A 57,671-nucleotide genomic window follows, 5' to 3' on the forward strand; every position below is an offset into this window, starting at 1 on the left:
GGCTTCTCCCTGCACCAGCCCATAGAGATTGGCGGCACCCGGCTTGGCCGTGAAATCGTCCATCTCATTATTAAGCAAGATACCTGTTCCGGGAGCCACGACACCCGCGCCGAAGGAGCCATTGAGCGTATACGTGACAGCCACTGCGTTTCCCTCGTCGTCGACAATGGAATAATGTGTCGTCTCTTTACTTTCGCCAAAGCCCTTTGGCATCAGTTCCTGCGATACCCCGGCCTTGAACGGATTGATCTTCTCGCGAATTTCCTTGGCGTATTGCTTGTCGAGCAATTTCTTCACCGGATTATCGACAAAATCCGGATCACCAAGCGATGTGTTGCGATCGACATAGGCATGGCGCATGGCCTCTATCATTGCGTGAACAGTCTCGGCAGAACCGTATCCAAGATAGCCGAGCGGATAACCTTCGAGAACATTCAGGATCTCGCAGATGATGACACCGCCGGAACTCGGCGGAGGTGAGGAAACGATATCATAACCGCGGTAGTTGCATTTGACAGGCTCAAGTTCGCGCACGGAGTACTGCTCGAAATCGGCCTTTGCCAGAATGCCGCCGGTTGCCGCGCTGGCTTTCACGATGGCATCTGCAGTTGCGCCTTTGTAGAAAGCATCGGGGCCTTTCTCCGAGATGCTGGATAAAGTCGCGGCCAAATCGGGCTGGACCAGAGTCTCTCCGATCGCGTAGGTTTTGCCGTCCGGCTTCAAGAAGATGTCAGCGGATGCTTTATCCTTGGCAAGTTTCTTGGCGCCGCCCTGGAGCGAGGTGATGTCGCCCTGATCAAGTACAAAGCCGTCTCGTGCGAAGCGGATCGCGGGCCCCATAAGTTCTTCCCGCGACTTGCTGCCATATTTGGCTCGGGCAGTTTCAAAACCGAGGACGGAGCCGGGCACTCCGACGGCGAGATAACCATTTGTGCTCAAACCCTTGACCATATTGCCCTTGTCATCAAGGTACATTGTCTTCGTCGAGGCCATCGGCGCGCGTTCGCGGAAATCAAGGAAAGTGGTCTTGCCATCTTTGAGACGGATGGTCATGAAACCGCCGCCGCCAATATTGCCCGCCGTGGGATAAACGACAGCCAGCGCATAGCCGACAGCAACAGCAGCATCCACCGCGTTGCCACCGGATTTCAGTACATCCACGCCGACCTGCGATGCGAGATGCTGCGCAGTGACCACCATGCCGTGCTCGGCCTTCACCGGTTCTGGCGATGCAGCAAATCCTGTCGTCGCGGACAGCAGGCTGATGCTGAATGTTGAAGCAAACACAGCGGTTCTCATAGATACACACTCCATGATTCTCTCTCCCAGTGGAATAACAGGACCCACAGTGGAACTCTTCCTGTACGCATGTCCAGCGAAACGAAGCGGAACGGATGGCTCAAGCGTCTTGATCAAGCTCAGGATAGTGACGGAAAATTCCGGACTCATTGAAATCGAGGCGGCGATCCGAAGCAAGATACTTTTGGATGTTCGGTCGCTTTTCAACGGCATCGTGTACGGCAATAATTTTCGGATACCGCTCACCGAAATTTTTGGTGCCTCTCGGGAAGGCATAGCGCAACCCTTCGATGACCTGAAACAAGGAAAGTTCGACATAGCTGAGTTTCGCACCGACTGCGAATTTATTGCCTTCAGGATTTTGTTCGAGAACGCGCTCGAAATAGGACATGAATTTTGGGATGCGATTTTCAATGAAGTCGGCCGAGCGTTGTTTCGCGGCCTCTTTTTGATCTTCGTAGTATTTGGTTGTGGCGATCGGGTGGTGCGTATCGTGCACCTCGGCCACAAAGTCGGTGATCGTCAACTGCAAGCCATTGGCGGTATAGCGCAATGCTTCGTCTTTCGGCGCCAGGCCCAGCTTCGGTCCGAGGTAAAACAGTATATTGGCGACATGCGATACGATCAAATCACCGTCTTTGATAAACGGCGGCGCAAAGGGAATGTAGGGCGCGGACTTGCTCTTAAGCAGCTTCATCATTGCTGCAGTGCCATCCGATTGGCGCGCAACGTCTATATATTCAGCCCCAGCCTCTTCGAGGGCCAATCGCACGAATTCGCCGCGCCCCTGCAATCCGTCCCAGTAATAGAGTTCGTAGGGCATAGAGATCCTCCTTCAGCCATGTCTGGGGTTATCGAAACATGGGAATGTGGCGGAGACCAGCGCTAAAGCACGCAGATTTTTGATGAGTGTTAGGCAGCTGTGCATTGTCACAATAGTTTCGCATCAAATCGATCAAACTTTCACATTGTGATCCTAGACATATTCCCGGTCGCGACAGCTTTGCATTGTTCAATTTGCTGTCTGAACACTCATTTTCAATTTCGGAACGGGGACTTCAGATGAAACATCTTGGTGTCAAATTCGCCGCAATGGCCTTGGCGTTGGGCCTTGGCGCCACGCCGGCGCTAGCGGAAAAAGTCAAATTCGAGTTCTGGCATGGACTGAGCGGCGACCTTGGCGAGCGGGTCAAGGAAACCTGCGACAAGTTCAATGCTTCGCAGTCAGATTATGAGATCGTCTGCACCAGCCAGAATGGCTATCCAGAGACCATCCAGAACGCTATCGCCGCCTATCGTGCCAAGAAAAACCCGGCCATCGTGCAGGTCTTCGACGTTGGTACGCTCGATCTGATGCTGTCCGGCGCTTATATTCCGGCGAAGAAGCTGATGGAAGACAACAGCTACAAGATCGATTGGGACAACTACTTCGGCGGTATCGCGCGTTATTATGCCGACTCCAAGGGAGTGCTGAATTCGTTCCCGTTCAATTCCTCGACGGCAATGTTCTACTACAACATCGACGCCTTTACCAAGGCTGGCATCGATGGTGCACCGCAGACCTGGGAAGACGTAGAAGCCGATGCGCGCAAGCTGAAGTCGGCAGGCTTTGATTGCCCCTTCGGCTTCAGTTTCGACAGCTGGGCGACGGTGGAGCAGTTTTCGGCAATCCACAACCAGCCGATCGCTACCAAGAACAATGGCTATGACGGTCTCGACACCGAGCTTGTCTTCAATAAGACCAAAGTTGTGGACCAGCTGACATTCTTCAAGAAAATGACGGATGAAGGCCTGTTTCAGGTCAAGACTGCCCAGCTCGGCATGGATGTCGTACCGGCCTTCGCATCGCAGACCTGCCAGATGATTCAGTCGTCGGTCGCCGATCACGGAACGATTGGCAAGACGATCAAGCCGGGCACCAAGTGGGCCGTGACCATGCTTCCGGTCTGGAAAGGTACCGAGCGCAAGAACTCTCTCGTCGGCGGCGCGTCTCTCTGGGTTCTGAAGAACCGTCCTGAAGCCGAATATAAAGGCGCAGCAGCTTTCCTCAACTTCATCGCCCAGCCGGATATGGTTGAATGGTGGTCGACAGTCACAGGTTACATCCCCGTCACCAAGACCGGTTTCGACGCGATGAAAGCCAATGGCTTTTATGAGAAGCCGCAGTTTGCAGGCCGTGAGAAAGCTATTGAGAGCCTGACCTATACGCCGGCCGGCGATCTTACCCGTGGCATCCGCGTCGGTGGCTTCCCGCAGATCCGCAAGGAAATCTCCAATGCGATGGAAGGTATCTTCTTCGGCAAGATGACGGTTCAGGCCGGTCTCGACCAGGCAGTCGAGCGTGGTAACGCCATTATCCGCCGCTTCGAAAAGACCTATGCCGGTCAGACACTGAATTAGTCAACTTCTCTCATGGCCCGGAGCGTTCCGCGTCCGGGCCATTTGGTTTGCCAACTGACAAGATACGGGACCGGTCGAATCCATGAACAAGCGTGCTGTTTTCAAAAGCCGGTGGTTGCCCATCTTGTTCGCATTGCCGCAGCTACTATTGATCTTCTTTTTCTTCTATTGGCCGGCAACGTCGGTTCTCACCTGGGCGTTTTCGCTGGAGCCGGCGTTCGGCGGGGCAGGCGATCGCCTCTTTGTCGGGTGGGACAATTTCCGTGACGTTTTTGCGGACCGCGAATATTGGCAATCCGTTGCGCTCAGTCTTGTCTTTGCCTTTACCGCAACCGCGCTTTCGATGTTCATTGCTTTCGTGCTTGCGATCTGTGTGGATCGCCAGCTGAAAGGCTCGGGCATATTCAGGTTTTTCTACATCTGGCCCTATGCCATTGCGGCTCCCGCCGTCGGACTCGCATTTCGTTTCATCTTCGCTCCCGAAAGCGGCTTGATCGCCGTCGTCAACACGTGGTCGCCGGACTTGTGGAACCCGGCCAAGTTTGGCAGCCATGCAATGATCCTGGTGATCATCTGTTTTGCGTGGAAATGGATCGGCTATAATTTCATCTTCATGACCGCGGGTCTTCAATCAATCCCGCGCAGTCTGATTGAAGCATCGTCGATGGATGGCTCCGGTCCGGTGCGCAGAGCCATCGATCTGCAGATCCCGTTGCTTGCGCCGACACTTTTTTTCTTGCTGGTGCTCAATCTTACCGAAAGCTTCGTCGGTCCTGACACCTATGGTATTGTCGATCTGACGACTGAAGGTGGCCCGAACGGGGCGACAAACGTCATGGTGTATCGCATCGTCAGCGAGGCATTCCAAGGCCTCAACTATTCTGGCGCCGCCTCTCAAAGCCTGATCCTCATAGGCCTGATCATGGTCTTCACCTTCATTCAGTTCCGCTTCGTTGAGCGGCGCGTACACTACAAATAGGTCCGGCCATGATTGAACGCACTCCTATCCTCAACATGGTGACCTATTTCATCATGATCTTTGGATTGCTCCTGATTCTTGGGCCGTTCTGGATGATTTTTACGGCATCGACCCAATCGTTGGCGCAGGTCAACGCGGTTCCATTCAACCTTCTGCCTGGCACTGATTTCGTGCACAATCTTCAGGCGGCATGGCATCGGGCCAACCTTGGTCCAGCGATGCTCAACAGCTTGATCATGGCGCTGTTGGTCATGGTGGGCAAAATCGTCCTTGCCTCGATCAGCGCCTTCGCCATCGTATATTTCAGAAGTCCGCTGCGCCATGTATTCTTCTGGCTGGTGTTTATGACCTTGATGCTTCCGCTCGAGGTTCGCGTCGTTCCGACATACAATATCGCCGCCGACGTTTTTGAGCCTGTACGCTGGCTGATCCAGACGCTTACTGGCATCGAGCTCTCGCTGCAATGGAACTTGCTCAACTCCTATTCGGGACTGGTCCTGCCGGTGATTGCAACGGCCACGGGTACGTTCCTCTACAGGCAGTTTTATATGACGCTCCCGGACGAGCTCACTGAAGCCGCCAAAATGGATGGCGCCCGGCCGCTTCGCTTCTTCATCGATATCCTGCTGCCATTATCACGTACCAATATGCTGGCGCTGGCGACGATTATGTTCGTCTATGCCTGGAATCAGTATTTGTGGCCGAAGCTGATGACAACTGAGGCCGATTACCAGACCGCGATGGTAGCGATGACCACGCTTGTTCCCAATATCAACAGCCTGCCGGAGTGGAATGTTTCCATGGCCGGTGCACTCATCATCATGCTGCCGCCTCTGATCATTGTCGCTGCTTTGCAGCGCTGGTTCGTTCGTGGTCTGGTCTCGACAGAGAAATAAAAGGAAAGCTCATGGCCGAAATCAATATCCGGAACGTCCGCAAATCCTATGGCCGCACACAAATCCTGCATGGGGTCGATCTTGACTTCAAGTCTGGCGAATTCGTGGTGATCCTTGGCCCGTCAGGTTGTGGCAAGTCCACGCTGCTGCGCATGATTGCCGGGCTCGAGGAGATTTCCGCAGGCGAGATTTCGATCGACGGCACAGTCGTCAACAATCTTGAGCCGCGCGATCGTGGCTGTTCGATGGTATTTCAGAACTACGCGCTTTATCCGCATATGAACGTGGCCGCCAATATAGGCTATGCGCTAAAGGTTGCAGGTGTTCCGCGTGCCGAGCGAGATCGGCGTATCAGTGAGACTGCGCGCGTTGTCGGGCTAGAGGAAATGCTGGATCGTAAGCCGGCGCAGCTTTCCGGGGGGCAGCGGCAGCGTGTGGCCATGGGGAGAGCGATCATCCGCGAACCGAAGGTATTTCTGTTCGATGAGCCCCTTTCCAATCTCGATGCCAAGCTGCGGGTGCAGATGCGTGTAGAAATCCGCCGCCTGCACAAGCGGCTTTCAGCAACATCGGTATTTGTGACACACGATCAGGTCGAAGCGATGACACTTGCCGACAAGCTGATCGTTATGAACAAGGGCCATGTCGAGCAGGTCGGCACGCCGCTGGAGATTTACCACCGGCCGCGAACGCGCTTTGTCGGTACATTCATCGGTTCGCCAGCCATGAACTTCTTTGACAGCACCATCGCGCCAAGTGGCAAATTTGTGTTGCTCGACGGTATCCAAATCGCGATCGACCCGGTACTTGGCCGCGACAATGCAGATAACGCCGTATCTGCCGGGATCCGTCCGGAGCACTGCCGTCTGGTAAAAGCAGGAACGGCAAACAGCGTGCCTGCGACCGTCGATTTTGTCGAAGAGCTCGGCTCCGGACGCAATGTGCACGTTGACATTGATGGAACGATCTTTGCCGTCAGTGGCGATGAAAGTCAGTTATTCGAGACGGGTGCGACGGTCGGCCTGCAATTGCCCTCCGAACACATTCATTTGTTCTCCAGGGACACCGGATTGCGTCTCGACGACGCGCCTGCGTTGAAACACAATACCAATCAATCGACCGTGGCAGCGTAGCTGTCCTGAAAGGAATAACAATGAATACGGAGTCCATCATTTCGGCCGTCGGCTTCTGCACTTATACCGGCGGCGGCAATTTCAGCGTGCTTGAAGACTCTTTGCGGACGATCAGTGACCTTGGCGCGAGCGCTGCTGAGTTGTCGCTTTATGGCGAAGAGCTCATTTCCGGTGGCCGCATCATTCCAAGCCGGTTGGAACGCCTGCTGGAAATTACCCGCCAATTTGACCTGCGCTATAGCGTACATGGCCAGATCATTTCCAATTTCATGGACAAGGAACATCTGGCGCTGCAGAAGGCCGTTGTGCGCGCCATGCTTGAACTGTGTAATCGTGTGGAGGCCGGCATTCTCGTCCACCATTGCGGACAGGCCAAGATGCCGGCACTGACGCGTATTGGCGATCTCGACCAGATGGAGCGCGATGCATTGGCAGAACTAGCCGAAGTCGCGAAGGGCTATGGCGTGCGGATTGCATTGGAAAATATTTTCGCACTCAACGACGCGGAATATCGCCAGATGCCGGCAAAGGTCGGTGAAACCGTCAGTGCTGTCAACAGTCCGAATGTCTGTGGGTTGATCGACTTCAGTCATGCCTATATCGAATGCACACGGCTTGGCCTCGATTGGCGCGAGCAGATCAAGGCAATGGCTCCCGTCACCGGGCACCTGCATGTTCATGACAGCTTTGGCCGCCCATACAGCATGACGAAGTTCTACCATCCGGCGGAAGCAACTGCACTCGGCATCGGCGACCTGCATTTGCCAATCGGCTGGGGCGACATTCCATGGGAAGAGATTTTCTCAGAAATCACATTCCTGCCGGATACGACGCTGATCATGGAAATCACGGAAAACCGTTTCGCCACCGAGCAGGCGGACAGTCTGGCGCGCGCTCTAAAGCTTATGGATCTGGTCAATAGCCGCCGAATAGCAGCGTAAATTCGTCAGTTGTGGCGGTTGCACCGCCACAACTGACCCTCATGGAATTGTAAACGGTTCGACTGCGGCATAGACCGCGTCCGGCACATCTACCTTCAGCAATTCCATGTTGCGGGTCAGGCTCGAGGCCTTGGCTGTGCCGATCAGAACGTTGGCGACGACCGGCTCCCGCAACGGGAAATGCATTGCCGCAGCGGAGAGTGGGATCGAGTTGGCTTCTGCAATTTTCTGCATGGCACGAACGCGGCCGAGAATATCGTCTGAGGCAGGACCATAGTCAAAATTTGCGCCCGCAACCGGCCCCGTTGCGAGAATGCCGGAATTGAAGACACCACCGATCACCAGAGAAATCTGTTGTTTACGGCAGACTTCGAGCAAACCGCGCTCTGCGGAGCGATCCAGCAGTGAATAACGGCCAGCCAGTAAAATACAGTCTATCGGGTGCCTGGCAATCACGTCGAGACAGACTTCCACCTCGTTGACACCGAGACCATAAGCCGAGATCGCTCCCGATGATTTCAGTTCGTCCAGAGCGCGCATGCCGCTGTCCAGCAACTGACGTTGATAAATAGCATTTTTCTCCACGCCGTGCGTATAGACGCCAATATCGTGAACGTAGAGTATGTCGATCTTGTTCAGGCCAAGCCGGGCATAACTGAACTCGAACGAAAGCATGATCCCGTCGTAGCTGTAGTCGTAGTCAACCGTGAAAGGCAGGGGATTGACGTAAGAGTAGTCCGGCACCTGATCTTCCGGAACGGGGCGCAGCAGACGGCCGACCTTCGTAGAAAGCACATATGTCTCCCGCGGCTTGCTGCGCAGAAAATCGCCGGTCCGCCGTTCGGATAGACCGAAGCCGTAAAAGGGCGCGGTGTCGAAATAATGCATTCCCGCATCCCATGCCGCCTGCAACGTCTCCATCGCTGCTTCCTGCGTACATTCCCGGTAGAGCCCGCCGATCGCCGCGCCACCAAATCCGAATTGCGTTACTGCGAGCGGCGTCTTGCCTATTGTGCGGATATCCACGGTTGTTCTCCTAGAATTTTTTCCGGCTATTTCTTGCGCAACGCATCTGCCAGAGCTGCGCCGAAAGCGCCTTGTGGCGAAGGTTGCGGCTTCTGGCCGCCTGACGCAGGAGCCGCCGTGCGCGATGGCTTGTCAACGGGACGGGGACCGCGTGACGACTCGCTTCCCCCGCCATCCTTGCGCATTGTCAGGCTGATGCGATTGCGTTTGGGATCGACATCGACAACGCGTACTTTGACGACATCCCCAGCCTTGACGACTTCGTGTGCGTCTTTGACAAAGCGATCCGCCAATTGCGACAGGTGAACAAGGCCGTCCTGGTGCACGCCGATATCGACAAACGCACCGAAGGCGGCAACATTGGTAACCGTTCCCTCCAAGAGCATTCCGGGCTTCAGATCCTTTATGTTGTCGATGCCGTCGGCAAACGACGCCGTTTTGAATTCCGGCCGGGGATCTCGGCCAGGCTTTTCCAGTTCAGCAATGATATCCCGCACTGTCGGCAGGCCAAAGCGTTCATCGACGAAGACGCGGGGGTCAAGCGCCTTCAATGCGCTGCTGTCACTCATCAGTGACCTGACATCGCGACCGCAAGCGCTGACGATCTTCTTGGCAACACCATAGGCTTCCGGATGCACCGCGGACGCATCCAGCGGTTCGGTGCCGCCGGGAATGCGCAGGAAGCCGGCGCATTGTTCAAAGGCGCGCGGCCCGAGGCGTGCGACTTTCAGGAGGTCGCGACGGGTTTTGAATGGGCCAACCTCGTCGCGATGGGCGATAATCGCTTCAGCAAGTGAAGCACCGAGGCCGGAAATGCGTGCAAGCAAAGAAGCCGAAGCGGTGTTGAGATCAACGCCGACGGCGTTGACCGCATCTTCGACCACGCCTTCGAGCGAACGTGCAAGACGGTACTGGTCGACATCGTGCTGGTACTGGCCGACGCCGATGGATTTTGGCTCAATCTTGACGAGTTCCGCCAGCGGATCCTGCAAGCGACGGGCAATGGAGACGGCGCCGCGAAGCGACACGTCAAGCCCCGGGAATTCGGCAGCCGCAGTGGCCGATGCGGAATAGACCGAAGCTCCGGCTTCACTGACGATCACTTTCAGCGGTTTGGGCGGCGGCATGTCTGCCAACATATCGGCGACGAGACGTTCGGTCTCGCGACTCCCGGTGCCGTTGCCAATCGCGATAAGTTCGATCTTGTGCCTGACAACGAGCTTTGCCAGCTCGGCCTGTGTTCCGCGCACATCATTACGCGGCGGGAAGGGGTACACGGTCGTGGTGTCGAGAAGCTTGCCTGTGCCGTCGATGACAGCAACCTTCACGCCTGTACGAATGCCTGGATCGAGACCCATCGTTGCGCGCGAGCCTGCTGGCGCGGCCAACAGCAAATCTTTCAGATTGCGGGCGAAGACGTGGATTGCTTCTTCCTCGGCGCGTTCACGCAACGCGGTCATAAGATCGACGGAGAGATTGAGCGAGAGGCGAATACGCCATGTCCAGCGTACCACCTCCATCAACCAGTTGTCGGCTGCAGCACCATTGGCGTGGACTGAATAGGCATCGGCGATCATTCGCTCGACTGGTTTAGTCGCGGCGTTGTCTTCAGCATCGACTTCAAGGTCGAGCGACAGCACCTCTTCGTTGCGGCCCCGGAGCATAGCCAGAGCCCGGTGGCTCGGCACAATTGCCCAGCGCTCAAAATGATTGAAGTAGTCTGAAAACTTCGCTCCGACGTCCTGCTTGCCGTCTATTACCTTGGCACGGAGAACCGCGCGATCTTGCATGTACTTGCGCAGACGACCGACGAGTTCGGCGTTCTCCGAAAAGGTCTCGACAAGAATATCCCGGGCACCTTCGAGCGCAGCCTTCACATCGGGAACGTCGTCGTTCAGGAAACGCTTGGCCAGCTCGGAAGGAATGGTGCGCCGGTCTGACAAGATTGTTTCCGCCAGTGGGCCAAGCCCGCGTTCGCGGGCAATCTCGGCCTTGGTCCGTCGCTTGGGTTTGTATGGAAGGTAGATGTCTTCCAGCTCCGCCTTGGTGACTGCGCCGGCAATCTTGCCTTCAAGATCGTCGGTCAGCTTGCCCTGGCTGCGGATGGACTCGATGATCGTGTCACGGCGCGCATCGAGTTCGCGCAGATAGATGAGGCGTTCGTCGAGCGTGCGCAGCTGCGTATCGTCGAGCCCGCCCGTGACTTCCTTGCGATAGCGGGCAATGAAAGGGACGGTTGCTCCGCCATCGAGAAGTTCTATCGCCGCATTGGCCTGTTCGGGCCGTGCGTTGATCTCGGCGGCGATGAGACGAGCGATACGGGCGGTGTTGGCAGCACTGGCAGTCACGAGGCATTCCCATAAAACATGATCGGGCGGCCAACATAGTGGCGCCCGACCATGACCGCAATCGCCGGGGAGAAATCCCTCAGGTCTTTTTCAGCAGCGATTTGGCTTCCTTGATGCCAAGAGCCTCGGGCCGTGAGCAACTTGTCTTGATGTCGATGAACTTCTTTTCCTCGCCGGAGCGGAGAATGGAGACCATCACATCGACACCGTGCAAGGCGCGCTCCAGCGAACAGCGTATGTCACGCCCCTGCAGGATTGCGACGGCCATGTCGGCAAGTCCGGCTGTGCGGTAGTTGGCCATCATGCCGGCGGGATGCTTCTGGTTGGGTGTACCGAAAGGATGCGTCCAGGGCTTGACTGGTTTTGCCTTCTTTCCTGGTTTTGCCAACTTGACTTCACCGCCAAAGAAGTTCGGATCGGGCAGGAAGATCGAGCCGTCAGTGCCGTAAAGCTCCATATTCGGATGATGGTGAGCCCAGACATCCCAACTGGCTGACAAGGTCACCGAAGCGCCGCTTTCGAAGTCAAGCAGAGCTTGGATTGTCGTTGGCGTCGTCACCTTTATTGTCTCGCCCCTGCGTGGTTCGCTGGAGATTGTGCGGGTCGGCGTGGCCATCGATGTCAGCGCCGCGACACGCCTTATTGGGCCAATGAGGTTGATCAGATTGGCAATGTAGTAAGGGCCAAGATCGAGGATCGGCCCACCACCCGGACGGAAGAAGAAATCAGGATTGGGATGCCAGTGCTCCATGCCGTGGCTCAACACATGCGCTGTGCCTGAGGTTATGGTGCCGACCTGCCCGTCATCGACCAGTTTGCGTGCCAATTGGTGCGCACCGCCGAGATAAGTGTCGGGCGCGCATCCGGCTTTCAGGTTTTTCTTTGCGGCGAGCTTTTGCAATTCCAGCCCGTCCTTCAGCGATAGCGATAACGGCTTTTCTGAATAGAGATGTTTGCCGGCGGAGAGGATTTGCTTTGAGACGTCAAAGTGCGCGTCCGGGACCGTCAGGTTGACCACGAGATCGATGTCGTCGCTTGTCAGCAGTGCATCGATGCTACGGGCTTCGATGCCGTATTCTGAGGCACGTCCTGTCGCCGCCGTCTTGTTGATGTCGGCAATGCCACGGACTTCAATACCTTTGAAGAGCGGCGCAAGCCTCAGATAGGTCGTGGATATATTGCCGGCGCCGATGATGCCGATGCCTAATGTCTTGGCCATGTCGTTTGCTTTCTTCAGAACGCTTTCAGGGTACCGATGGAGCGGCGGGCGAATCGCTCATCGTCCGATGGATTGTCATGTTCCATGATGAAGTACTGCGCCGGCGTATCTCTGAGTGTTGATGTCAGCGCCTTCCAGTCGACAGTTCCATACCCGACGTCAGCCCAACCATCCTCGTTGGTATTCTGGCCCGGAGCAGCGATATCCTTGACATGCACCGCACTGATGCGTGAGCCATAGCTCTCGACCCACTGGAACGGATCGCCGCCGCCGCGGATGATCCAGGCTATGTCGGCTTCCCAGGAGATGCTTGGCGCTGCATCGAAGATCAGCTTTTGCGGAATAGAGCCATCAGGCAGCGCCTTGAACTCGAAGTCGTGATTGTGCCAGCCGAAGATATATCCGGCTTTGCTGTAGGTGGCATATGCCGCTTCCAGCCGCTCGCCGAAGGCTGACCAGCCCGCCGCATCGGTAGGGCGAAGGTCCACAGCAAGATGTGGACAATAGATTGCCTTCATGCCGAGCGTTCCGGCGATGTCGAGAACCTTCTGCGGTTCCTGTTCAAGGAGATCGATGCTGAAATGGCCCGATGGCATGGTCAGTCCATTGGCATCAAGTGCGGCCCTCGTTGCCTTGGCGTCGGCATAAACGCCGCCATAGCCTTCGACCTGCGCATAACCATTGCGCTTCAACATTTCGAGCGTCTTGTCGACTGGCGGAAAATTGCGGGAGCTGTAGAGCTGATAGGAAAAGTCGGTCACTTCATTTCTCCATGATGATGCTTGGGAATTTTCAAAGACGATTTTCTGTTACGGCGTCGAAGAGCGAGGCCATGGCGGGATTGAATATCAGGAATACCTTTTCGCCGGGCTGGTAGCGCCTGCCGGAATCGACGCGGACCGAGATGGCTTTTCCTGCGACCTTCAACCAGACGAGGCTGTCGGCGCCCATGGGCTCGTCGAGATCGACGACTGCCTCGCAGGAGCGGCCCGCGGAACCGGGCTGGTCACTGATAGCGATGTGTTCCGGCCGGAAGCCGAAGATGACTGTATGGCCGGGCGCCAAAGGTTGTTGCGCTTCATATCCTGCAAGCGAAATATCAAGATCGGCGACCCGGAAGACACGTGAGCCATTCGTCCCTGCGATCTCTCCTTTGAGGAAGTTCATGGCGGGTGAGCCGATGAAGCTTGCGACAAAGAGGTTGCGCGGTTTGTTATAGATCGTCAGCGGATCATCAAGCTGCTGGATCAGGCCGCCCTTCATGACCGCAATGCGATCCGCCAAGGTCAAGGCCTCGATCTGATCATGGGTGACGTAGATCATGGTATTGGCGAGTTTGTGGTGCAGCCGCTTGATCTCGACGCGCAGTTCCGAGCGCAGCTTGGCATCGAGATTGGAAAGAGGCTCGTCGAAAAGGAACACGTCAACATCGCGCACTAACGCCCGGCCGATGGCCACGCGCTGGCGCTGACCGCCGGACAATTCGGCAGGTTTACGTTGCAGCAGGGGACCTATTTGCAAGATTTCCGCCGCATGCGCGATGCGATTCTGGATTTCCGCAGCGGGCAGTCCAGCCACGCGCAACCCGAATGAAAGGTTCTTCTCTACAGTCATTTGGGGGTAGAGCGCATAGGACTGGAAGACCATGCCGATGCCGCGATCCTTGGGCTCCTCCCAAGTCACATTCTTGCCCTTGATGAAAATTTGTCCGTCGGAGATATCGAGCAGGCCGGCGATGCAATTCAGCAAAGTGGATTTTCCGCAACCGGACGGCCCGAGAAGGACGAGAAACTCGCCGTCCGCGACCTCGATATTGAGGTTTTTCAAAACGCTGATCGAGCCGAAATTGAGCGAGAGATCCTTGATTGAAACGCTATGCAATTTGGTCACCCTTTAACGGCGCCAGCGGCGATGCCTCTGACGAAATACTTGCCTGAAAAGAAATAAACGAGGAGCGGCACTGCACCGGTGAGAATGGTCGCAGCCATGTTGACGTTGTATTCCTTCACCCCTTGTGTCGAGTTGACGATGTTGTTGAGTTGCACGGTCATCGGGAAATTCTTGGTGCCGGCGAAGATCACGCCGAACAGGAAGTCGTTCCAGATGCCGGTCACCTGGAGGATCACAGCGACGACGAAAATCGGTAGGGACATCGGCAGCATGATTTGCAGGAAGATGCGCCAGAATCCGGCTCCGTCCACGCGTGCCGCCTTGAACAGCTCCGGGGGCAGGGAAACGAAGTAATTGCGGAAGAGGAGGGTAAGGATCGGCATGCCGAAGATGGTGTGGATGACGACGACACCCGTCAGAGTTCCGAAGATGCCGAGTTGTCGCGTGATGATGACGAGGGGATAGAGCATCACCTGATAAGGGATGAAGGCGCCGAAAATCAGCGCCGTGAAGAACAGCTCCGAGCCTTTGAAGCGCCAGTTGGAGAGGGCGTAGCCATTCACCGAAGCGATGATGATCGAGAGGATCACACTTGGGACCAGAATCTTCATCGAGTTGAAGAAGCCGACCTTGATACCTTCGCAGTAAAGGCCCGTGCATGCACTGTTCCAGGCCGTCGCCCAAGGTTGGAAGGTGACCTCGACCGGCGGGGAGAAAATGTTGCCCAGTCGAATCTCGGGCATACCCTTCAGTGAAGTCATAATCATCACATAGAGGGGAATGAGGTAGTAAATAGCTGCCACAAGGAGCGCTGAATAAATCATAATCGATGCGGGTGACAGGAAGCGCTTGGGTCGACTTCCTCGCGGCTCGGCGCTGGAGAGGGATGAGCTCATTTCGAGACTTCTCCTTTGCGATACCGGGGCCGGAATTCCAGCAGCGCCCAAGGTACGAGAATAATGAGCACTGTCGTGAGCATGATCGTCGAGGCGGCGAGGCCCTGACCCAGATTGCCACGCGAGAACATCAGATCGTAGACGTATTTCGCGGGGACCTCCGAGGATATGCCTGGCCCGCCATTTGTCAGGGCGACGACGAGATCATAGACCTTGACGATAGTCGCCGAAATGATGACGAGCGTGGTGATGAAGACCGGTCGCATCATCGGAATGATGATGAAAAGATAGGTTTTCCACGCCGGGATCCCGTCAACGCGCGCTGCCTTCCAGATTTCATCGTCAATGTTGCGCAAACCCGCGAGCATCAGTGCCATGACAAGGCCCGTGCCTTGCCACAGACCCGCGATCACAATGGCATAGATGGTAAAACGGCCATCGGTCAGGATAGGGAAAGTGAAGGTTTCAAAACCGAGGTCGCGAACGACCTTCTGCACGCCATAGGCCGGGGTGAGTATCCATTGCCAGACAAGGCCGGTAACGATGAACGATAGAGCATGCGGGTAGAGGAATATGGTGCGGAAGGTATTTTCGAAGCGGATTTTCTGATCCATCAATGCAGCGAGAATAAATCCGAGTACCAGCGAAAAGCTCAAAGACAAAACACCGAAGATAGCGAGGTTCTTAAGGGAAACGGTCCAGCGCGACGTCCGGAAAAGCCGCACATACTGATCCATCCCGACGAAATCGAGCGTTGGCAGAGAGCGCGAGGATGTAAACGAATAGACAACCGTCCATAATGTGCAGCCGACGAAGACAACAAGCACTGTGACGATCATCGGCACCGCCGCGATTTTGGCGTTCAGATTGCGTAGGGGGGCAAACGGGCGCCGGCTCCCAGCCATCGAAGTCTCCATTCCTGACACTGGATGCCGGACTCGAGAGGCCGGCATCGCTGCTACGGTGGTCGCTCGAGTTATTTGGCTTCGCCGATGATCTCGACATAGCGCGCCTGTGCATCCTCGACCGTCATGCTCTTGTCGGCGAAGAACTCCGTCGTCAGATCTTCGATCTGACCCTGCGTATCGGAGGAGAAAGCCTGTTCGTATGAAGGCAGCACATTGTTGCTGTCCGCCAATATCTTGATGCCCTTTTGCATGCATGCATTGGCAGTCTGCATGTCGACGTCGCCGCGTATTGGCAGCGAGCCCTTGGCGAGATTAAATGCAACCTGCGTCTCCTTGGAGACAAGCATGCTGGCAAGCTTCAGTTGGGCTTTTGTGATCTCGGGGTTCGCGTTTTTCGGAAAATAGAAGGCGTCGCCTCCTGTATCGAGGACGGGATGAACCCCGAGGCCCGGAAGGCAGTCATAATCTGTGCCCGCGACCTTTCCGGCCACGCCGAATTCGCCCTGTGCCCAATCGCCCATGATTTGCCCTGCGGCTTTTCCCGTTAGAACGAGAGACGTCGCTTCGTTCCACTGCCGTCCGACGTAGCCGGGGTCAGCAAGGTCTCGCGCATCGGCAAAAGCTTGCCAAACGGCCTTCATTTCGGGACTGCCAGCGGCTTCGGTACTCTTTTCATCCATGATCTTGAGATAGAGGTCCTTGCCGCCAAGGTTGGCCAGCATCACGCGGAACACGCCGTCGATCTGCCACGCATCACCGGTCGCAAGCGGGATGATGCCTTTTTCCTTTAGCTTGGGTGCTGCAGCGACGAATTCGTTCCAGTTTGTGGGGACCGCTGCGCCGGCTTCTTTGAAGGCGTTGGGATTGATCCACATCCATTGCCAGGAATGGATGTTGACCGGAACGCAATAAATCTTGCCCTCATACTTGCAGGCATCGAGCAGCTTGGCGGGGCGAATAAAATCGGCCCAGCCTTCTTTGGTAGCAAGCTCGGTCAGGTCTGTCATCAACCCGGCCTTGACGAGATCTTCGGCATCGCGGCCAGTATTCAACTGGGTGGCACCCATTGGATTTCCGCCAAGAATGCGGCTGACGATGATCGGGCGGGCTGTACTGCCGCTGCCGGCGATCGCGCCGTCCACCCATTTGTCGCCGCCCAATTTGTCGTAGGATTCGGCGAGAACCTTGGCAGCTGCCGCCTCACCGCCAGAAGTCCACCAGTGAGTGACTTCCAGGTCAGCAGCACCAGCCTGGCTGGCTGTGAAAAGAAATGTCGACGTGGCAAGAGCGGTCAAGACAGAACGGTAACGCATCGTATCCTCCCAAATCTGAAACGTTACAGGTAGGCTAGTGTAAAGCGCCATCAAGTGCAATCGCTGAAAGTCAATTTTTTCGAGATTGACGTTGCGGATTTGTTGATTTGCCAAATAATGCTGTAAATTCAGGGTAATAAACAATTGTGACTATGCTGTGCGATTGCCAAGTGGCGTCAATATCGTCTAGGATCACGTTGTGCCACCAGCCAAAAAATTCGGATTGCAGTATTTTTGTAAAACGATACAGATACTATCAAAGGAAGGCTTGAACAGCCGATTGAATATGAAGACGACAGAAGGCGATCAGAAACCTGTAATCGGTACTGCCGAACCTGTTGAGGGCGAGAGGCCGACGTTGAAGACGATTGCCTTCATGGCCGGCCTTGGTGTCACCACTGTTTCGCGCGCGCTCAAGGATGCGCCGGAAATTGGCCAGGCGACCAAGAATCGGGTTCAGCTGATCGCCAAGCAGATTGGATACCGGCCCAACCGTGCCGGTGTGCGTCTTCGCACCGGCAAGACCAATGTCATCAGCCTCGTGCTCAATGCCCAGTCGGAGATCATGGGACTTACCTCAAACATGGTCTATGGAATTTCCGAAGTGCTGTCGGAGACGCCCTACCATCTGACCGTGACGCCTTATTCGGTGAAAAATGACCCGATGCAGCCAATACGCTACATCGTCGAAACGGGCTCGGCGGACGGGATCATCATGTCGCGTACGGAGCCGAATGACCCGCGCGTCCGCTACCTTACAGAACATGGCATTCCGTTCGCTACGCATGGCCGGACAGAGATGGGGATCGAGCATCCGTTCCATGATTTCGACAACGAGGCCTTCGCCTATCTCTCGGTGAAGAGCTTGTTGGCGAGGGGACGTCGCAGGATCGCCATGCTTGCGGGCCCGTCGCCTTCGGTCACTTATTACCGGCATCTCCATCGGGGTTTCTCGCGTGCGGTGGAGGAGGGAGGCGCGAGTACGGTTGCTGTGTCCGATATTGATGTCGATACCTCGCTGGGCCGTATCAGGAACCGGATGGAGGAGATCATGTCAGCCTCAAACCGCCCCGACGGCATTGTCTGCTGTAGTGGCAGCGCGGCCATTGCTCTGGTTGCAGGTATTGAAGCCGCCGGACTGAAGATTGGCGGGGATGTCGACCTTGTCTCAAAGCAGTCGACCGATGTGCTGCAATGGTTCCGCCCGCAAATCATCGTGTTCAATGAGGATGTTCGCCATGCCGGACGTGAACTGGCGCGAGCAGTATTGCGAAGGATAGCCGGGGTCGATGCTCGGGAACTACAGAGTCTCAGTTACCCTGATGAACACGATCTGCGCTCGTGAAGTGTCACGGATCGTTCAGAGTTCCTCCAAGCATAGCTCGAATGTGATGCAGACGGGGTTTTCACCACGAAGCAGCTCCCCGCGTGTGACATTGCCCTGGGTGTCGACCATGACGATTTCGACACGTGTTCCGGTTGACTGGCACGTGACGAAGCCTCGGGTAACGAAGACTTCGGTTGCGATATCGTCTACTTTGGAACCATCCCCATAGCGTGCGCCGATCAGGCTGCCTATGCCGCCGCGCAATTTTGCTGCGGCGAAGTCATGTTTCCGGCAGATCGCCTCCAGTGCAAGGATGATGTCCTCATTTGGGCAAACACGTGCGATCACCGTGCGCGGACCATTGTTGGCGGCAATCGTCGTTTTTAAAGGTACCGGATGAAAGAGTGTGAAGGCGGTCTCTTCATCGGGCTCCGATACCATTCGCACGTCCTCGACACCCCAGGCAATTGCATGAATGGGCCGGCTGATGATCGTTTCATGCGGTAGGATATGTCCAGCACCGCGCTTGCCGTCTTGTTCGGTCCAGATGGCATGGCAATGGATAAAAGAGGCGCCGTCACGCTCGCCGAAGGTAACATTACCGTTCTCAAGCCGCGTTTCGCCAGCTGGCGAGAATAGGTCGCTGTACCAGGCAGCGTGATGCCCGTCCGTCGCAAGCGCCGGCATAATATAGTGGAATGGATTGAAAGCCCCGCCGGTAAGAACAAGTGAAGCCGCTGTAACGCCGGCCGCCCGAAGCGGCCGGGCAATGGCGTCATTCATGCTTTGGCCAGGCTCAAGCGTGAATTCCAGCCGTCGGCCGACGCCCTCAAAACTCTCGAAGCGTTTTAAGCGTGGAGGCCCAGGTTGTCGCAGAAACCGCTCAGACACCGGTCACCGCCGCAAGCCGTCGCAGGATGAGTAGCATATTATAAATTCCAAATTCCGTTCACAGGCCGCCAAGTTGTGGCATAGTTCCACAAACGAATAAAATGATCCACAATATGGATCAATACGAGGAATTGGGATGGAGCAAGAGGTCAGACCGGTAGCAGGTCTCAACGGTTCGCAAAGCGTCGATAGGGCGCTTGGCCTCTTGAGCCTTGTCAGCTATTCCGGCGATGACGGCAGCACCTTGACTGATATCGTGGAACAAAGCGGCCTCAACAAACCCACTGCGCGTCGGTTACTTCTGGCGCTCATACGCTCTGGCCTGCTGGAACAGGACACTTTGACCCGACGATACTATCTCGGTCAGGAAGCTTACGTACTTGGCACCCTTGCGACACGGCGCTATGGCCTTCTACAAATCTCCCGCGACAGCCTTGGTTTTCTGTCGGCGAAAACACAGGACACCAGCTTCCTTTCAATCCAGCGCGATAGCTACGCCGTTTGTCTGCATCGCGAGGAAGGCACTTATCCGATTCGCACCCATGCATTGCAGGCTGGCTATCGCCATCCCTTGGGCGTGGGCGCCGGGTCACTGGCGATCCTGGCTGCGATGCAGGATGACGAGGTTGAAGTCATTTTAGCCGTGAATGAAGCCGCCCTCCTGACCGAGTATCCAAATCTTTATCCCGACCGCATTCGCGCTGACGTTGCCGCGGCGCGTGAAAACGGCTTTGCCCTCAACCCCGGGCTTATCCTTACCAATTCCTGGGGCATCGGTCTCGCCATTCGCTATCCGGATGGTCGGCCAGCCGGCGCCCTTAGTATTGCAGCCATCGACAGTCGCATGCAGCCCGCACGTCAAGCAGAACTCGCTGCTTTGATGCAAGGTGAGACGAGAAAAATCGAAGCGCGGCTCGCCCATCTTCAACCTCCCAATGATCGGCCAAAACGACCGTATGTTTCGAAGGTGGCGCCATGACTGCGAAACATGGATTGGTTGTCGAACCCATGTCAAAACGTGTGATGAATCTTTACGGGTTTCTCGCCCAATCAGCACGGCGCTTTCCGAAGGAGATTGCACTTGTCTGGGGCGAAAAAACATGGACATGGGCGCAACTGCAGCGCCGTGTCAACGCCATGGCCGCGGCGTTGCAAAAGGAATACGGCGTAGTCAAGGGGGACCGGGTTCTCGTTCAATCGCAGAATTGCAACCAGATGTTCGAATCCATGTTCGCCTGTTTCCAACTTGGAGCGGTGTGGGTTCCGACTAACTTCAGGCAGACATCCGACGAAGTGGCCTTTTTGGCGGCAGCAAGCGGCGCGAAGGGCATGATCTGCGGTTATTCATTTCCAGAACATGTCGAAGCCTGCCGGCAAACCTGCGTAGAGATGAAATTTGTCATTGCGATCGGAAAAGCTGATTTTGCTGATGATTACGATGATATTGTGGATCGTTTCGATAATGAAACGGTGACGACTGCCCCTGTGGATCATGATGATCCGTGCTGGTTCTTTTTCACCTCTGGCACGACTGGGCGGCCAAAGGCTGCTGTATTGACCCACGGTCAGATGGGATTCGTAGTGACCAATCACCTGTGCGACTTGATGCCGGGCACGACGCACGACGATGCCTCGCTCGTAGTCGCACCCTTATCGCACGGCGCCGGGATTCATCAGCTGACGCAGGTCGCTAGAGGTGCAAAAACCATTCTGCTGCCAACAGAGAAGCTTGATGTTGCCGAAGCCTGGCGGCTTGTCGAAAAATGGCGCGTGAGCAACATGTTTACCGTGCCGACGATCCTTAAAATGCTGACCGAACATCCCGCCGTACAGGAGCGGGATCATTCGTCATTGCGCTATGTAATCTATGCGGGCGCACCCATGTACCGGACGGATCAGATCAATGCCCTAAAGACGCTGGGGCGGGTGATCGTGCAGTATTTTGGACTGGGAGAGGTGACCGGCAATATTACTGTGTTACCGGCCACCGAGCATCATCTGGAACACAGCGAAGATGCGCGCCCGGGCACCTGCGGTTATGCACGCACCGCAATGCAAATATCGATCCAGGATGATAACGGAAATGAAGTTTCGCCCGGCGTAACCGGCGAGATTTGCGTGATCGGTCCAGCCGTTTTCGCTGGTTATTACAATAATCCGGAGGCCAATGCGAAAGCCTTTCGCAATGGCTGGTTCCGCACCGGCGATCTCGGACACATGGATGAAACGGGATTTCTCTTCATCACAGGACGAGCCTCAGACATGTATATTTCTGGCGGCTCCAACATTTATCCGCGCGAGATCGAGGAGAAGTTATTGACGCATCCGGACATCAGCGAAGTGGCGGTACTGGGTATTCCGGATCCGGTATGGGGCGAGGTCGGCCTTGCGGTCTGTGTTGCTCGCCCCGGCACTGCGCCGGAAGTGGAGGAGATCATTACCTGGCTCGGCGACACGATAGCTCGCTACAAAATACCGAAGCGGCTTGTGTTCTGGCCGGAGATGCCGAAATCCGCCTATGGCAAAGTCGCCAAGAAGCTGATCCGCGAACAGCTCATCAAGCGCCGCGAACTCGATGAACCGGCGGAACAGTAATCAACAGAGCGCATTCTTCCTTTACCATCGGTTTTGTTGCATTGCAGCAAATTGGTTGCATTGCAGCAAAAATTCCGTACTCTTGCAAGAATCGGGAGGAGCCACTGTTTGCAAAGGATGCCAGCATGCTCCAGGTTGTAATTCTCATTTGCTCAACAAGTCTGTCGCCGATGGATTGCCAATCGAACACGGCGCTGGATGTGATTTACGGGCCACAGACCAGCAACGCCATGATGTGCGGGATGCAGGGACAGGCTTTCGTAGCACGCACAGCCATTGTCGGACGTTCGCCCAACGAGTTCATCAAAATCAGATGCTCACCGTTGAAGCCCATCAAGGCGGCTCTGCGACAATAGCATTCGACGCGCGTGCCTCAGGCGGTGTCCCTGTTGACGTTGAGGATTTCGCGCTTGCCGACATGATTGGCAGGGCCAACCAGCCCTTCCTTTTCCATCCGCTCCACCAAAGAAGCGGCGCGGTTGTAGCCGATCTGCAGCCGTCGCTGGATGTACGAGGTCGAACATTTTTTGTCACGCAGCATGACTTTGACTGCCTGATCGTAGAGCTCGTTCCCATCTTCCGCGGCCATGGCGCCCTTGTCGAAGACCGCACTATCGTCAGTGTCCGCGTCTTCTTCATCGCTTTCATCGGCCGTCACGGTGTCGAGATAGTCGGGCTGCCCTTGAGTCTTCAGATGCGCAACGACCTTTTCGACTTCTTCATCTGAAACGAAAGGACCGTGGACGCGCGCGATACGGCCGCCGCCGACCATATGCAGCATGTCGCCCTGGCCTAGCAACTGCTCAGCACCCTGCTCGCCGAGAATGGTGCGGCTGTCTATTTTGGATGTGACCTGAAACGAGATGCGGGTCGGGAAATTAGCCTTGATGGTTCCGGTGATCACATCGACCGAAGGGCGTTGAGTCGCCATGATCAGATGGATGCCGGCGGCACGTGCCATCTGGGCGAGGCGCTGGATCGCTCCTTCGATATCCTTGCCTGCCACCATCATCAGGTCGGCCATTTCATCGACAATGATGACGATATATGGCATCGGCGTGAGGTCCATTGCCTCCTGCTGATATTGCGCTTCGCCGGTTCCCTTGTCGAAGCCGGTTTGCACGGTGCACATCACCGTCTCGCCCTTTTCCTGCGCGCTGGTAACGCGGGCGTTGAAACCATCGATATTACGCACGCCGAGCTTCGACATTTTTCTGTAGCGGTCTTCCATCTCGCGCACAGCCCATTTTAGAGCCATGACTGCCTTCTTTGGATCGGTGACGACAGGGGTAAGAAGATGCGGGATGCCGTCATAGATGGACAGTTCAAGCATTTTTGGGTCGACCATGATCAGACGGCACTCGTCCGGTGTCAGCCGGTAGAGCAGCGATAGAATCATCGTATTGATGGCGACCGATTTTCCGGAACCGGTCGTACCGGCTACGAGCAGGTGCGGCATCTTGGCGAGTTCGGCGATCACAGGCTCACCACCAATGGTCTTGCCAAGGCAAAGTGCGAGTTTGAATCTGGTCTTGTCGAAATTATCGGATGCGACCATCTCGCGAAGATAGACGGTCTCTCGCGTCGTATTGGGCAATTCAATACCGATGACGTTACGTCCGGGAACAACAGCGACACGAGCAGACAGCGCCGACATGGAACGGGCGATGTCGTCGGCAAGACCGATGACACGCGAGGATTTCACGCCCGGCGCTGGTTCGAATTCATAGAGTGTGACGACCGGGCCGGGCCGCACATGGATGATCTCGCCGCGAATGCCGAAATCTTCCAGCACGCTTTCGAGAAGCCCGGCGTTCTGTTCGAGCGTTTCCTGCGAAATGGTGACGGCATCATGTGTGATCGCCTCTTGCAACAGGGTTACCGGCGGCTTTTCGTAAGTGCCGCGCGGGGCCGGAAAAATGCGTGGTTTAACGGGATCCGCTACCGCAATCTGCCGTGGTGGGAGCGGGGCTTGGACAGGTGCAATCTCTCGGCGCCGGCTGATGCTGCGCTGGGAAGTGACCGCGGGAACGGGTTCGGGAATTGCGTTCAAACCCGCATCAACGTTATCGCTCTCCCCCAGTTGCTGTTCAGGCGTCGGCGCGGCATGGTGGTTCACCTCCACGCGCATTGCGTCGAGTGGTGGCGACATGAGTGGCGGTTTTAGTGTCGCAAAGGGCTCAACCACGCGGAAGCGAGCGGTGATTTCGTCGGGGCTGAATCTCGGCATTGGTTTGACAGGGGAAGGAGCTGCAACTAATGCAATCCCTCCTATAAAGTCAGCGGATTCGAAGAATGCGTAGTCCGATACATAAGCCAATGGCGAGCGTTCGGGCGCCGGAGTTTTGATTTTCGTGTGGGCCTCGGCAACTGCGGGACCTTGCGGCACGACAACCGCGAGAGGTTGAGCTGGTATTGGCGTCTGGCCGAAGAGGAGGGACCCTCCGGACTCAGGATCGCGAACGCGAGGGGGTACGACGATTGCTTCCACGTTCCTTGCCGGTTTTGCAGAAGCCGGACGTTTCGCATCCGCCTTCGGTGCCATAGTAACTTCTGTCGGTGCCGGGTCCTTGTTTTTCAAGAGTTCGCTGTCGGGTGTCCGGGTGAAACGGACATTCTCGGATAGTGAAAACATACGCTTCGAAATCGGCGCAAACGATGCGCCTGCATCAAATCCGCCTGCCGGAACTGGTACCGGCGCTGCCGCCGACGCTGACCCGGATGTCGCGGGAGCGATCGGCCGTTTGACCGTAACGCTCTCATAGAGGGTGCCTGAATTTGCGTTGGTAAGGTCTACCGGAGGTGACGGTGGAAGCGGCACGTGGACCAACCCTTCACCGCCGCTGTTTTCAAACTCATATTCATCTGCTTTTACTGGAAAATTTGTTCTGGGGATACGCATGATGCCTGCAGCGGAACGATGTGAGATTACCGAAGGGGTGCTCATCTGAATAGAAAACCAAGGTTAACAACTTGCTACTTTTGGCGAGAGCGTCTCGATTTCATGCGCAAATTGTCTGCCATTCATGCTAGGAACTTACATTCTGTAGTTCACGCAAATTTCACATCAGAAAGCAGTTTGTAATGGCGATCAAATTCGCATTGAAAGATACCACTTCGAAGTCCCCGACCGAGACAAAATCCATCGCATCAAAATCAACAGAAATGCAGGCATCGGATACCAAGGATGCACCCGATAGCGATCTGTTCGAGCCCAAGCCGGCCGACCAAAAACGCAAAAAGAAGAAGTGGTAAAATAGTGTAGTTGCCCCAATAAATTGGTTAAATTGCGTTAACTATAAAGTTCTTGACGCGACTCGGTCCTTCCCTCAATTTGGTTACGGTTTTTGAGGGTAACAGGCCAAATAGGCGTTACACAGATTTTGCGGTGTTAGTATCGAGCTGCAGCGTTAAATTGTTGTCCAGCGTTACCCTTTTGGTATTTCTGTCGAATCGGCGCATCATTCCAGAGCGCGGTCAGGCAGTCTATTAACAGGCGCACAGGATCAACACGTGACTTTATTGAATACAGCGCAGACAAACCGGACTGTTGATGCCCAGTTACAAGGCGTTTCATCCCTGCCTGTCGCCTTGCCGGCTGACCGCGCGATCGCGGCGGATGCCGAGATGCTCTCAGCGCAGTTACAGGCGATGCGCAATCGGTTGTTTCCGCCGACTGCCCAGAAGACTTTGCGTAAGTTCACCAGTGGCGAGGCTGCGAAGCTGATTGGTGTATCCGACGGTTATCTGCGGCAGCTCTCGATTGCGGGCGAGGGGCCGCAGCCGGAAACTGGAAGCGGCGGTCGCCGGCTTTATACGCTTGCCGAGATCAATGCGCTGCGCCGGCATCTTGCCGAGGCTGGCGGTGCCAAGGCGAAAACGTATCTTCCGCATCGCGACCCCAGCGCCAACGAGCATATGCAGGTTATCGCGGTCACCAATTTTAAAGGCGGCTCCGGCAAGACAACGACGAGTGCACATCTTGCGCAACATCTCGCCATGGCCGGGTTTCGGGTGCTGGCTGTTGATCTTGATCCACAGGCATCGATGTCGGCGCTTTTCGGTTACCAGCCGGAACTCGACCTCACCGGAAATGATACGCTCTATGGCGCAATTCGTTATGATGGCGAACGCAGGCTGCTGCGCGATATCATCTGCAAGACCTATTTCGATGGTCTCGATCTTATCCCTGGTAATCTCGAACTACAGGAATTCGAACACACGACACCGCAAATGCTGGCGGATCGGCAGCATGGCACGCAGAGTGTCGAGCAGCAATTGTTCTTCGCGCGTGTTCAGGCCGCGCTGGATACGGTGGCGGATGATTATGATGTCGTCGTCATCGACTGTCCTCCGCAGCTAGGGTTCCTGACGCTTTCGGCGCTTTGTGCGGCTACATCGGTGCTGGTGACGGTTCATCCGCAGATGCTTGATGTTGCCTCTATGAGCCAGTTCCTGTTCATGACAGCAGATCTTCTCGCCGTCGTGCGCGAAGCGGGCGGCGAACTTAACTTCGATTTCATGCGCTATCTCATTACGCGCTTCGAGCCCAATGATGCACCTCAGCAACAAATCGCAGGTTTCCTGCGCTCCTTGTTCGGCGAGCGCGTGCTGACGAACTCGGTTGTCAAATCGACGGCTTTCTCGGATGCGGGCCTGACCAAGCAGACGCTTTATGAGGTTTCTCGCGACAGCTTCACTCGCGCTACCTATGACCGCGCGTTTGAATCGCTGACTTCCGTCAACTCTGAAATCCAGGGCCTGATCTTCAAGGCCTGGAACCGGCCGGGGTGAGGGCGCGATGATGGCCGACAAAAACCGTAGGGATCAGCTCAAGGCGCTGTTTGAGACAGTAGAGACTAATTCGGCGCCCGAGCAGCAGCCAGCCGAGCTCGCCCCAACGCGGCAGAGCGCTTCGGTAGAGCCGTTGAAGCCGCGTGCCGCTTCTGGTGCGATCAAGGCGATGGGCCTGTCGCTGGGCGGAATATCGAAGGAGATCGAGGATGCACGACGACTGAAGGAGAGCTTCGAGGGTAGCGAGCGGGTCGTCGAGCTCGATCCGGCGCTTGTCGAGAGCTCATTTATCGAAGATCGGCTCAGCCACGATTCCGGATCGGATGACAGTTTCGAGGAGCTGGTCGAAAGTATCCGGCAGAATGGACAGCAGGTTCCTATCCTTGTTCGCCCGCATCCGGAAAAGCAGGGCCATTACCAGACAGCTTATGGCCATCGCCGCCTGCGCGCTGCTCGACGTGTCGGAAAGCCCGTGCAGGCTATCGTCCGCAATCTCACCGATGTGCAGCTTGTCCTGGCGCAGGGCAAGGAAAACACCGAGCGGCGCGATCTATCCTTCATCGAACGTGCTTTCTTTGCCCGCAATCTTGTCGAGCGGGGCTTCGAGCGCGGTCTTGTGCAGGATGCACTATCCCTGGATAAGGCAGAGATGACGCGGTTTCTTCAGGTCGCGGCAGCTGTACCAGCACTGGTGGTTCGCGCTATCGGACCCGCGCCAAAGATCGGCCGGCCACGGTGGGTCCGGTTTGCTGAGTTGCTCAAATCCGGTGACGCGCAGGCTGCTGCGCTGAATGAAATCGCGCTGGAGCCGTTCAGTGTCGCTGACAGCAACGCACGCTTCAACCGCGTCTTCGAGCGGCTCCTGAAAAACGTCGAGCCTGTCGCACCGGCGCCGCGCAATACGCCGTCGGTCGTTGGCACTAAATCCTCAAGCCCCAGCGCAATCGCGCAGTTGAATTCAGACAGGGGAAGACAAGTTCTGACCTTTGCCGATCATATTCCGCAAGATTTTGCGGTATTCGTAACGGGAGAGCTCGAGACTTTGCTTGCCCGCTACAATAGCCGGTCACGTGACAAATAGCGCTGCGACTTCAGTCGCTACAAGGCCGGTTGGTTGAGTAAGCACTAAGCCCAAAACCGGATTGCGGTTCTGGACAGTTTAAAAGGACGAGAGAAGGAAAACAACGGCAAGAAAAAAGGCCCCCAGAACGTTACCGTCCCGGAAGCCCTCTTCAATGTAGCAATTTTAGAGAATCACTTCCACCCAGACTTGTCAAGAGTCGGACGCGTTTCGGCATGCCTTTTCATTGCCTCAACTTGAGGTAAAGGACCATGACTGATCGTTTTGCAACGACGCCATTTGGCGGTCGTTCGTTGTCGCACGCCATGTTTGCTGTGCAAGAAAAGACAGCACGGGCTCGCGAAAAACTGGCGGGTACGGACAGAAACCACCCGGAGAAGTGGGCGCTGTTGCGGTCATTGACCGAGGCTCGTACAGCGTTTTTCCTTTCGGACCGCACAATTGCCGTTCTGGAAGCATTGCTGAGCTTCTATCCCGAGACACTGCTGGACGGCAGTGCACCACTGATTGTCTTTCCGTCCAATGCAGAGCTTTCCATGCGTACCCGCGGCATGTCCTCCGCGACAATTCGCAGGCACCTTTCAGCACTCGTCGAGACCGGCCTGATCATTCGTCGTGACAGTCCCAATGGCAAACGCTATGCGCGGCGCGGCGAAACCGGCGAGATCGAACATGCTTTTGGCTTTGACCTCTCACCATTGGCGCTACGAGCGGGCGAAATCGAGGCCCATGCGGCTCAGGCAAGGGATCTGGCGCGAGCCGTTCATCGTGTACGCAGCGAAATCACCATCCATCTTCGAGATGTATCCAAGACCATCGATGCCGGGCTCAGCGAGGAACGTGCGGGTGACTGGGAAACATACGCTGATGAGCTGGCAGCGCTTTCGGGACGAGTAAGCAGGCATCTGCCACTGGAGACGCTTCGGGTGCGATGCGATGCCCTTGCAAGCTTGAGAGAGAGAGTTGAGAAGACTTACCTGGCATCGCTTTCAGACAAAGAAATGAGCGCCAGTGACTCTTCTTTTGAGCACCATATTCAGAATTCAAATATAGACCACCAATTTGAAAGGGCCCACGAAACAGGCCAGAAGCAATCCGACGAGCTACAATCCCAAAACAACGCGCCCGGGCGGATAGTTGCGCTGAGCAAAATGAGAAATCGCTTGGAAGCGGCACGGCGAAATAGAAACCGTGGTGACGGCGGTTTGACCGATGACAGGCCGAACCTTGAAACGAGATCGGTGCCAATGTCACTGGAGGCGGTGTTGAGTGCTTGCCCGCAGATCATCGATTATTCCCGTGACGGCATCGAGGACTGGCGCGAGCTTGTGAATACGGCGGGACTGGTTCGCTCGATGCTCGGTGTATCACCCGATGCCTGGCAAAGGGCGCGCGATACCATGGGTGATATCAACGCGTCGATCACGATTGCTGCCATTCTTGAACGTATCGGTGATATCCGTTCACCCGGAGGCTATCTCAGGGCACTGACCGATCGCGCCGAAATCGGCCAGTATTCAGTGCTTCCGGTGATCAAGGCGTTAGATGGAGAAAAGCGGGCGTGAGTGGCTTCTCTACCTTGCCAGTCGCACCGTTGGCAAAGACGTTGCAATTCAGCCTTGCAAAAGGGGTAGTTGTCGAGAATGGGAATGGCGGTTTTGCCGCTTCGGATGGCTCTATTGTGAGGTCAATGTGCTGGCCGGAATATTAGCCTCACCATCTCAAGTCGCATCCATTTTTGAACATTGCGACTGTGATGATGGATATGGTCAACTGAGGCTCTGGCTGCCTCGCGTTGCCTTCATTTTTTGTACTTGTAATTACTACCGGTTGCCCGCTCTTTCGTTGATTTCGACGTCGATACTTTATGAATTTTTAGGAAGCGTTCCATGGATGTTATGGGCCCGAAAATATCTGAGAAGCTTGGCCGGATGAAGACAAACCTGGCATTCCCGTTATTGCCATCATCGGTATCCCGCTTCTAGCTCTACTGATTGTGCTGTTGTTATGACTTGGCTTTGCTTTGCAGCGTCAGCAGGCCGACTTGACCAAGACGTATTCCGAACGCACAGCCGAGTTTCTCGCCCGGGACCTGGCCGATCAATTGGGACAATTGCTAGCTGCGGCTATACTTATGGGATGGGACCATGGTTCAGGAATGCGGCTTCAGAGCAAGAGTTTCTGGATGCTTATGCGGAAGACGCTGCGCTGCCTGCCGTGCCCGGCAATGGGTTGACGGCCTGAAGAAACCCGTCCTTGCGGCCCGCGCCCTTAATCGACGCGGCCCCGTGCGGCGACAGGCTCAATCTCAACCACTTCGTTGCCTGAAATCAGGATGACCTGATCGAACAGGTTCGAGACGACACAGGCGTGATTGGGAATGATACGAAGCCGATCTCCGATCCGGGGCTTCTCCTCACAGGCTGAAAAATCGATCGCGCCATGTTCCTCGCTGAGCGAGGTAATCACTGCATCCGGATAGCCAACAATATACCCGAACCCATCCATTCCAAACGTATCGCTGGTAAGGGCTTTAGAACCGGCATCGACAATTACACGATTCTCCGTTGGGCGGCTGACCACCGTCGTGAGTACTGTAAGCGCGCAATCATCCCATGTGCCGACCCCTTTCGCGACCTGAAAGCGGTCCATGTAGATATACGTGCCAGGCCGATGTTCCGTTGCGCTCGTGACTTCGTGTGCCCGCCACATATCCGGAGAACCGCCATTGGAAATGATGCGCGGGTCAAGTCCGGCGGCGATGGCCTTTTGTTTGGCGGCAGACAGAAAAGCTTCATTTTCGGCAATCGCACCGGTCTTCGGATAAGTCATGAAGCCTGCGAAACGAAGGCCCCTGGCCGCATCGATCAGTTTTGCCAGCGCAACAGCTTCGTCGGCCGATTGTACGCCGCAACGTCCCATGCCGGTGTCGCATTCTACCAGTACGGTGAGCGGCCTTGCCGCATCGTTGAACGTTTCGGAAAGACCGCGGACGGTAACTTCACTGTCGGCGGTGACAGCCAGCGTGACGCGTTTATTCAGCGCCATCAGCCTGCCGAGTTTCGCTTCGCCGATAATGTTATAGGGCAGAAAGATATCCGTCAGTCCTGCATCGGCCATGACTTCTGCCTCACCAAGTTTCTGGCAGGTTATCCCGACTGCGCCCAACTCAACCTGGCGCTTGGCAAAACGCGGCAATTTATGCGTCTTGATGTGCGGACGCACCGCCAGTCCGTGTTTGTCGGCATAGGCTTGGAAGCGCTGCATGTTGGTCTCGGCGCGATCGATATCAATGAGGACGGCCGGTGTGTCGATTTCGGACAGTTTCATTTCAATCTCCAAGCACATCGTTGATGAAAGGCAGATTTCCGGCCGTCAGCCCGGCATCGACGTTAAGCGTAGCACCCGTGATACCCGATGCAGCACTCGAGCTGAGGAATACTGCTGCTTGCGCCACTTCATCAGGGGTCACCATGCGCCCAAGCGGGTAGTGCGGCAGGACTTTTGCCAGAAGCTCGGGCTCCCTTTGCAGCCGGTGATCCCACGCTGGTGTTCGTACGGAACCTGGACAGACTGCATTGGCTCGTATGCCAAATCGCCCACGCTCCACAGCGAGCGCTTTCATATAGGAGATCAATCCCGCCTTGGCCGCCGAATAGGCCGGATTACCGTAGTGGCCGAGCGCGTTGACCGAGGAGATAAACACGATATTGCCGCTGCCGCGTTTGCTCATGTTAGCGACGATGGGGGCCGTGACGTGGAATACGCCGTTCAGATTGGTGGCGATTTCCTGTTCCCATACATCGCCATCGACTTGATCGAGCGTTTCGCCGCGCGTGAAACCGGCATTGTTGATCAGTACATCCGGAACGCCACGGTCCGCGATGAAATCACCGATCGCCTTGGATGCAGCCGCTTTGTCATTGAGATCGAAAACCAGACGGTTTGAGAGAGGAAGGCTTTCAATCAGACGTCGTTGCTGATCGGCGCCGGACACAATAGCGCCCAAGCCATTGTAAGCTTCGATAAGTGCTTGGCCGATACCCCCACCGGCGCCGGTGATGAGCACGTGTTTGCCTTTGAGGCCAGGTTCACCGTGCGATGTTGGAGAAGTCATGCGCGCATCCAGTTGATTTTTTGCTCATTAATGACTGCAGATGGAAAAAAGCAATATCGAGTTTCGCCATTGTAACCAAGACAACTACCCGCGTCCTTTCGTTTGCGGCCGGGTGCTGTACCGTGGATTGGCACTATGGTATGGCCGAGCCTTCGCCGTATTTCGGGTCTGGCTACCATGAGCAGTCTGGACACAGGATAGGATCACGATCATGACCAAACAACATTTCGGCCATGCACATGTGCCGTTGTCGCCCGCGGTGCGCGCTGGGGATTTCATCTATATTTCAGGGCAGGTTCCGGTGGGCGCTGACGGCACGGTCATCGTCGGCGGTATCGAAGCCCAGACGCGACAGGTGATGGAGAACGTCAAATCCGCTTTGGCACTAGCGGGCGCAGACCTTTCCGATGTGATCAAGACCTTCGTCATTCTTGAAGACGCCCGCGAATTCGGGGCATTCAACAAGACCTACGCCACATACTTTCCCGCGAATCCGCCTGCTCGCACCACCATCGAATCCCGGCTGATGATCGATATCAAGATTGAAATAGAAGCCATCGCCTATAAGCCTCTCTGAGATCACATTCATGCGCATTTTTACCGCGTCGCTCGCGACGGAAACCAACACTTTTTCCCCTGTGCCAACAGACCGTGCCTGCTTTGAAATGGCGTTCTATGCGGGTCCGGGTGAACATCCGGAGACGCCCACCTTGTGCTCGGCGCCAATGGTGGTTTTACGGCGCAAGGCGCGCAAGGAAGGGTTCACCCTGATCGAAGGAACCGCGACCTGGGCCGAGCCCGGAGGATTGTTGCAGCGGCAAGCCTATGAGGGTCTGCGTGATGAAATCCTTGACCAGCTCAAGGCTGCACTGCCCGTCGATGGGGTCATCCTTGGCTTGCATGGTGCCATGGTTGCGCAGGGCTATGATGACTGCGAGGGCGATCTTCTCGAGCAAATTCGCAATCTCGTCGGGCCGGATGTGCTTATCGCATCTGAACTCGATCCGCACAGCCACCTCACGAAGAGGCGCGTCGCCAATGCAAATATACTTGCTGCCTTCCTCGAGTTTCCGCACACGGACTTCTACGAACGCGGCGAGCATGTAGTCGACCTTGCCCTGCGCGCGCTGCGCGGCGAGATCAAGCCGGTCATTTCTACCTTCGATTGCCGTATGATCGGCGTTTATCCGACCAGCCGCGAGCCGATGCGTTCTTATGTCGATCGTCTGAAGGCCCTGCAGGGCCGCGATGGCATCCTGTCTGTCTCGCTCATTCATGGCTTCATGGCTGGAGATGTCCCCGAGCTCGGCACTCAGCTTATGGTTATCACCGATAATGAGCCGGCAAAGGGTGCGGCGCTCGCGAAGAAATTGGGTATGGAGCTGTTCGCGATGCGTGGAACGACGGCAATGCCCATGTTCGACACGGAAGCCGGCCTGAACAAGGCCGTTGCGCTCGTTGCGCAGAAGCCGGATAAGCCGGTCGTCGTTGCAGACGTCTGGGATAATCCAGGGGGCGGGGTTGCCGGAGATGGCACACTGGTCCTGCGAAGGATCATCGAACGCGGTATTGGCAACGTCGCCGTGGCGACGATCTGGGATCCGATCGCAGTGACCTTCTGTCTGGCAGCAGGCGAGGGAGCGCACATCCAGTTGCGCTTTGGCGGCAAGGCCGGGCCGGATGGCGGAGCTCCAATCGATGCGCGTGTCGAAGTGCTCAGGGCCGTGCACGAAGGCTGGCAGAGTTTCGGCAAGAGCCGGGTTACGCTTGGACCCGCAGCGGTCATTCGCCTCGAGGGCACGGATATCGAGATCATCCTCAACACCAACCGGACGCAAACCTTCGAGCCGGACATTTTCTCCAATCTCGGTATCGACCCCGGGTCGAAGGACATTCTGCTCGTCAAGTCGACGAATCATTTTCACGCGGGTTTCGAGCCTGTGGCTGCGGAAATTATTTATATCGATGCGGGCGCGCCCTATCCCTCCAATCCCAGAAAGACCGACTATCGCAAACTTTCTCGTGAAATCTGGCCTCGGGTGGAGATGCCGTTCTGAATTGTCAAAGAACCGGGTGTGGATTTCCCTTGCCACGCCCGCTTTCGCGTCTGGCCACTGCTTGCATGCTGGGAAGACGGGCGGTCGTCGAAGCGCGTCTTTGTAGAATAAAATGCGATCCGAAGACCGCCCGTCCGGCGTCTTTTGATCCCGTCCGTTCCGCTTGGGAGGCCTTGACGTTGGGTGAATTGCTTCGCCCGCTGCCGAAAGCCCCTTTCGAAGTGCTCGTCCAGCACACGCCAGTCGTAGTACCGGCAGGGGAACCCCTTGGACAGAACTTCCCCGGACAGCGGGTCCGTTACCCGCCATCGGAGGCGCCGATCCTCTCCCCACTTCGAACGGCTCCGGAAGCAGTTCCCCGTGGAGAGGACGGGGAGAAGAATAACCGAGGTTTGGAGGTGTTGGATAAGTTTGTGGGATTTTGTTTGGAGTGGTCTTTCGGAAGCCGTCGCCAGGTAGTTCGCCAGCCAGTGCAACGCCGCTTTTCCATACTGGTAGAGTCAGCTTGCATTTACTAGACGACTGGTCTATTATTTACAGCATGAGTAAAACCGACACACGAGCAGTTTTGATCGACGAGGGCATAAAGGCGCTTCTTTCCCACGGCTATGAAGGGGCGGGGATCGGCCCGATCCTCAAATCGGCGGGCGTGCCGAAGGGTTCGTTCTATCACTTCTTCACAAGCAAGGAAGAGTTCGCTTCTGCGGTACTCGCCTCCTATTGTAACAACAACCAGAAGGTGCGGACACAGCTTCTGCTGGAAGACAAGACGAGATCGCCGCTGCGGCGTCTGCGCGACTATTTCGAATATTATGAAAAAGAATACGGGTCGGGCGATCCAACCTGTGGTTGCCTTTTGGGCAATCTATCCCAATCCATTGCGGCACATAGCGAAGTGCTCCAGCGTGAGTTACATCGCTCGTTCACCGCTTGGCAGGGTGATTTCAGGGCCGTACTGCGCGAAGCGCGTGATGCCGGGGAATTGCCGGAATATCTTGATCCGGATGAAACCGCTGCCTTTTTGATCGACGCCTATGAGGGCGCGCTGGTCAGGATGAAGGCAGAGGGAAGCATCAAGCCCCTTCAACGGTTCAGGGCCATGACACTTGATGTCCTGCTTACACAGAAAGCATAGGAGCCAATATTATGACATATTCAGAGACGACTGGTCTACTAGAAATCCGTCGCCATCGTCAGGGCCGGAGCTTTTCTGCCAGGGACGTTGGCACGCCACCCGATCTTCTAGAGCGTCTGTTGGGCCTCATTGGCAAGGTCTTTGCTTCTGGCCTACACGCCGAACCGACGGGTGACCCGCTGACAAAGCTGAGTGATCGCCTGCTTCAGGATATCGGGCTGACACGAGCCGAGGCAATTGAACTTGATAAGAGGCGGCATACGTGAAATCCGTGCCGCCGGCGCCGTAGGTATTCGACAAGGTGACGTCTGTGCCGAATGGCGTGAGACCATTTTCGCAGCGGTGAAGATCCAGGCAATGCGAGGAAGAAATTGCCAGACGGATCTCCAGGTCCTGCAATCAGAATGATTTTGGAAAGACTCCTGGGAGCATTTGACTCCTCCTTCCATTCATGCTGAATTGGCACAATGGTCCAACCAATTCAGGTGATGCTTCGTTGATCAGTCCGATCCTTTCCCCGGTTCATACCGCATCCCGCGATGACGCGGTGTTGCATGCGCTGGTGGATTTCGTGACGGGAGAGGCCTTGAAGCCGGGAGACCGCTTACCGACCGAGCGTTTGCTTGCAGAACACCTGAGAGTCAGCCGTACAACCGTGCGTGAGGCGCTGACCCGCTGGCAGGAACTCGGCCTTGTCGAGAGGCGCCAGGGCAGTGGCACCTATCTGAAGGCTGCCGTTACGCGCAATATGCTGCATATGCCGCTGACGCTGCCCTCCGGCAATGATTTCAACAGTCTGATGCACACACTGGAAATTCGCCGCGGTCTCGAGGCGGAAGCCGCCGTTCTCTGTGCGGAGCGCGCTACCGATGCCGATATTGCCCTGATCGAGCAGAAGCTGATCATCATGGAAGAGGCGTTCCACGTACGCCACGGCATGTCTGCCGATGAAGACTGGGACTTTCATCTTGCTGTGTTCCGCACCTCGGGCAATCCGCTGTTCGAACAGATCATTGCAGCAATGTACGAGATGTTCCACCGGTTCTGGGAGCATCCGCTGGGGGTGCGGGATTTTGGCCACGCCAGCTTTCCCTACCATCGGACCCTTTTCAATGCGATCGCCGCACGCGACCCGATTGCCGCACGCGGCGAGGCATTGAAGCTGATTGCCACCGTCGAGGATGACCTCAAGCGCGGGGCGGCAAACCTGAAAAAGCAGAACAAGAAGAGCCAAGCATGAGCGACAACCCGTATTTTCACGACCAGGACATGATGGCGCAAGCTGCAACACTGCTTGCGCATGACGAGCCTTTCCCAGGCGGTTCCGTCGTTCCTCCGATCTATCAGACGTCGCTTTTCACCTTCGACAATTATGCGGCGATGGCCGATGCATTCGCGGGACGCAAGCGCCAGCCGATGTATTCACGCGGCGATAATCCGACGGTCATGGAGTTCGAGGCCAAGATTGCTGCACTTGAAGGGGCGGAAGCCGCTCGTGCCTTTTCGAGCGGCATGGGTGCGATCAGTGCCATGGTGCTGGCCTTTGTCGGCGCGGGCGATCGTATCGTTGCGGTGCGCAATTGCTATGGCGATGCTTACCGTTTGTTCGAACGGCTTCTGCCGCATCTTGGCATCAAAGTGGATTACGTGGACGGCTCCGATCCTGATGCAGTGGCTGCCGCCTTGCCGGGGGCAAAGCTGCTCTATCTCGAAAGCCCGAGTTCGATGATGTTCGAGCTGCAGGACATCGCGCACTATGCGAAGCTTGCCAAGCAGCACGGCATTGTAACCACGATTGACAATTCCTGGGCGACGCCGCTGTTCCAGCAGCCGATTGCCCACGGCATCGATCTGGTCATGCATTCTGCTTCGAAATATCTCGGTGGGCACAGTGACACTGTTGCCGGTGTCGTCGCCGGATCGCGCGAAATGATCGAGCGGATCAATGGCCGCACCTATTCTTATCTCGGCGCCAAGCTATCGCCATTTGAGGCATGGCTGCTGCTGCGCGGTCTGCGCACGCTGACCCTCCGGCTGCCGCATCATATGAAAAGCGGACTGACCATCGCCGAACGCCTCAAGGCGCATGGCGATGTCGAGCGCGTGATGCATCCGGTCTATTCCAATCATCCGGGTAAAGTGACGCTTAGCGGCTATTCGGGCTTGTTTTCCTTCGAAGTTACGGAGGACGTCGACGTACCGACCTTTGTCGATGCGCTGAAGCTGTTCCGCATCGGCGTCAGCTGGGGCGGTCACGAAAGTCTCGTTGTTCCGGCGCTTGCTTCCTTGCAGCAGACGCCGGATGCAAATTCGATCGGGCGCTTCGGTGTCAGCCCCCGGACGATCCGCCTTCACGTGGGACTCGAAAGTGTAGAGGAGCTTTGGGCGGACCTCGTGAACGCACTGACAAAAGCCAAACGCTGAACTTAAAAATGGGAGCTTTATAATGCAAAAACGAATGGGAACATTTCTGGCGGGCATCGCAGCCCTGTCGATGACCGTTTCGGCGGCTTTCGCCGATACGACGATCAAGATGGTGGAGGTGATTACCAGCCCGCCGCGCACGGAACTGCTCAAGAAGCAGATCGCCAGCTTCGAACAGGCCAATCCCGGTACCAAGGTCGAGCTTGTCTCGTTACCGTGGGGGCAGGCTTTCGAAAAATTCCTGACCATGGTTCAGGCAGGCGACACGCCAGACATCGTCGAGATGCCGGAGCGCTGGATGGGTCTTTATGCAACCAATGGTCAGCTCGAGGATCTCGGGCCCTATATGGCCAAATGGAAGGACGCCGGAACACTCGGCGATCGCGCCAAGCAGTTCGGCTCGGTGGTCGACAACAAGCAATACATGATCCCTTATGGCTACTATATCCGGGCCATGTTCTGGAACAAGAAGCTGTTCGCCGAAGCCGGTCTGAAAGAAGCGCCGAAGACGCTCGACGAATTCATGGAAGCCAACAAGAAGATCTCGGCGATCCAGGGCAAGTATGGCTATTGCCTGCGCGGCGGTCCCGGCGGTTTCAATGGCGTGCAGATGTTCATGAACATCGCCAATGGCAAGGGTGGATACTTCAATGCGGATGGCACAGCGACTTTGAACGAGCCAGGCGCTGTCAAGGGCCTCGAGATGCTGGCTGACATCTACAAGAACGGTTATGCGCCGAAGGATAGCGTCAGCTGGGGTTTCAACGAGGTCGTGACCGGTTTCTATTCCGGGACCTGCGCCATGCTCGATCAGGATCCGGACGCGCTGATCGGTATTGCCGAGAAGATGAAAGCGGAAGACTTTGGCGTTGCGCCGCTGCCGACCGGACCGAACGGCAAGTCCTATCCGACGCTCGGCTATGCCGGCTGGGCGATGTTTGCCAATTCGAAGGTCAAGGACGAAGCCTTTAAGTTGATGGGCACATTGTTGTCACCGGAAGACAATCTCGAATTCGCCAAGAATGTCGGTGTTATCCCTATCCACAATGGCGCCGACAAGGATCCATATTTTGGCGCTGACAGCTTCAAGGGCTGGTTTGAGGAAATGAATGACCCGAAGACATTCGAGTTCGTCACGCCTCCGACATATCTCGAGAACCTCGGCAATTTCTACGACTCCGTTTCAGTCAAGAATTTCCAGGAAGTGCTGCTCGACCAGAAAACGCCGAAGGCCGTCGCTGACGAGTGGGCTGCATTCCTCACCGAACAGCAGCAGGCCTGGATGGCCAAGAACAAGAAATAACAAGCAATGAAAAGATGCTCCGGTGCCTATGTGCCGGAGCATGTTCTTTTTGCGCATGACCCGTTATTTGCCGGGCGAGCGTAAGAGGAGCCGACTAATGAGGGGCCGATCAACATGGTGATGCAATCGACGACGGCAGGCCTGCCGCACAATAGGGAAAGGGCCGGCAAGCGTGGCTTTGCCAGCGCGTTCGAACCATGGCTTTATTTGAGCCCTGCCATGGTTTTGCTCATGCTGGTGCTGGTGGTGCCGCTGGTCTTCGGCATCAGCTATTCCTTCCGCAAATTCTCGGCGTTCAAATCCGAATATGTCGGACTCGCGCAATATCAGGCCTTGCTGCACGATCCCAATCTCGGGCAGGCGCTGATGAATACCCTGTGGTGGACAGTCGCCAGCCTGTTTTTTCAATTCTTTCTTGGCCTCGGACTTGCTCTGCTGCTCGACAGGGATTTCGCAGGCAAGAAAATCGTGCAGGCAATCGTCTTTCTGCCTTGGGCCGTGCCGTCCTTTCTTTCGGGGCTGACATGGGCATGGCTGTTCAACCCGATTGTCGGACCTTTGCCGCACTGGCTCTATGCGCTTGGTATCCAGTCCGCTCCAACCAACATTCTCTCCAATCCCGCCACCGCGATGTGGGGGCCGATCATCGCCAATGTCTGGTTTGGCGTGCCTTTCTTTGCGATCACGCTGCTGGCGGCACTGAAATCCATCCCGGGAGAACTTCATGAGGCAGCGGCGATCGACGGCGCCAATCCATGGCAACGCTTCACCAAGGTGACACTGCCATTCCTTGCGCCGACTATCGCGATCACCGTGATGCTTCGGACGATATGGATCGCGACCTTCGCCGATCTGATCTACGTGATGACCGAGGGCGGTCCCGCCGGCGCGACCAACACAGTCGCCACCTATATCTATGTCAGCGCCTTCAAGACGCTGGACAAGGGCTATGCCTCCGCCGTTGCGGTGCTGTTGCTGGCGCTTCTCATATTATACGCCATCGTTTTGATCCGTATCCGCAAGTCACTTGTGAGGGCGTCATGATCGCAGGACGCTCACGCAACGCCCGTATTCTCGGTGGCATCGGTCTCTACACCGCAGTTGGTGCCTACGTCATTTTCGCACTGTTTCCACTGTTCTGGACGCTGAAGATTTCGGTGACGCCGCAGTCATTGCTCTATTCGGAGGGCATAACCTTGTGGCCTTCCATCTCGACATGGGAGAACTACAAGACCGTGTTGCGCGCCACGGATTTCCCGCGTTATTTCATGAACAGCGTGATTGTTTCGGTGATTACGGCAGTCCTTGTCACAATCGTCGCTTCGGCCGCTGGCTATGCCATGTCCCGGTTTTCCTTCCGGGGCAAAACCACTGTCGCGGTAACGCTGCTTCTGACCCAGACCTTTCCATTGGTCATGGTGATTCCGCCGATCTATCGCATCATGGGTCAGCTGGGGCTTACCAATAGCCTGACGGGCCTCATCATCATCTACATCGCTTTCAACATCGCCTTTGCGACCTTCCTGATGCAGTCATTCTTCGACGGCATTCCAAAGGATCTGGAAGAGGCAGCGATGATCGATGGTTGCAGCCGTTCACAGGCGCTGCGCAAGGTCATCATCCCGCTGACATTGCCGGGCATGGGTGCGACGCTCGGCTTCGTCTTCACTGCCGCGTGGAGCGAACTGCTTTTCGCGTTGATGCTTATCAGCAGCGACAGCCAGAAAACCTTCGCCGTTGGGCTTTTGACCTTCATCGGCAAATTTGCGGTCGACTGGGGTCAGATGATGGCAGCTTCGGTGCTCGCACTCATCCCCGCATGCCTGTTCTTCGCCTTCCTGCAACGATATCTCGTCACCGGTCTGACCGCTGGCGCAGTCAAGGGATAACAATCGATGGCTTCCGTCACAATCTCCAATGTCCAGAAAAACTATGGCGCCATGAATGTGCTGTCGGCAGTGGATCTCTCAATCGCCGACGGCGAGTTCGTCGTTCTCGTCGGACCCTCTGGCTGTGGCAAGTCCACACTTTTGCGGATGATCGCCGGGCTTGAGGAAATTTCGGCTGGGGAGATCAAAATTGGCGAGCGTGTCGTCAATGACGTAGCGCCAAAGGATCGTGATATCGCCATGGTGTTCCAGTCCTATGCGCTTTACCCGCATATGGATGTGGCGTCGAACATGGGCTTCAGCCTGCTGCTGCGCAAGACGGCAAAGGAACTGGTCATGAGCCGCGTCGGCAGTGCAGCCAAACGTCTGGGACTTGACGTATTGTTGCAGCGCCTTCCGCGTCAGCTTTCCGGCGGCCAGCGCCAGCGCGTTGCCATGGGCCGTGCCATCGTGCGCGATCCGAAGGTCTTCCTGTTCGACGAGCCCTTGTCAAACCTCGATGCCAAGCTCCGTGTCCATATGCGGACAGAAATCAAGGCTTTGCATCAGCAACTGAAGACCACATCGGTCTACGTCACGCACGATCAGGTGGAGGCCATGACGATGGCCGATCGCATCGTCGTCATGCATGACGGTGTCATCCAGCAGGTTGGAACGCCACTCGAACTCTATGATCATCCGGCTAACCTGTTCGTGGCAGGGTTCATCGGTTCGCCGGGTATGAATTTTCTTCCTGCTGTTGTCGGCCGCGAGGGAAAGAAGGTTGCTGCAGAACTCACCGACGGCCAGATGATCGCGTTGCGTCCTGAACTCAAGGTGGAGGATGGCGACCGGGTGACCGTTGGCATACGCCCGGAAAATATCGAGGTCGGCGGCGAGGGGCTGAAGGCAAAGATCGAGGTGATAGAGCCACTCGGTCTCTCGACGCAGTTTTATACCAAACTCGCCGACCAGCAGGTCTGCATCTTCGCCATGGGCCGCACGGATCGTGGCCCTGGGGACGCGATTGGGCTTGGTATCAAGGCGGCAGATGTGCATCTCTTCCATGGCGTGACCGGCTTGCGGATCGCATAGACGAATCCGGATAAGTATTCGTAACCGCAGGCGGAATAAAATTCCTACATTCAGCCGAAATCTGGTATTAATTTTGCCGGTCTGCTCCTGGCGGCGGCGTCGAATGCCTATACAGCGCCACGGCAAAGTGACACTTTCCGGTCACGCCCAAAGCAAATTACAAACGGATGGAAACACAATGAACTGGTTGAAATCACTCCTCGTCGTCAGTGCCCTTGCAATCGTGCCTGCCCAGGCACAAGCCGCGTCCAATCTTGAGCAGATCAAGGCGGCAGGCGTTCTCAAGATCGGCACGGAAGGCACCTACGCACCGTTCACCTATCACGATGCCTCGGGCAAGCTCGTCGGTTTCGATGTGGAGATCGGTGAGGCGATTGCCAAAAATCTCGGCGTCAAGCCCGAGTTCCTCGAAGGCAAATGGGATGGCCTGATCGCCGGTCTCGACGCCAACCGCTATGACACGGTCATCAATCAGGTTGGCATCACCGAGGCGCGCAAGGCAAAGTATGATTTCTCCGAGCCTTACATTGCTTCAAAGGCAGTTTTGATCGTCAAGAGCGACAACGAGGAGATCAAGGGCTTTGCTGATCTAAAGGGCAAGAAGTCTGCGCAATCGCTCTCCAGCAATTTCGGCAAGATCGCCCAGGAAGCCGGTGCAGAGCTGGTTGGAACAGACGGTTTCGACCAGTCGATCCAGCTTGTCCTCAATGGCCGTGCCGACTCGACGATCAACGACAGTCTGTCTTTCCTTGACTTCAAGAAGCATAAGCCTGACGCCAATGTGAAGATTGCGGCGCAGCAGGAGAATGCCGATTTCTCCGGCATCATCATCCGCAAGGGTGAACCGGATCTGCTCGCCGCCATCAACAAGGCACTCGAGACGATCAAGGCGGACGGTACGTATCAAAAGATCGCCGACAAGTATTTCGGACAGGACGTTTCGAAGTAACAACCGTTTACGATCGGGATTATTTACGCTCTAAGAGGGCAGGGGGTTCGCTCCCTGCCTTTATTGTTGGGGAGAACGATTTTGACACATTGGTTGTCATTGATGCTCGAATCGCTTCCGTCGCTATTGTGGGCGGGTTTGATTTTCACGATTCCGCTGACGCTGTTGTCATTCGCGCTTGGACTTACCGTCGGTCTTATAGCTGCGCTTGTTCGGCTATTCGCACCAACTCCGTTTGCGGCGGTCGTCAAGTTCTATGTCTGGATCATTCGCGGTACGCCGCTGCTGGTCCAACTTTTCCTGATATTCTATGGCCTGCCGAGCGTTGGTATCGTGCTTGATGCGTTCACAGCCGCGCTCATCGGTTTCACCCTGAATATCGGCGCCTATACGTCGGAAATCTTGCGCGCGGTTATATCTTCGGTTCCAAAGGGCCAGTGGGAGGCCGCTTACTCGATCGGCATGAACTGGCGCCAGGCAATGCAGCGGACTATTTTGCCACAGGCGGCCAGAGTGGCTGTTCCACCGCTATCGAACACCTTTATTTCTCTTGTCAAAGACACTTCACTTGCGGCGGCCATCACTGTGCCGGAGTTGTTCCAGGCGGCTCAACGCATTGTTGCTACGACATATGAACCGCTCATTCTCTACGTGGAGGCGGCACTGATTTATCTCGCCTTGAGTTCGGTCCTGTCGTCGCTGCAAGCGCGGCTTGAAACCCGCCTCAATCGCTACGGCGGCTTCCTGGAGGCAGGATCATGATGGTCGACCTCAAGAATATCGAGAAACGCTTTGGCGACCACATGGTACTCAAAAACGTTTCCCTCAGCGTGGCCGAAGGCTCGGTCATGGCTCTCGTCGGTCCTTCCGGCGGTGGCAAAAGTACACTTCTGCGTTGCATAAACCTTCTGGAAATTCCAACATCGGGTTCAGTAGAAGTTGCCGGTGACCGGTTGGACTTTCAGCCGGGTGTGCGGATGGGCACGAAGCAGATCCAGCTGGTTCGCCGTCATACCGGCATGGTGTTTCAGAACTTCCAACTGTTTCCGCATCGTACGGTTATCGAGAACGTTACGGAGGGGCTGACCACAGTCCTCAAATGGCCAAGGGAGCGGGCGAGGGAACGGGCAATAACATTGCTTGAGAAGGTTGGGCTTGCGCATAAGGCAGAGGTCTGGCCATCGACGCTCTCCGGCGGACAGCAGCAGCGTGTGGCAATCGCCCGGGCGTTGGCCCCATCACCCAAAGTTCTTCTATGCGATGAACCGACGTCAGCGCTTGATCCCGAACTCTCCGGGGAGGTGGTCGATGTGCTCGCGCAATTGGCGCGGGAAGGTACGACAATGGTCATGGCGACGCACGATCTTCGACTGGCCTCGAGGATTGCCAATGAGGTGATCGTGCTGGATGGGGGAGTGGTCGTTGAAACGGGTTCCTCACGGGATATCTTCACCAACCCGAAACGGGAGCGCACCAAGCGCTTCATCGCTACCCTGACACACGAAGGCCATACGCATGGTGAGGGCATTTGACGGTGCATATGCTCTAGCGTGCTTCAATACCTCGTTGGTCAACCTTCGCGGAACGCGCGCTTTGCCTGATCTATCATTGGCTTGATGAAATAGGACGCGACGCTCCTGTCGCCAGACTCGATAAATGTTTCAACGGGCATCCCCGGTACAAGTTTGATTGCGCCAAGTCGTCCGACCTCGGCGGGAGTGATGGCCACGCGCACGGTGTAATGGCTGAGGCCAGTGCGGGTGTCCGTTGTCACATCTGCGGAAATTTGTTGCACGGTGCCATTGACTTCCGGAGTGGTGCGTTGGCTGAAGGCGGTAAAACGCAATCCAGCCGGTTGCCCGACAAAAAGTTGATCCACATCTTGCGGCTGCACCTTCGCTTCGACGACCAGCAAATCAGCATCGGGCACAATCAACATCAGCTGTTCACCCGCGGGGACCACGCCGCCGACAGTGTGGACGGAGAGTTCGTGCACGGTGCCGGTTTGCGGCGCCCTTATGTCGATGCGTTTGAGCTGATCTTGGGCAGCAATACTGCGCTCGACATATTCTCCGCTCTTCGCATCGATGTCGCGCATGTCTTGCGCGGATCAGGTCGAAACATCCTTGAAAGGCGTAAAGGACGGCAATAATAACCGTGAGGCCTACTACAACCTACAGTAGAACAGCACTCGTCATTAAAGTTATCAGAACCTTAGTCTACAGGGAGTGTCTACATTATTGCACGCGAAATGACACGCGGCTCATCATTCCCGGACAAAGATGACGGCATTCTCATCGGAATACGCACGTCGCCAGCCGGTTAATTCGTTGAAGAAAGGGATGCGGCTGTCGCCAGTTGCTAGCAAAGCCCAGCCGATAGCATAGGTTTTCATCTGTTCTTCCAAAATCGGTTTTCCACTACTGTTGCCCGCCAACATAGTTTTCTTCATGAAGCCATTCAGAAAGAGCTGATCGGTTCGGCCATCGATGAATGTCTTGATTCCATGGAAAATCAGCGTGCCGCCAAAATTGTAGGAATTGAAGACGTTCCCGGAGAGATTGTGCTGCTGGGCAAACGCGAGCGCACCTTTTGCCGATGTCTTTGGGCTTGGTTCGACCCCTGAAACCGAGGAGAATATTGCAGCCGTAGACACGATCAATATGCCGATCGTTGCTGAAATCGAGTGAAAATGGCTGGCAAGAAATTGCTCCAGGCGGTCGAGACGCCCCTTGGCCCATTTGTGGGCCGAGACCCAAGAGAATTGTTCACCGATTTCTGCCGCGAGAACGAGCGGTACCAGCAGAACAAAAAGATAGGCAAAGCGCTGATGCGTGAGGAGGAGATGCAGATTGAAGAGGAGAAACAGTGCCTTGGGCCATCCGATTTGCACTCGTGAGACGAGCAGCCCGAGAAGAGCTACCAGGAGGAACGCCTCCATAAGGTAAGAATCCGAGGCGTTGAAGGGCTGCCATTCGTCGATATAGGCTACCGCCTCGTTGCCGTAGGCAACTGAAAAGGTCGCGAGGATGGCCTTGATACCGTAAGGGTTGAGCAAGGTCACGACGGGGCAAAGCATCCCAAAGGCCACCCATCTGCCGAGGAGACCCGGCTTCGTCAGGCGAGTCCGCGCCAGAAAATCCAGGCCCGCGAATGCCGCGATAATGAATCCGAATGTGAATGTCGCGTGGAGATTCGCCCAAAGGCATATGAGCGGCAGCAACCACAATGGTGGTGCTTGCTCCCTGCGCGAAGCCCGGAAAAGCTCCGCAGTCCAGATGATGATGATGGGAAGTGTGAAGACGAGCGGACGTGCTGTCAGGATCGGATTGATTAGGAGCGAGAGGAGGAATGTCAGGCCGAACGCTACCGTCGGTTTAAAGGAGGCGCTGAGATACCATGCAAGGAGGAAAACTGTTAACGTGATCATGGCGAGGGTCAATAATGTGACCCCGTTCCAGCCATTCAGAGAATAGGCGAGTGCAAACAGTATCTGCCCAAGCCATTCCTTTGCTATCCAGGGACTGCCGGCAAAGGTATAGGAATACGTGTCGACCGTGGGAAACGTGCCGCTTGACAGCATGTCCAAACCGACCCGCACGTGCCACCAATTATCAGGATCCTGCAAAAGCCCGCCAGCGGCGTAAATCAGCGTTGCCGCTTTGAAAATTGCGACAACCAAACAGAAGAGCAGCCTGACGCGCTGGTCGTCTGCGATCGAGGAACCCGAAACGGTTGGCGCTCGCGTGTAGGTATCTTCAACCATTCTATCGGGGCTCACTTCTTCCGTTGATTGCATGCCGATTGTTAATCGAATTTGGTGTGTTTTCTGCAAACACGAAATAGACCGATCCCAGATAGAAAAGGATTGTATAGGCACCAATGCCCAGCAGATGAATCATCGGGCCGATCAGTCCGGTTGAACGCGCCGCGAGAACAATTCCAAGATTGACCGCATAGGCCACCAGAAACGTTGCGACGTATCTTGCGATAACGCTTGGCGACGCATTTTGCTTGTTCCCGAAGGTCCACCGGTTGTTGAGGCCGAAGCTCAAGACGAGACCCGCAGCGTAGCCGATCAAGTTCGAAACGACGTCACCATTTCCAAGCCAAAGGGCAAACAGAATTACAGTGTATCCGAACGCTGTGTTCAGAACGCCAACGGATGCGAAACGCACGATCTGCAGATAGTCAAATGGACGATTTGACCGCGTGGACATAGTACTGCGCTCCGATCGGAATTTTGGCGAAATGGCGCTCGAGCGACCGCAGCCTCGCCAACAGACGCGGAAAAAAGATGCGGTAAACGATGCGTGATCTGGACAGGCCGGCGTCAGCGATCTCTGCGCGCATATCTTTCGCCTTGATAAGAACTGCGTTCTCGTCGAACGGACAATTGCGCACAGCATGCAAGGTGAGCGGGTTCCACGGATTGTGCTCGAAGAGAAAGAAGTTTCCGCCCGTCGTCAGAACCCTGCTGATTTCCTGGAGAAGGCCCAAATGGAGATCACTGGGGATATGGTGAAAAACGCACGCAACAAATACCAGGTCGAAATGTCCATTGTCATACGGGATCGTTCTGCCATCGAATTGCTGGAAGTGCGCTTGGCCGGGAAACCGCTTCTGAGCGATATCGAGGGATTGCGAAGAGGGGTCCAGCAACACTATTTCGCTCTCGGGAAACGCAGCTTTGAGATAGCCCAGTGAATTGCCCACACCGCCGCCGAAATCGAGTATGCGTCGTGGTTTCACACCCGCGGCTGCGAGTACGGCAGCAACGTCGTCAATCTTGTACTTGGCAAAGAAATCCGGAGTTTCACCGCTCAGACGAATGCTGGCGGCGTGCTGCTGGTGATACTCCGACGCGAACTGGTCAAATTCGGCCTCGAGCATGGACGACCTCCTTCACTCGTTCCTGCAGACGATGGATGGGTAGATCCTGGCGAGCGCTAACCGCGTCGTAAGAGACGATCTCATTGACGAGGTAAAGCGGACGCCGCTTCGTCTCCATGTACATCCGCCCGAGATACTCGCCAAAAATACCGAGCACCAGAAGCTGAACGCTGCCAAGTATGAGGACTATGGCTGCCAGACTGGTCCAGCCGGGCAAAACGTTCCCGGCAATCCAGGAACAGAAAGTGTAACCCAGCGCGAAAAGTCCAAGAATCCCGAAGATCATGCCGAGGTGCGACGCGAAGCGGAGCGGAGCGATGGAAAAGCTTGTCATTGCGTCCATCGCCAGCAAGAGCATTTTCTTGAACGGGTAATGCGTGGTGCCAGCAAAGCGCCGGCACCTTTCATAAGGGAGGGCGACTTGCCTCAAGCCGATCCAGCTGACCATTCCGCGAATGAACCGATAACGCTCCGGCATCGAATTCAGATGATTAAGGGTCCGGCGGCTCATCAGGCGAAAATCGCCGGTGTCAGGAGCAATATCCACGTCGACCATCTTGCGCAACAACCGATAAAACATCGCCGCCGAAGCGAGTTTGAACCAGCTTTCTCCCTCGCGTTTCAGGCGTTGGCCATAGACGACATCATAGCCTTCATCCATCCTGGCCATCATTTGGCCGACAAGTTCCGGGGGATCCTGCAGATCGGCATCGAGAATAAGAATTCTTTGGCCACGACAAATATCCAGGCCTGCGCTGAGCGCAATTTGATGGCCATAATTGCGGGCAAGATCGACTGCGACGAGGTGAGGGTCTGTTGCGGCCAAACTGAAGACCGCCTGGCGGGTGCCGTCTGTCGCACCATCGATGACGAGGACAATCTCGTAGGACTGGCCAACCTGTTGCTGACACGCCGCGGTCACGCGTCGATAGAGCTCATCGATGCCGTCCACTTCATTGTAGCAAGGGATGACGGCAGAGAGCGCAATATTCTGTGGTTGATTTAACTTTGTCTTTGGCAACGACCTTACCCCAAATTTTCACGATATTCATACTAGTTCGGGTAGAGATTAAGCATCTGACTTCGTTGCCTGATTGCCCGCACCCAAAGGTCGTATGGACAGGGTGCTTGGCAGCAGAAGGTTGCCAGTCTGGTCTCTCGATCAAACGGTGTTCTGGATTGCCGCGAACATCGATGATCGGGACAAGGCGAACTCGGGTAAACCCGGTTACAAAGATGTGGTATTTGGTGGAGCTGCCCGCGATCGGGCAGCTCCACCAACTAAACTTAGTTAACTACAACACCGTTCATCTTGGTGCCGAGCTTGTTGAATACGCTGTTGAGGCCGTTGCCGAGCGTGCCTGCACCGGCAATGATGCCGACGGAGATAAGGGCAGCAATCAGGCCATATTCGATGGCAGTTGCGCCGGATTCGTCTTTAAGGAAGCGTGCGAAGAGAGTGTTCATTTGATTGCCTATCCTGTTGTTGTGCATGGTTTCGTTGAACCGTCCTCAACATAGATTTCCAGCAATTGCAGTTTCACTAATATAGATGGTTACTGAAAAGTGACTGAATTTGTTGCTTAAATTAGTTTTACGGAAGTCGATTAAATTCAGTTAAATTATTAGGTACTTGTAATTCCAACTAGGTTCAGCCGTCGCTGCTTAGAATTCGAGTTGACGTGTGATCTGGTCAGAATATCCTTATTTGAGGAAAGTTTTAGTTAAATTGACGCGGCCGTCTAAAGTAAAAATTAACTAATAACAACAGTCTCTTTTGCTAAATTACTCAATGAGGAGGACGATTCAACGGGACTTTGAAAGGAGAGGCGAACAATGACAAAGCTCTTCGCGCGCTTCCTCAAGGACGAAACCGGCGCAAGTGCGGTTGAATACGCACTGATCGTTGCTCTGATAGCAGTTGCCATCATCGGCGCTACCAGCAAACTTGGAACCAGCATTAAAGATATGTTCGAGAAGCCCAGCCCATAGGTCAGACAGGGCCCAATTTACCCGCATGATAGTCCCAGACCTTTTGCAAGAGGTTGGGCTTCCAGAGATTGGCTGCGATCGTGGCGACCTGTTCAGGCGTCAGAACCGTTGGTGTGCCGAGGCTTTTGGCCAAATACTGCCTTTGCGTATTTTCCTCGAGGTACACTGCAAGGACGAATGCTTCGAGAATACTGGCCGCAGCGATCACCGATCCATGCGATTTCAACATTGCGATGCGATGCGCACCAAGCGTTGTGGCAAGCGCTTCACCGAGTTCCTTGGTGTTGATTGATGCTATCTCGCCAAACTGCATGATCTCGCCGATCACCGCTGCCTGCATGATCACCGGTTCAACGGGATTCCCCGTCATGCTGAAGAGCGTTGACCACAGCGGGTGAGCGTGGATGACCGAACCCACGTCCGCGCGGCGACGGTATATCTCCGAATGGATGTGGAATTCCATCGGCGGGACTGCGCCGCCATCGACCGGCTTGCCGTCGAAATCGGTCATGACGATATCGTCGATAGTGAGTGCCGAGCGGACCGATGCACCGGAATTGATCAGCATTCGATTTTCGCCAGGAACACGCCAACTGGCATGGCCGTTGAAATCTATGATTCCCGCGCGTTCGAGCATAAGGATCGCATCGACCAGCATGCGCTTCTGTTGAGTGTAGTTATCCATGTCCTGCCAGTTCCATGCCAGATTGTGTCTGAGATACCCCGCGCTTATTTTCTTTGTTGATACGGCCCCAGTTCCTTGACTGCTGCGTCGGCGAACGACGCGTCGAGGATTTGGGCGACAGTTGCGCTTGCCGGTACGAGACCTTCGCTCTGGAAGTATTTGAGATCGTTTTCAAGGCTGGCGGTGTTGAGCTTGCCGTCGGGATCGATGCCTTGCGGGACAATGGCGCGATAGACGGAAGCATCCTTGATCGGTGTATATTCGGTCAATATGGAGATCACTTCGTCCGCGGCCGGGCCGGCCAGCTTGCCGTTGGCAAGCGCGTCATTGTAGTCGCGAAGCGCATGGATATAGGCGCGCATGAATGCTTTTGCGGCATCGGGCTGTTCCCCGATGAACTCTGCCGAGTACAGGACAACCGCGAGCTGGTGATTGGGGTAAATCTCGTCATCGCCCATGATACGAACGGCGGCGCCACGGCGTACGGCTTCTGTTGCGGAAGGTTCGGTTGTCAAAGCCGCGTCAACGGCCTTGTTCTCCAGCGCGATGATATGTTGGGGAAATGAGAGGAATACACGCTCGACATCGCTGGGTTTAAGCCCCGCCTTTTTCAACGCCTCGTTCATGGTCGATGTCGATGCGCTGCCAGTGGCACTGCCCGCAACCTTCATGCCTTTGAGATCGGCGAGCGACTTGTACTTGCCGCTTTCCACGAGATCCTTGCGAACCAGAAGTGGCTGATAGCCGTAACCTGGGGGCGTCGAACCCTTGTCGGCGACAACCTTGATTCCGATCCCTCGTGCCACGGCATTGTACAATCCTGCCGATACCGAGCCGCCGGCAACGTCGAGTTGGCCGGCTCCAAGCGGAGCAACCATCTTCGCGCCGGAATCGAAGGGCACGAACTCCGCCTCGATACCTTCTTCGCGGAAGTAGCCTTTTTTGTCGGCGATGAAGAAAGCGATATCACTGCTGGCGTTGACGATACCGATTTTCACCTTGGTGAGTTCCGCCGCCATCGCGCTCATCGCATTCAATGACAAACAGGCGATGAGCGCTGCTCCCAGCAAAAGTTTCTTCATGATGCCACTCCCGATATCCGTGCAACCACAGACGCAGCCAACTGTTCCGCTATAAAGAACAACGTTCCTCTAAAACGAGCTTAGCATTGTGAAGGATGATGTCAACCTGACGCGAGCGCGCACACATGCTCACCACCCTGCAGAACCCCTGGAGCAATGTTCTCAAGTCAAAGCTGGCTTTTTGGCAATCCCGCCGGCACCACGTGCAGATGTCCGTACCTTACTGCACGCTCCGAAATGACGTGTTCAGCGAAATGCTGAACCTGGTCCGGCGGTCCTTTGAGGACACCGATTTCGAGGCAGTTGTCATGATCGAGATGGACATGCATGCTCGATACAGCAAGTGAATGATGATCATGGAAGGTATTGGTCAACCGGCGTGCAAGATCGCGTGCCCCATGATCGAAGACATAGCTCAGAACACCGATCACCTGCGTTGCTGCACCTGTTTCGATTGATGTCAGCTTCATCCCGGCCCTCGCCAGGTCGCGGATGGCCTCGGAGCGATTTTGATAGCCCTTTGCCGCGATCACCCTGTCGAGTTCCTCCATCAAATCGTCATCGAGGGTGATCGTTATTCTTTGCATCTTCGGCTCCAAGTTTTTTTAAACGGGCGAGTAAGATTTTTTCGCGTAGACATCATACTTTGCGATTTTCTATGGTTGCTTCCGATACAACGGCCCTCTGCGCATGTTTACCAGCACACGCGATACCTGGCCAGCGGAGGAGGCTTATATGATCCCCAATCCTTTCGACGATCAGCCGGCGCGGCTGAAGGCCAAGGTCATCGTGACCTATGTCATCCTGATCGCGGCCAACGTCGGCGCCTGGGCTTGGGCGTGGATTGCCTTTTCCGATCGCCCTTCATTGCTGGGGACTGCTCTTCTCGCCTACATGTTCGGTCTGCGCCATGCTTTCGACGCCGATCATATTGCCGCGATCGATAATGTCGTCCGCAAGTTGATGCAGGAGGGCAAGACGCCTTATTCGGTCGGCTTCTTCTTTTCGCTGGGGCACTCAAGCATCGTCGTCATCGCTTCCCTGATCATTGCCGCGACAGCCGCTGCGATGCAGAGCAATCTTGAATCGTTCCATGATGTCGGCGGTGTCATCGGCACATCTGTGTCGGCCGTGTTCCTCCTCGTTATCGGCCTGGCCAATCTTTTTATCCTGCGGGGTATCTGGTCAGCTTTCAGCCGCGCGCGGCGCGGCGAGAAAATTGTCGACGAGGACCTCGACGCACTGCTGTCAGGACGAGGACTCATCGCTCGCATCTTCCGGCCGATTTTCCGCGTGGTTTCGCGGTCCTGGCATATGTATCCGATCGGCTTCCTGTTCGGGTTGGGTTTCGACACCGCAACGGAAATCGGCCTGCTCGGAATTTCGGCAGCGCAAGCGACGCAGGGCATGTCATTCTGGACGATCCTCGTGTTTCCTGCGCTCTTCACAGCGGGCATGTCGCTCATGGACACGACCGATAGCGTCCTGATGACTGGTGCCTATGGTTGGGCGTCGATCAACCCCATGCGCAAGCTTTGGTACAATCTGACAATCACCGGAGCGTCTGTCATCGTCGCTGTCTTTATCGGCGGCGTGGAAGCTCTTGGTCTGATCAGCGACAAGCTCGGACTTCAAGGAGCGTTCTGGCAGTTCGTTGGAGGGCTGAACGATAATCTGGCCAATTTCGGTTATGCAGTCGTCGGTATATTCGTCATGAGCTGGATCGTTTCGGTCATCGTCTATCGTGCCAAAGGCTATGACAATCTGCACGTCGAAGTATCGGCGTGAAACTTTTCTCACGCCGGTTCGACTGGTTCGAGACCCTTCTGGCCAAGGCCCATATTGGGAAATACCAGTGACTTTATGACGACGGGCACAGCGCCGGACGTTTCGAGCATGGCGCCGATATCAATGAAATCGAACTCGTCGAGCTTGATGCCGTCGATCGAGATGATTGAATTGACGCCGTCCGCACTGACGAAATGCATCCCCACCAGTCCCCCGACGTCGCTGTCGCCGACGAGGATCAGGGGGTGACCTTTGGCAAGGATCTGTGACAAGCCCTCTCGTATCCCCCGACAGAAATCATCGAGGCGCCTGTAGCTTGCCGATCCCTGCCATTCGTAGCAAATGGCCACAGGGCTGTCGCCGTGGGTCAAATCGAGCCGTGCCAGTGCTTCCTTCACCATTAAGCCAACACGTTCGGCGTCGATATCATCATCGAATGCGAATGCGGGCTTTATGACGGGAACATTGCGAACGGGCAGGGCATCGAGTGGCCTGACGAAGATCGTACTGCCGCTAACCTGTACAGTATATTGCGAGGCGCCGACGACGGTCGCCCGGATACCCTGTTCGGGACGTTCAAGGCGCGGCCTCCAGTCGTCGAGCCGCTTGCGCAATTGCCGGGCCAGCAAGGGTCCGAGATCGCTGAACCCTGCATTGGTATCGGCATAGAGAAATTCCGAAACGCCGCCGGAAATCGTGACTATGTCGGGTGGTGGTCCCGCCGGCAGGGCAGGCAGGCGATGGAGACCAGCGGTTTCGCTGCGCATTGCGCCACCCTTCATAGCTTCGAACAGGTGGTCGACCATGGACGCCGCGAGTTTTCCGGCATCCTCGGGCGTGAGAACCGCGCCGAGCACCAACGCCACACCTGCTTGTTTCGCAAAATATTTGCCGGCTTCTTCCAACCGCGTAACCCGCCGGTCAGTATCGAATGCGACGACCCGCGCGCCAATGTCGATGGCGCTGATATGGCGGATGGCGCCGTTTTCGCACAGTGCGAGTTTTGAGGTGCCTCCACCGATATCGACGTTCAGCACGCGCTGGCGTGTTCGGCCGGAAAGAGCGACCGCGCCAGACCCGAACGCAGCCAGAGTGGTTTCGAGGCCGTCCCCCGCGCTGACCACGACAAATTTGCCGGTCTGCGCCGAAAAGATTTCGCCAATGGCGCGCGCATTGCTGCGCCTGACGGCAACGCCGGTGAGGATGAGCGCCCCCGTGTCGATGTCCTCGGGCTTCAGGCCGGCGGCTTCGTACTGGGCCTCGAAAAACGATGCGAGCGCCTCCGCGTCGATAGCATCATCGCTGCGATAGGGCGTGAGCAAAACATCGGATTGATGCAGAAGCGTCCGCTCGACTACCATATAGCGCGTATCGAGACGCTCCAGCACGATGCGGGAGAAGGCGAGGTGAGACGTCGATGATCCAATGTCGATACCGACACTGGTCAACTGTATCTCATCCTCGAGTTCCATACTGCGGCCGATATTGGAGAAGAATATCCGGCCGCCTTCCTCTGGTTCCTCTGACATTGAAATTAGCTGCTCAGACGACGGTGGACATTTTTTTCGTCGTGTCATCCGGCGTGACGTACCATTCCGGCTTCATACGGATTTCGACCCCATTGCGGTTCAGCTTCTCCTCATATTCCTTGCGGATATAGGGGTCTTCCATCCAGTACGGGATAGCCGTGCCGCCTTCATTGACGTCGATTGCGGTATAGTCGGTGTGCTTTTCACCAGGAGCGCCGGGATCGCGGCCAGGATTATGCGGGCCGAACCACGCCATCAGGCGGAAAGGCTCCTTGGAAACACTGAAGTGCTGATGATACCAGCGCGCACCACCCGGGGCGGCGGACACCATGCCGAAAGGACCGTAATCAAGGCGCTTGATCTTGTCGGCATGGCCATCCCTCCAGGGATTGACGCCGTATTCTTCGGGCCAGGTATAGGTGTAGCCTTCGCCTTTCAGGCAGATCAGAATTGCCGCCGACGTATGTGCGTGCGCTTTCGAATAACGGCCATTCTCATGCTGGCCGATCCAGTAGTAGAAGGTGTTGTTGGTCATGAACGGCTCAACGCGGCGGTAACCTGGCGAGCGTCTGTTGTCGAGCGGCAGTTCGCAATTGACGGCGTCTGGCATGAAGTTGGTCCGCCGCATGGCGAGCCCGCGAACGGGGTCAGGCTCGATTTCCTCGCGATACTTGTAAAAGTCGTCGGCTCCGGAAAAACGGTCGCGGAAGACATATGGGTTGTTGAAAACCGCATCGGCATTCTGGATCTGGTTGAGGACGTTCGGCGCCGTTGTTCCGCCAAGCAGAAGTGCCGGACTGTTGGTTGCGTTGACGATCCGATGCATGGCGTTCATCGGTATCGAGAACATCGACCCTTCCTGCCATTCGAAGACGTGTTTGCGACCTTCGCCCTCGAGCCACACCTCGGTGGAGCCGCGTCCTTCGACGACGATGTATATTTCCTCAAACATGTGCTTTTCCGGATGAAGCGCGCCCGCCGCTGGCACCTCCACCAGATGACAACCCCATTTGGTTTCTGTCCCAAGCAGCTGAATATAAGTGCCGCGTCCGCCGGTACGCTTCCACGGTTTCAAGGGAAGGTTTTTGACACTCGATACCCCAAGGTCGCGAAAGACAGGAATACCTTCTTCCACCATGAACTGATCATAGGGGGTTGGCTGCTTCTTGAACTCACCGAAACCGGCTTTCTTCGTGCCAGCGGGTTCGTGCCAGTGGGTGCCGGTGCCGCCGCCTAATGGATCCTGGTGCATTGATTCCTCCTGTCGATGCATTTCCGCTGCGCCTGAAGCGCTCGCGGATGTAATATTTGCGTCAGCCTACCAGCTGCTCGGAGCGGCGGTAGCTTGATTTCGGAAAGACCATCTTTCCGGTTTTGTCCGGGCAGGGGACGTCAGCCCCCGCTGGCGTTTTCTACTTCTGTTCGCTCCAGCTCTCCGGGAACAATCCCTCGCGCAACGCGCCGCGCACATAGTAGCTCCAGAGCTTGCGAATGTGATGATCGCGGCGAAAGCTGTGGGCAAATGAATCAAGCTCGGCGTCCGTCAACGGCTTGACCTTGCCGATGGCGGCAGCGCGATAAGCCGCTTCCGCGTTCTCTACGAGATGAAGCGAATCGATGAATGCCCCGCGCACCGTCTCCGCGGTCACGATCTGGCCATGGGCGCGTATCTGCATGGCATGGTGAGCGCCGAGCGTGGCGGCGACACTGCGGCCCTGTTCACTGTTGCTGACATGGGCCGGGTCCGCATGAACGGGAATGCCGCTCCGCCAGCGTATCGCGTGATTCTTGAAGGGTAGAAGGTGCATATCTTCGACAAGGGTGAAGACATTGGTTGCATCATTATGGAAATGCGCAATCGATTTCACATCCGGTCGCTCACGATAAATCTCACAATGAAGGAAAACTTCCGAAGGAGGTTTGACGCCTTTTGGACCTGCCACAACCTTGCCGTCCATGTCGCAGACCAGAAGATCTTCGGGGGATACTTCGGCGCGGCTTTTCTCCTGGGGCTGTACGAGCACGGTCTCGTTGCCGGGCAAGAGGGCGCTGACATGACCACTGTATTCAAGTATTTTCAGGCTGTTCAGGAGCCGCGTGGCAATCGCGATTTCAGCTCGCAATGACGTTTCCGATGGAAGCGCTATCCCCGCCTTTTCGGGGTTTCCATCTGTTGTCCGCGCATGAGAATCCATAATCCCTCCCGTCGTGTTTCTAATAAAATCCCATATTATACAAATCTGTTATGCCCGCGATATCACATATGCTTTACACCTCGATCATCACGTCGTCGTTCTCGACGACCACTTTGTAGGTTCGCACGGGTACCATGCAGGGTGGGGCGACGACCTCGCCGGTGCGAAGATCGAATGCACCATTGTGAAAATCGCATTCGATCGTATGGCCGTCGATATATCCTTCCGACAGCGAGCCCGGGCCGTGGGTGCAGGCATCGTCTGTCACGTAGAACGTCCCATTGACGTTGAAAACGGCCAGCACGAGATCGCCGGATTCGACTCTGATGGCGCTGTCGAAATCAACATCATCCGCAGAACAAAGCCTTATCCTCGAACGCGTTTGCGTCATCTGGTCCATATCCTTTCTCCCTGCTGCCGCCGCGCGCTTGACTAGCTCGCCAACAGCCTGTAGTTTTCTAAAACGAAACAGCGTTCTGTATAAAGGAACGCGATGCAAGAATAACCGATCAGAGCGGGACGTCAACTCGAAACTGACGATTAACGTTCTGGCTCGGCCAAACAGCAGCCGGATTTCGTCGCGATTGGACGATTCGAGGAGGATTGAATGCTTAGAAAAGAAC

At 55.8% G+C, this 57,671-nt stretch carries 55 protein-coding genes and 1 pseudogene (2 of these 56 cut by a window edge); 29 read left to right on the plus strand and 27 right to left on the minus strand.

What is annotated here, in order from left to right:
• On the minus strand, positions 1–1,299 hold the 5' portion of the coding sequence (gene ggt / locus LB462_RS06135) for a gamma-glutamyltransferase (protein ID WP_224506467.1). The gene continues 432 nt to the left of window position 1, outside the view; the window shows 1,299 of its 1,731 coding nt (coding positions 1–1,299); the start codon lies at positions 1,297–1,299; the stop codon falls past the left edge of the window.
• A gap of 100 nt (positions 1,300–1,399) precedes the next feature.
• The gene (locus tag LB462_RS06140; RefSeq protein ID WP_224506468.1) at positions 1,400–2,122 is read right to left on the minus strand and encodes a glutathione S-transferase; all 723 of its coding nucleotides are present in this window, start codon (positions 2,120–2,122) and stop codon (positions 1,400–1,402) included.
• Between the two features lie 239 nt (positions 2,123–2,361).
• On the opposite strand from LB462_RS06140, the gene LB462_RS06145 reads away from it, so the two are divergent.
• The 5 genes from LB462_RS06145 (at position 2,362) to LB462_RS06165 (ending at position 7,648) form a co-directional block, all read left to right on the plus strand.
• Positions 2,362–3,699: an extracellular solute-binding protein gene (locus tag LB462_RS06145; protein ID WP_112531399.1), complete on the plus strand. Its 1,338-nt coding sequence runs from the start codon at positions 2,362–2,364 to the stop codon at positions 3,697–3,699.
• Between the two features lie 82 nt (positions 3,700–3,781).
• On the plus strand, positions 3,782–4,678 hold the full coding sequence (locus tag LB462_RS06150; RefSeq protein WP_224506469.1) for a carbohydrate ABC transporter permease: 897 nt from the start codon (positions 3,782–3,784) through the stop codon (positions 4,676–4,678).
• A gap of 8 nt (positions 4,679–4,686) precedes the next feature.
• On the plus strand, positions 4,687–5,574 hold the full coding sequence (locus LB462_RS06155; RefSeq protein WP_112531401.1) for an ABC transporter permease subunit: 888 nt from the start codon (positions 4,687–4,689) through the stop codon (positions 5,572–5,574).
• A gap of 11 nt (positions 5,575–5,585) precedes the next feature.
• Positions 5,586–6,707 (plus strand): sn-glycerol-3-phosphate import ATP-binding protein UgpC, encoded by a 1,122-nt coding sequence (locus LB462_RS06160; protein ID WP_224506470.1) that lies wholly within the window; start codon positions 5,586–5,588, stop codon positions 6,705–6,707.
• A 20-nt stretch (positions 6,708–6,727) separates the two neighbouring features.
• Positions 6,728–7,648 (plus strand): sugar phosphate isomerase/epimerase family protein, encoded by a 921-nt coding sequence (locus LB462_RS06165; RefSeq protein ID WP_224506471.1) that lies wholly within the window; start codon positions 6,728–6,730, stop codon positions 7,646–7,648.
• Positions 7,649–7,687: 39 nt separating this feature from the next.
• Here LB462_RS06165 and LB462_RS06170 read toward each other — a convergent pair whose 3' ends face one another.
• The 8 genes from LB462_RS06170 to LB462_RS06205 all read right to left on the minus strand — a co-directional run bounded on the left by LB462_RS06170 (position 7,688) and on the right by LB462_RS06205 (position 17,248).
• Complete coding sequence (locus tag LB462_RS06170; RefSeq protein WP_224506472.1) at positions 7,688–8,674, minus strand: aldo/keto reductase; 987 nt, start codon at positions 8,672–8,674, stop codon at positions 7,688–7,690.
• Between the two features lie 26 nt (positions 8,675–8,700).
• Complete coding sequence (locus LB462_RS06175) at positions 8,701–11,022, minus strand: Tex family protein (protein WP_224506473.1); 2,322 nt, start codon at positions 11,020–11,022, stop codon at positions 8,701–8,703.
• A gap of 79 nt (positions 11,023–11,101) precedes the next feature.
• Positions 11,102–12,241, minus strand: coding sequence for a Gfo/Idh/MocA family protein (locus LB462_RS06180; RefSeq protein ID WP_224506474.1), 1,140 nt, complete (start codon positions 12,239–12,241; stop codon positions 11,102–11,104).
• Positions 12,242–12,255: 14 nt separating this feature from the next.
• Positions 12,256–13,002, minus strand: a complete 747-nt coding sequence (locus tag LB462_RS06185) for a sugar phosphate isomerase/epimerase family protein (protein WP_183663145.1) — start codon at positions 13,000–13,002, stop codon at positions 12,256–12,258.
• 31 nt (positions 13,003–13,033) lie between these two features.
• Entirely contained in the window at positions 13,034–14,122 is a 1,089-nt protein-coding gene (locus tag LB462_RS06190; RefSeq protein ID WP_255626495.1) for an ABC transporter ATP-binding protein, read from the minus strand.
• Between the two features lie 5 nt (positions 14,123–14,127).
• On the minus strand, positions 14,128–15,027 hold the full coding sequence (locus tag LB462_RS06195; protein ID WP_183663139.1) for a carbohydrate ABC transporter permease: 900 nt from the start codon (positions 15,025–15,027) through the stop codon (positions 14,128–14,130).
• Positions 15,024–15,932: a carbohydrate ABC transporter permease gene (locus LB462_RS06200; protein WP_112531410.1), complete on the minus strand. Its 909-nt coding sequence runs from the start codon at positions 15,930–15,932 to the stop codon at positions 15,024–15,026. Before LB462_RS06200 ends, LB462_RS06195 begins: the two co-directional genes overlap by 4 nt.
• Before the next feature lie 71 nt (positions 15,933–16,003).
• Positions 16,004–17,248, minus strand: coding sequence for an ABC transporter substrate-binding protein (locus tag LB462_RS06205; RefSeq protein WP_112531411.1), 1,245 nt, complete (start codon positions 17,246–17,248; stop codon positions 16,004–16,006).
• A gap of 286 nt (positions 17,249–17,534) precedes the next feature.
• On the opposite strand from LB462_RS06205, the gene LB462_RS06210 reads away from it, so the two are divergent.
• Positions 17,535–18,593, plus strand: a complete 1,059-nt coding sequence (locus LB462_RS06210) for a LacI family transcriptional regulator (RefSeq protein WP_112531412.1) — start codon at positions 17,535–17,537, stop codon at positions 18,591–18,593.
• Positions 18,594–18,608: 15 nt separating this feature from the next.
• Here LB462_RS06210 and LB462_RS06215 read toward each other — a convergent pair whose 3' ends face one another.
• Positions 18,609–19,358 carry a PCC domain-containing protein gene (locus LB462_RS06215; protein WP_224506476.1) on the minus strand — a complete coding sequence of 250 codons (750 nt, stop codon included), beginning with the start codon at positions 19,356–19,358 and terminating at the stop codon, positions 18,609–18,611.
• A gap of 244 nt (positions 19,359–19,602) precedes the next feature.
• Here LB462_RS06215 and LB462_RS06220 point away from each other — a divergent pair, with 244 nt between their 5' ends.
• From LB462_RS06220 to LB462_RS06230, 3 genes are all read left to right on the plus strand, one after another.
• Positions 19,603–20,445 carry an IclR family transcriptional regulator gene (locus LB462_RS06220; protein ID WP_112531414.1) on the plus strand — a complete coding sequence of 281 codons (843 nt, stop codon included), beginning with the start codon at positions 19,603–19,605 and terminating at the stop codon, positions 20,443–20,445.
• Positions 20,442–22,061: an acyl-CoA synthetase gene (locus tag LB462_RS06225; RefSeq protein WP_224506477.1), complete on the plus strand. Its 1,620-nt coding sequence runs from the start codon at positions 20,442–20,444 to the stop codon at positions 22,059–22,061. The genes LB462_RS06220 and LB462_RS06225 overlap by 4 nt, the downstream gene beginning before the upstream one ends.
• Before the next feature lie 125 nt (positions 22,062–22,186).
• Positions 22,187–22,417, plus strand: coding sequence for a hypothetical protein (locus LB462_RS06230; RefSeq protein ID WP_114432309.1), 231 nt, complete (start codon positions 22,187–22,189; stop codon positions 22,415–22,417).
• A gap of 17 nt (positions 22,418–22,434) precedes the next feature.
• On the opposite strand, the gene LB462_RS06235 is transcribed toward LB462_RS06230, so the two are convergent.
• Complete coding sequence (locus tag LB462_RS06235; RefSeq protein WP_224506478.1) at positions 22,435–24,963, minus strand: DNA translocase FtsK; 2,529 nt, start codon at positions 24,961–24,963, stop codon at positions 22,435–22,437.
• Between the two features lie 182 nt (positions 24,964–25,145).
• Here LB462_RS06235 and LB462_RS06240 point away from each other — a divergent pair, with 182 nt between their 5' ends.
• The 4 genes from LB462_RS06240 to repC all read left to right on the plus strand — a co-directional run bounded on the left by LB462_RS06240 (position 25,146) and on the right by repC (position 29,501).
• Entirely contained in the window at positions 25,146–25,316 is a 171-nt protein-coding gene (locus LB462_RS06240) for a hypothetical protein (RefSeq protein WP_162702020.1), read from the plus strand.
• A gap of 324 nt (positions 25,317–25,640) precedes the next feature.
• The gene (gene repA, locus LB462_RS06245; RefSeq protein WP_112531616.1) at positions 25,641–26,855 is read left to right on the plus strand and encodes a plasmid partitioning protein RepA; all 1,215 of its coding nucleotides are present in this window, start codon (positions 25,641–25,643) and stop codon (positions 26,853–26,855) included.
• A 7-nt stretch (positions 26,856–26,862) separates the two neighbouring features.
• On the plus strand, positions 26,863–27,936 hold the full coding sequence (gene repB, locus LB462_RS06250; RefSeq protein ID WP_224506479.1) for a plasmid partitioning protein RepB: 1,074 nt from the start codon (positions 26,863–26,865) through the stop codon (positions 27,934–27,936).
• Positions 27,937–28,187: 251 nt separating this feature from the next.
• Complete coding sequence (gene repC / locus LB462_RS06255) at positions 28,188–29,501, plus strand: plasmid replication protein RepC (protein ID WP_224506480.1); 1,314 nt, start codon at positions 28,188–28,190, stop codon at positions 29,499–29,501.
• Between the two features lie 706 nt (positions 29,502–30,207).
• On the opposite strand, the gene LB462_RS06260 is transcribed toward repC, so the two are convergent.
• Positions 30,208–31,266, minus strand: a complete 1,059-nt coding sequence (locus LB462_RS06260; RefSeq protein ID WP_224506481.1) for a D-TA family PLP-dependent enzyme — start codon at positions 31,264–31,266, stop codon at positions 30,208–30,210.
• A gap of 1 nt (position 31,267) precedes the next feature.
• Complete coding sequence (locus tag LB462_RS06265) at positions 31,268–32,053, minus strand: SDR family oxidoreductase (protein ID WP_183663116.1); 786 nt, start codon at positions 32,051–32,053, stop codon at positions 31,268–31,270.
• 208 nt (positions 32,054–32,261) lie between these two features.
• Between LB462_RS06265 and LB462_RS06270 the strand changes: the two genes are divergently transcribed.
• The 13 genes from LB462_RS06270 to LB462_RS06330 all read left to right on the plus strand — a co-directional run bounded on the left by LB462_RS06270 (position 32,262) and on the right by LB462_RS06330 (position 44,416).
• A complete protein-coding gene (locus tag LB462_RS06270; protein WP_181872577.1) occupies positions 32,262–32,630 on the plus strand; it encodes a RidA family protein in 369 nt (122 codons plus the stop codon).
• Positions 32,631–32,640: 10 nt separating this feature from the next.
• Positions 32,641–34,110 (plus strand): M81 family metallopeptidase, encoded by a 1,470-nt coding sequence (locus LB462_RS06275; protein WP_224506482.1) that lies wholly within the window; start codon positions 32,641–32,643, stop codon positions 34,108–34,110.
• Between the two features lie 541 nt (positions 34,111–34,651).
• Complete coding sequence (locus LB462_RS06280; protein ID WP_224506483.1) at positions 34,652–35,245, plus strand: TetR/AcrR family transcriptional regulator; 594 nt, start codon at positions 34,652–34,654, stop codon at positions 35,243–35,245.
• A gap of 11 nt (positions 35,246–35,256) precedes the next feature.
• Positions 35,257–35,511: a YjiS-like domain-containing protein gene (locus tag LB462_RS06285; protein ID WP_112531424.1), complete on the plus strand. Its 255-nt coding sequence runs from the start codon at positions 35,257–35,259 to the stop codon at positions 35,509–35,511.
• Between the two features lie 230 nt (positions 35,512–35,741).
• A complete protein-coding gene (locus tag LB462_RS06290; protein WP_246411068.1) occupies positions 35,742–36,485 on the plus strand; it encodes a FadR/GntR family transcriptional regulator in 744 nt (247 codons plus the stop codon).
• Positions 36,482–37,669: a PLP-dependent transferase gene (locus LB462_RS06295; protein ID WP_183663104.1), complete on the plus strand. Its 1,188-nt coding sequence runs from the start codon at positions 36,482–36,484 to the stop codon at positions 37,667–37,669. Before LB462_RS06290 ends, LB462_RS06295 begins: the two co-directional genes overlap by 4 nt.
• Positions 37,670–37,703: 34 nt before the next feature.
• On the plus strand, positions 37,704–38,972 hold the full coding sequence (locus tag LB462_RS06300; RefSeq protein ID WP_224506649.1) for an ABC transporter substrate-binding protein: 1,269 nt from the start codon (positions 37,704–37,706) through the stop codon (positions 38,970–38,972).
• 114 nt (positions 38,973–39,086) lie between these two features.
• Complete coding sequence (locus LB462_RS06305; RefSeq protein WP_224506484.1) at positions 39,087–40,016, plus strand: carbohydrate ABC transporter permease; 930 nt, start codon at positions 39,087–39,089, stop codon at positions 40,014–40,016.
• Positions 40,013–40,861, plus strand: a complete 849-nt coding sequence (locus LB462_RS06310; protein ID WP_183663100.1) for a carbohydrate ABC transporter permease — start codon at positions 40,013–40,015, stop codon at positions 40,859–40,861. The genes LB462_RS06305 and LB462_RS06310 overlap by 4 nt, the downstream gene beginning before the upstream one ends.
• Before the next feature lie 6 nt (positions 40,862–40,867).
• Positions 40,868–41,935: an ABC transporter ATP-binding protein gene (locus LB462_RS06315; protein WP_112531430.1), complete on the plus strand. Its 1,068-nt coding sequence runs from the start codon at positions 40,868–40,870 to the stop codon at positions 41,933–41,935.
• 178 nt (positions 41,936–42,113) lie between these two features.
• A complete protein-coding gene (locus tag LB462_RS06320) occupies positions 42,114–42,884 on the plus strand; it encodes an amino acid ABC transporter substrate-binding protein (protein ID WP_112531431.1) in 771 nt (256 codons plus the stop codon).
• 81 nt (positions 42,885–42,965) lie between these two features.
• Positions 42,966–43,646 carry an amino acid ABC transporter permease gene (locus tag LB462_RS06325; RefSeq protein ID WP_112531432.1) on the plus strand — a complete coding sequence of 227 codons (681 nt, stop codon included), beginning with the start codon at positions 42,966–42,968 and terminating at the stop codon, positions 43,644–43,646.
• Entirely contained in the window at positions 43,646–44,416 is a 771-nt protein-coding gene (locus LB462_RS06330; RefSeq protein ID WP_112531617.1) for an amino acid ABC transporter ATP-binding protein, read from the plus strand. The genes LB462_RS06325 and LB462_RS06330 overlap by 1 nt, the downstream gene beginning before the upstream one ends.
• 38 nt (positions 44,417–44,454) lie before the next feature.
• On the opposite strand, the pseudogene LB462_RS06335 reads toward LB462_RS06330, so the two are convergent.
• From LB462_RS06335 to LB462_RS06360, 6 genes and pseudogenes are all read right to left on the minus strand, one after another.
• A pseudogene (locus LB462_RS06335) lies at positions 44,455–44,985 on the minus strand (beta-barrel domain-containing protein); the annotation flags it as partial.
• A gap of 165 nt (positions 44,986–45,150) precedes the next feature.
• The gene (locus LB462_RS06340; protein WP_224506485.1) at positions 45,151–46,650 is read right to left on the minus strand and encodes a hypothetical protein; all 1,500 of its coding nucleotides are present in this window, start codon (positions 46,648–46,650) and stop codon (positions 45,151–45,153) included.
• Between the two features lies 1 nt (position 46,651).
• Positions 46,652–47,104: a GtrA family protein gene (locus LB462_RS06345; RefSeq protein WP_112531435.1), complete on the minus strand. Its 453-nt coding sequence runs from the start codon at positions 47,102–47,104 to the stop codon at positions 46,652–46,654.
• The gene (locus LB462_RS06350) at positions 47,076–47,777 is read right to left on the minus strand and encodes a class I SAM-dependent methyltransferase (RefSeq protein ID WP_112531436.1); all 702 of its coding nucleotides are present in this window, start codon (positions 47,775–47,777) and stop codon (positions 47,076–47,078) included. The genes LB462_RS06345 and LB462_RS06350 overlap by 29 nt, the downstream gene beginning before the upstream one ends.
• Complete coding sequence (locus tag LB462_RS06355) at positions 47,758–48,798, minus strand: glycosyltransferase family 2 protein (RefSeq protein ID WP_224506486.1); 1,041 nt, start codon at positions 48,796–48,798, stop codon at positions 47,758–47,760. Before LB462_RS06355 ends, LB462_RS06350 begins: the two co-directional genes overlap by 20 nt.
• A gap of 266 nt (positions 48,799–49,064) precedes the next feature.
• Positions 49,065–49,244 (minus strand): Flp family type IVb pilin, encoded by a 180-nt coding sequence (locus tag LB462_RS06360; protein WP_112531618.1) that lies wholly within the window; start codon positions 49,242–49,244, stop codon positions 49,065–49,067.
• A gap of 369 nt (positions 49,245–49,613) precedes the next feature.
• Between LB462_RS06360 and LB462_RS06365 the strand changes: the two genes are divergently transcribed.
• On the plus strand, positions 49,614–49,769 hold the full coding sequence (locus LB462_RS06365) for a Flp family type IVb pilin (protein ID WP_183663084.1): 156 nt from the start codon (positions 49,614–49,616) through the stop codon (positions 49,767–49,769).
• A gap of 1 nt (position 49,770) precedes the next feature.
• Here the strand turns inward: LB462_RS06365 and LB462_RS06370 are convergent, their stop codons facing one another.
• The 3 genes from LB462_RS06370 to nikR all read right to left on the minus strand — a co-directional run bounded on the left by LB462_RS06370 (position 49,771) and on the right by nikR (position 52,123).
• Entirely contained in the window at positions 49,771–50,454 is a 684-nt protein-coding gene (locus tag LB462_RS06370; RefSeq protein WP_112531439.1) for a class II aldolase/adducin family protein, read from the minus strand.
• A gap of 44 nt (positions 50,455–50,498) precedes the next feature.
• Positions 50,499–51,536, minus strand: coding sequence for an ABC transporter substrate-binding protein (locus LB462_RS06375; RefSeq protein WP_112551772.1), 1,038 nt, complete (start codon positions 51,534–51,536; stop codon positions 50,499–50,501).
• Between the two features lie 167 nt (positions 51,537–51,703).
• Positions 51,704–52,123, minus strand: coding sequence for a nickel-responsive transcriptional regulator NikR (gene nikR, locus LB462_RS06380; RefSeq protein ID WP_112531441.1), 420 nt, complete (start codon positions 52,121–52,123; stop codon positions 51,704–51,706).
• Positions 52,124–52,271: 148 nt separating this feature from the next.
• Here nikR and LB462_RS06385 point away from each other — a divergent pair, with 148 nt between their 5' ends.
• Positions 52,272–53,324 carry a HoxN/HupN/NixA family nickel/cobalt transporter gene (locus LB462_RS06385; RefSeq protein ID WP_112531442.1) on the plus strand — a complete coding sequence of 351 codons (1,053 nt, stop codon included), beginning with the start codon at positions 52,272–52,274 and terminating at the stop codon, positions 53,322–53,324.
• Between the two features lie 8 nt (positions 53,325–53,332).
• On the opposite strand, the gene LB462_RS06390 is transcribed toward LB462_RS06385, so the two are convergent.
• The 4 genes from LB462_RS06390 to LB462_RS06405 all read right to left on the minus strand — a co-directional run bounded on the left by LB462_RS06390 (position 53,333) and on the right by LB462_RS06405 (position 57,448).
• On the minus strand, positions 53,333–54,853 hold the full coding sequence (locus LB462_RS06390) for an ethanolamine ammonia-lyase reactivating factor EutA (RefSeq protein WP_224506487.1): 1,521 nt from the start codon (positions 54,851–54,853) through the stop codon (positions 53,333–53,335).
• A 13-nt stretch (positions 54,854–54,866) separates the two neighbouring features.
• Positions 54,867–56,105: a cupin domain-containing protein gene (locus LB462_RS06395; protein WP_112531444.1), complete on the minus strand. Its 1,239-nt coding sequence runs from the start codon at positions 56,103–56,105 to the stop codon at positions 54,867–54,869.
• A 160-nt stretch (positions 56,106–56,265) separates the two neighbouring features.
• Complete coding sequence (locus LB462_RS06400; protein WP_224506488.1) at positions 56,266–57,048, minus strand: class II aldolase/adducin family protein; 783 nt, start codon at positions 57,046–57,048, stop codon at positions 56,266–56,268.
• 73 nt (positions 57,049–57,121) lie between these two features.
• On the minus strand, positions 57,122–57,448 hold the full coding sequence (locus tag LB462_RS06405) for a non-heme iron oxygenase ferredoxin subunit (RefSeq protein WP_224506489.1): 327 nt from the start codon (positions 57,446–57,448) through the stop codon (positions 57,122–57,124).
• Between the two features lie 207 nt (positions 57,449–57,655).
• Here LB462_RS06405 and LB462_RS06410 point away from each other — a divergent pair, with 207 nt between their 5' ends.
• Positions 57,656–57,671, plus strand: the beginning of a protein-coding gene (locus LB462_RS06410; protein ID WP_112531446.1) for an aromatic ring-hydroxylating dioxygenase subunit alpha. It continues 1,271 nt past the right edge of the window; only the first 16 of its 1,287 coding nucleotides appear in the window; the start codon lies at positions 57,656–57,658; its stop codon lies off the right edge, out of view.

The sequence above is a fragment of the Phyllobacterium chamaecytisi genome, from assembly GCF_020164455.1.
In the GTDB taxonomy this organism is placed as follows: Bacteria; Pseudomonadota; Alphaproteobacteria; order Rhizobiales; family Rhizobiaceae; genus Phyllobacterium; species Phyllobacterium chamaecytisi.

Coding starts and splice junctions, on each gene's coding strand:
- LB462_RS06140 (WP_224506468.1), bottom strand. CDS start 2,122: ATGCCCTACGAACTCTATTACTGGGACGGATTGCAGGGGCGCGGCGAA.
- LB462_RS06145 (WP_112531399.1), top strand. CDS start 2,362: ATGAAACATCTTGGTGTCAAATTCGCCGCAATGGCCTTGGCGTTGGGC.
- LB462_RS06150 (WP_224506469.1), top strand. CDS start 3,782: ATGAACAAGCGTGCTGTTTTCAAAAGCCGGTGGTTGCCCATCTTGTTC.
- LB462_RS06155 (WP_112531401.1), top strand. CDS start 4,687: ATGATTGAACGCACTCCTATCCTCAACATGGTGACCTATTTCATCATG.
- LB462_RS06160 (WP_224506470.1), top strand. CDS start 5,586: ATGGCCGAAATCAATATCCGGAACGTCCGCAAATCCTATGGCCGCACA.
- LB462_RS06165 (WP_224506471.1), top strand. CDS start 6,728: ATGAATACGGAGTCCATCATTTCGGCCGTCGGCTTCTGCACTTATACC.
- LB462_RS06180 (WP_224506474.1), bottom strand. CDS start 12,241: ATGGCCAAGACATTAGGCATCGGCATCATCGGCGCCGGCAATATATCC.
- LB462_RS06195 (WP_183663139.1), bottom strand. CDS start 15,027: ATGAGCTCATCCCTCTCCAGCGCCGAGCCGCGAGGAAGTCGACCCAAG.
- LB462_RS06200 (WP_112531410.1), bottom strand. CDS start 15,932: ATGGCTGGGAGCCGGCGCCCGTTTGCCCCCCTACGCAATCTGAACGCC.
- LB462_RS06205 (WP_112531411.1), bottom strand. CDS start 17,248: ATGCGTTACCGTTCTGTCTTGACCGCTCTTGCCACGTCGACATTTCTT.
- LB462_RS06210 (WP_112531412.1), top strand. CDS start 17,535: ATGAAGACGACAGAAGGCGATCAGAAACCTGTAATCGGTACTGCCGAA.
- LB462_RS06215 (WP_224506476.1), bottom strand. CDS start 19,358: ATGAATGACGCCATTGCCCGGCCGCTTCGGGCGGCCGGCGTTACAGCG.
- LB462_RS06220 (WP_112531414.1), top strand. CDS start 19,603: ATGGAGCAAGAGGTCAGACCGGTAGCAGGTCTCAACGGTTCGCAAAGC.
- LB462_RS06225 (WP_224506477.1), top strand. CDS start 20,442: ATGACTGCGAAACATGGATTGGTTGTCGAACCCATGTCAAAACGTGTG.
- LB462_RS06230 (WP_114432309.1), top strand. CDS start 22,187: ATGCTCCAGGTTGTAATTCTCATTTGCTCAACAAGTCTGTCGCCGATG.
- LB462_RS06235 (WP_224506478.1), bottom strand. CDS start 24,963: ATGCGTATCCCCAGAACAAATTTTCCAGTAAAAGCAGATGAATATGAG.
- LB462_RS06240 (WP_162702020.1), top strand. CDS start 25,146: ATGGCGATCAAATTCGCATTGAAAGATACCACTTCGAAGTCCCCGACC.
- repB (WP_224506479.1), top strand. CDS start 26,863: ATGATGGCCGACAAAAACCGTAGGGATCAGCTCAAGGCGCTGTTTGAG.
- repC (WP_224506480.1), top strand. CDS start 28,188: ATGACTGATCGTTTTGCAACGACGCCATTTGGCGGTCGTTCGTTGTCG.
- LB462_RS06260 (WP_224506481.1), bottom strand. CDS start 31,266: ATGAAACTGTCCGAAATCGACACACCGGCCGTCCTCATTGATATCGAT.
- LB462_RS06265 (WP_183663116.1), bottom strand. CDS start 32,053: ATGACTTCTCCAACATCGCACGGTGAACCTGGCCTCAAAGGCAAACAC.
- LB462_RS06275 (WP_224506482.1), top strand. CDS start 32,641: ATGCGCATTTTTACCGCGTCGCTCGCGACGGAAACCAACACTTTTTCC.
- LB462_RS06280 (WP_224506483.1), top strand. CDS start 34,652: ATGAGTAAAACCGACACACGAGCAGTTTTGATCGACGAGGGCATAAAG.
- LB462_RS06285 (WP_112531424.1), top strand. CDS start 35,257: ATGACATATTCAGAGACGACTGGTCTACTAGAAATCCGTCGCCATCGT.
- LB462_RS06295 (WP_183663104.1), top strand. CDS start 36,482: ATGAGCGACAACCCGTATTTTCACGACCAGGACATGATGGCGCAAGCT.
- LB462_RS06300 (WP_224506649.1), top strand. CDS start 37,704: ATGGGAACATTTCTGGCGGGCATCGCAGCCCTGTCGATGACCGTTTCG.
- LB462_RS06305 (WP_224506484.1), top strand. CDS start 39,087: ATGGTGATGCAATCGACGACGGCAGGCCTGCCGCACAATAGGGAAAGG.
- LB462_RS06310 (WP_183663100.1), top strand. CDS start 40,013: ATGATCGCAGGACGCTCACGCAACGCCCGTATTCTCGGTGGCATCGGT.
- LB462_RS06315 (WP_112531430.1), top strand. CDS start 40,868: ATGGCTTCCGTCACAATCTCCAATGTCCAGAAAAACTATGGCGCCATG.
- LB462_RS06320 (WP_112531431.1), top strand. CDS start 42,114: ATGAACTGGTTGAAATCACTCCTCGTCGTCAGTGCCCTTGCAATCGTG.
- LB462_RS06330 (WP_112531617.1), top strand. CDS start 43,646: ATGGTCGACCTCAAGAATATCGAGAAACGCTTTGGCGACCACATGGTA.
- LB462_RS06340 (WP_224506485.1), bottom strand. CDS start 46,650: ATGGTTGAAGATACCTACACGCGAGCGCCAACCGTTTCGGGTTCCTCG.
- LB462_RS06345 (WP_112531435.1), bottom strand. CDS start 47,104: ATGTCCACGCGGTCAAATCGTCCATTTGACTATCTGCAGATCGTGCGT.
- LB462_RS06350 (WP_112531436.1), bottom strand. CDS start 47,777: ATGCTCGAGGCCGAATTTGACCAGTTCGCGTCGGAGTATCACCAGCAG.
- LB462_RS06360 (WP_112531618.1), bottom strand. CDS start 49,244: ATGAACACTCTCTTCGCACGCTTCCTTAAAGACGAATCCGGCGCAACT.
- LB462_RS06365 (WP_183663084.1), top strand. CDS start 49,614: ATGACAAAGCTCTTCGCGCGCTTCCTCAAGGACGAAACCGGCGCAAGT.
- LB462_RS06370 (WP_112531439.1), bottom strand. CDS start 50,454: ATGGATAACTACACTCAACAGAAGCGCATGCTGGTCGATGCGATCCTT.
- LB462_RS06375 (WP_112551772.1), bottom strand. CDS start 51,536: ATGAAGAAACTTTTGCTGGGAGCAGCGCTCATCGCCTGTTTGTCATTG.
- nikR (WP_112531441.1), bottom strand. CDS start 52,123: ATGCAAAGAATAACGATCACCCTCGATGACGATTTGATGGAGGAACTC.
- LB462_RS06385 (WP_112531442.1), top strand. CDS start 52,272: ATGATCCCCAATCCTTTCGACGATCAGCCGGCGCGGCTGAAGGCCAAG.
- LB462_RS06390 (WP_224506487.1), bottom strand. CDS start 54,853: ATGTCAGAGGAACCAGAGGAAGGCGGCCGGATATTCTTCTCCAATATC.
- LB462_RS06395 (WP_112531444.1), bottom strand. CDS start 56,105: ATGCACCAGGATCCATTAGGCGGCGGCACCGGCACCCACTGGCACGAA.
- LB462_RS06400 (WP_224506488.1), bottom strand. CDS start 57,048: ATGGATTCTCATGCGCGGACAACAGATGGAAACCCCGAAAAGGCGGGG.
- LB462_RS06405 (WP_224506489.1), bottom strand. CDS start 57,448: ATGGACCAGATGACGCAAACGCGTTCGAGGATAAGGCTTTGTTCTGCG.